Genomic DNA, 56,037 nt, shown 5'->3' on the forward strand with positions numbered 1-56,037 from the left:
CGATCGTGATCCTGGGCGGTGGTCGTTGGGTGGGCCGCGCGGAGGACGCCGGACACGACGCCCTGAACCCCCGCACCCACGAGCGTGTGCGCGAGGGCGCGCGGCTGCACCGTGCCACCGACCTGCCCATCGTGGTCTCGGGTGGGACGCCGAGGGCGCTGCCCGGGCGCCGTTCGGAGGCCGAACTGATGGCCGCGACCCTGCAACAGGACCTCGGGGTCTCGGCACGCTGGCTCGAGAATACGTCGCGCAACACCTGCGAGAACGCCACGCATACACGCCAACGCCTGCAGGGGCAGGGAGTGGAGGCCGTACTGGTAGTGACCCAGGCGATGCATCTGCCGCGTGCGCTGGAGTGTTTCGAGCGCGCCGGGTTCGATGCCTATCCGGCGCCTGCCGGTTTGCGCGGCACCACCGATGACCCGCGCGGCCTGCGCGACTTCCTGCCCACCACAGAGGCCATCGAGACCTCGCGCTTTGCCCTGCGGGAGTGGCTGGCGCGGGGGGCGCTACCACTGCGCGAGCGCCTGCGCGGCAGTACCGGAGACTGATGCCCGTGCCCCGTCCGGTGCGCTGGATGCTTGCGGGGCTTTGCGTGGGGGGCATCGTGGCGGGAACGTCTTCCGGCGCTTGGGCCGAATCGGCTGTATCCCTTGGCGCTGAACTGAGCATCGATTCGGTGGTGCACGAGGCCCTGAGCGCCGAGGGACTGAGCTCCCGCGTCAGCTGGAGCGATGGGCGCCTGAGCCTTGAGCTGCGCGCCGAGCGCATCGAGCTGCCGGAGCCGGTGGGTACGCTGCGCGCCGCGCGGGTGGAATGTGCCGAGCTGCGCCTGACCCGGCGCGAGGTGGCGTGTGACGACGCGCGCCTGTGGGGGCGCTCGGGCGATCTTCGCCTGGATGGCCACCGCCTGGCGCTGGCCTGGGCCCGCGACAGTGGCCATCTGCGGCTGGCCGGGGACTGGCCCGGGTGGTTCGGTGGGCGCGGAAGCCTGCGCGCGGATTTCGCCCCGGAACGCGGTTGGGATGTCGACGCCCGGCTGCGGGGGCTGGACCTCCAGGCGCTGGTCGCCTTCGACCGCCAGCCCGTTGAACTGCCGGTGGCCATCGGAGACGGCCGCGCCGACCTCGACCTGCGGCTGCGTCCGGGTAGTCGGGTCACCGCGCGTCTGGGGCTGGAAGATGTCGCCTTCAGCGATCCGCTGGGGCTGCAGGCGGGCGAGGAACTGCGCGCCACGGCGCAGTTGTCCGGGGATGGCACGCGCTGGGATCTGGATCTCGCTCTGGAAGGGGGGGGGGTCTACATCGATCCCTGGTTTCTGGATCTGGACGAGGAGGGGCCGGTGAAGGTTTCCCTGAACGGGCTGGAGGGGGACCCCGGAACCCTGGCGTTCCGGATGGACGCCCTGGATCTGCTTTACGGCGATGCCCTTGAGACGCGGGGCGAGGCGGTGGCCTATGAGCCGGGGGCGGGGCTGGATGGCGTCTTTTACGGTCGGGTCCATGCGCTCGCGCCGGTCTACGATGCCCTGCTGGCCCCGTGGCTGGCCGGGACGGTGCTCGGGCATATGGCCACCGGGGGGCAGCTCGAAGGACGTGTGGAACTGGTGGGCTCACAGCCCCGGCGCGCCGACCTGGAATGGTCGGAACTGGATGCCAGCGATCGGCGGGGGCGCTTCGGCTTGGCCGGTGCGCGCGGGGCACTCGACTGGTCGGCCGACGAGGCGGGGAGTCCCGGCACCTTCGCGATGGATGTCGCCCACCTGTACGGGCTGCCGTTCGATGCCTTCGAGGCGCAGGTTCGCGCTCTGCCGGCCGGCCTGGAGCTGCTGGCCGAAACCGAGATCCCGATCTTCGATGGCGGGCTGCGGGTCGGGGCCTTCGAGTTGCGCCAGACGGATGCAGGGCCGGATGTGCGCTTCGAGGGCGGCATCCGAGCGATCAGCCTGGAGCCGTTGACCGAGGTGCTGGGCTGGCCACGGTTCTCCGGGCGGCTGGCCGGCATGATCCCCCGGGTGCGCTACGAGCGGGGTGACCTGAACGTGGATGGCCGGCTGCTGGTCCAGGTGTTTAATGGCGAGGTCATACTCCGCGATGTGTATATCCATGATCTGCTGGGCTATGCCCCGGAACTGGGCCTGTCGGCCGAGATCCAGCGGCTGGATCTGGATCCCCTGACGCAGGCCTTCGACTTCGGACGCGTGCAGGGGCGCATCTCCGGACACGTGCGCGATCTGGTGATGGTGGACTGGTCGCCGGTGCACATGGATCTGCAACTCATGACCCCGGAGCGCGATCCGGGACGTCGACGGATCAGTCAGCGGGCGGTGGAGGACATGACCGAGCTGGGCGGAGGCCTGCAGGCCGCGGCTTCGTCGGTCTTCCTGCGGGTGTTCGAGAACTTCAGTTATCGTCGTCTGGGCTTTCGGTGCGAGCTGCGCGGCGAGGTCTGCACGGTCTCTGGCGTCGCCGATCGTCCGGATGGCGGTTTCGTGCTGGTACAGGGTGGCGGCATCCCGCAGATTCGGGTGATCGGCTACAACCGCCGGGTCGACTGGCCCGAACTGATCAACCGGCTCGGGACGATCCAGGCGGGCGATGGGCCGGTGGTGCATTGATCAGTATTTACTCGAGGGGTTCGGTGTTTGGTTGCCGTTCAGGCTGATGGTGTAGATTGAGGATCATGCGGGATCGACCGCCTCGACAAGGGAAATACGGCATGAAGGCTTTGTGGAGTGTTCCGGGACTGGCGCTGCTGTTCGCCCTGTTGGCGGGCTGCGTGACCATCAATATCTACTTCCCCACAGCGGCGGCCGAGGAGGCCGCGCGTGCGATCGTGCGCGACGCGTTGCAGGTGGAGGAAGGCACTCCGGAATCGGAGGCACCATCGGAAGCCGAGCCCGGCGCGATGCTGATACCGCCCAATGCCCCGGCGAATGCGAGCCTGCCGGCGCTGGCCTGGGTGCTGGACCGTCTGGTGAGTCCGGCCGCCGCGCAGGGTCCCGACCTGCAGATCCAGACCCCGGCGATCAACCGCATTCGCGCCTCCATGCGCGAGCGGGCACCGGAGCTTTCGCCCCATTTCCGCAGCGGGGCAATCGGCTTCGGTCGCAACGCCGATGTGGCAATCCGTGACCTCTCCGAGGTCCCGCTGCGTGATCGCAGCACCGTGCAGCGGCTGGTGAGCGAGGAAAACTCCGACCGTGACTCGCTGTACCGCGAGATCGCGCGGGCGAATGACCGCCCGGACTGGGAAGACCGGATTCGCGAGACCTTCGCGCGCGTCTGGGTGGAAGAGGCGCCCTCGGGCTACTGGTACCAGGACCGCGACGGTCAGTGGCGGCAGAAATAGCCCGGATGAGTCTGGCGGCCATACGGAGTGACCGGTGCCGGCGCTGACGCTGGCCGAACGTATCGAGGCCCAGCGCCAGCGTCTGGTATCGCTGGTGCAGGATACCGACCTGACGCAGCTTCCGCGCTGGCAGGCCGTGGGGCTCGGGGTAGTGCGGGGGGCAGCGGCGATTGTGCACGAGGCCAAGGAGGGTCAGCTCACGCTGCGCGCGATGAGTCTGGTCTATACCACGCTGTTGTCCATTGTCCCGCTGATTGCGCTGTCGTTTTCGGTGCTCAAGGCCTTCGGCGCGCACAACGCAGTGGAGCCAGTCGTCCTTGGCTTTCTGGAGCCGCTGGGAGAGCAGGGGGTCGAGATTGCGAACAACGTCATCGAGTTCGTCGACAACATGCGGGTCGGCGTACTGGGCTTTATCGGCCTGCTGTTTCTCGTCTATACCGTTATTGCGCTGGTACAGAAGGTCGAACTGGCCTTCAATACCATCTGGCGCGTCGAGAATAGCCGCAACTTTGCCCAGCGCTTTTCGAACTATCTTTCGGTCATCCTGATCGGTCCGCTTTTGGTGGTGTCCGCGCTGGGCATTACCGCAACGGTGATGTCCACTACTGCCATGCAGACGGTGGCGGGCATCGAACCGTTCGGCACGCTGATCACCGGCGTCTCGCGGCTGGTGCCATATCTGTTGATCATGGCGGCGTTCACTTTCATCTATGTGTTCGTGCCAAACACGCGAGTCAGGCTGTTCCCGGCCCTGGTCGGGGCGGTTGTGGCCGGGTTGTTGTGGCAGAGCATTGGCTGGGGGTTCGCGACCATGGTGGCGGGCTCCACGCGTTTTGACGCGATCTACTCCAGTTTCGCGATCATGATGCTGTTGTTGATCTGGATCTACCTTGCCTGGCTGATCCTGCTGATCGGGGCCAATGTGGCCTTCTACGTGCAGCATCCCGAGTACATGACGGTGCGCGGGTTGCGGCTGCGCCTGTCCGGCGCGGCGCGCGAGCGCATGGGTCTGCACCTGATGCAGCAGGTGGGTCAGCGCTTCCTGGATGGTCGTGCGCCGCCGACGCTGGATCATGTGGCGCATGATTTGTCGGTGCCGGGCAATGCCCTGGGGGAGGTTGCGCAGGCGCTGGAGTCGGCGGGGCTGCTGGTGCGCGCCGGTGCGGACGGTTCACGATACGTGCCAGGGCGGGACCTGGAGCGGATCCGGGTGGATGAGATCCTGGACGCCCTGCGTCAGGACGCGGATGCCCGCGCCCTGCGCCGCCTGGAGGGCGATCCGGCGGTCGAGGCCACGCTGGAGGAACTGGAGTCCGCACGCCGTGACCGCCTGGACGGGCGCACCCTGCGCGACCTGCTGAACCGCGAGCGGGCCGCGCCGGCCCCCACCTGAGCCCCGATGTCCGGCGCCGGGCCTACTGGCGCTGGGCCTCGAGCTCAATGATCAGTTCGACCTCGTCCCCCACGAGGTCCCGTGTCAGACCGTAGGTCATGCCGAAATCCGAACGGTCGAAGCTGCCGCGCATGGAGGCGCCCAGCACGTAGGGGCGGCCGAACATCCCGCCGAGCGGAAACGGATAGCGGCCCACCTTGTTGATCGTGACGTCCAGCGTGACCGGCCGGGTCTCGCCCAGCAGTTCCAGGTCACCGGTCAGGCGCCCGGTGTCATCGCCGGTGGGCTCGTACTGGGTCGCGGTGAAGCGCATCTCCGGATATTCCTCGACATTCAGGAAGTCATCGCTGCGCAGATGGTCGTCGCGCTCCTCGTGGTTGCTGAACACGCTGTCTGTCTGCACGACGAAATACCCCTCGCGCAGTTCCCGGGTCTCCGGGTCGAAGGTGAATTCGCCCTCGGCCTCCAGGAACATGCCCAGGACCTTGGCGAAGCCGGCATGATCGACCAGGAAGCCGACTGCAAGGTGTTCCGGGTCGATCTCCCAGCGATCGGCCTGGGCCAGCGCGGAGACAGGGAGGGCCAGGGCCAGCAGGCCGGCCAGGAGCAGCGAGCGTGGGGCACGGGCGTTGATCATGTCGAACCTCCGGGGCATTGACGGTGTAACCAGCGGATGTCGGTGGCGAACGATCCGGTCAGGGCCACGAGCCCTGCAAGGGCGACGCCAATCGCCGCCACAGGGTGCAGGCCCGGGAGCAGGGCGACCAGGAGGACGCCGGATTGCAATACGCAGATCGCCTGGCGCCGACGGCTCGGAGGCAGGGGTTCTGCCAGCCAGGGCCAGATGCGCTGTGCAGCCAGGAACAGGTAGCGCATGGCGCCGATCAGCACGACCCAGGCCCCGACCGCCGTCATCCACCAGACCAGGATCGAGAGGGCGAGGATAATGGCCGCATCCAGCTCCATGTCGAAGCGCGCACCGAAGGCCGTGCGACTGTTCGTGCGGCGGGCAACGGCACCGTCCACGCCGTCCAGGATCAGGGCCGCTGCGGCGAGTCCCAGGACCCACAGCAGTACGATCGTGTCGGGGTCGGCAGCTGCCGCCAGAACGAGTGCCCCGAGCGGGGCCGCGATTGCGGCGCGGGCCAGGGTTACGCGGTTGGCCGGGCCGGGTCCGCGGTGCCGGTCGGCCAGCCCGCCGCTGGGGGTGTTCATGACCAGCATCAGACCCAGCAGGACCCAGATCCCGGCGTGCGCGATCAGCAGCGGGGCGACAGCACCGATCTGCCAGCCCAGCAGTGCGGAGAGCGCCAGTCCGCCCGCACCGGCCAGCGCCCAGTCCCGCGCCCAGGTGCGCAGGCCCGTGCGTGCGCGTTCGGGCCAGCGGTTGGAGGTCAGCGTGGAATCCATGGCTCGAGTGTAGTCGTCCTGAGGAAACATCTAGGGAAACACTGATTAATGTACACGCTCGCGTTGGCACCCCAGGTTTTCCGAGACAAGGCGCGGTGTGCAGCCGGTAGTGGTTCTACCGGCAAGGGCCGCAACGCAGGATCGGGGAACCTGGGGTGCCAACCCCGAAGGGGCTCGGCCGCCCGTTGTAATCAAAAACGGGCGCGCGCACGAGTTGCGGTTCCCTTGTGCAGAATGACTGCACGGCGGTCGCCGCGCCTTGTTCGCACGCAAAAGCGACTCGAGCGCGAGCGTGTACATTGATCAGTGTTTCCCTAGGATACGCCCGCGAGTTGCCGGGAATCACGACCATCGACCACACTGCCCCCATGCCGGACGATGATCGAACCGCTCCATGAGCGCGCCCCTTGCCAGCGCCTTCTGGGTCACTGGACCCGGCCGGGGCGAGTTGCGTGACGAGTTCCTGACCACCCCCGGAGTCGACGAGGTGCGGGTGAGCAGCCGCTATTCGGCGATCAGCCGCGGGACCGAGTCGCTGGTGTTTCATGGCCGCGTCCCCCCCAGCCAGTACGCGGCGATGCGCGCGCCCTTTCAGGCGGGCGACTTTCCGGCCCCGGTGAAGTACGGCTACATCAGTGTGGGCGACGTCACCGAAGGCCCCGGGGCGGGGCAGACAGTGTTCTGCCTGCATCCGCACCAGTCCGAATATGTCGTGCCGGCCCAGGCCGTGGTGCCGGTGCCGGAGGCTGTTCCCGCCGAACGTGCGGTTCTGGCGGCCAACATGGAGACCGCGATCAACGCGGTCTGGGACAGCGCCGTCGGTCCCGGAGACCGCGTCGCCGTGATCGGCGCAGGCGTGGTGGGCCTCCTCGCGGCATGGCTGCTGCGCCGCATACCGGGAACCGAGCTGTCCGTGATCGACCCCAACCCTGCGCGCGAAGACATCTGTGCCGCACTCGACCTGCCCCGCCTGACCCCGGAGCAGGCCGCGCAGGATGCCTCCCTGCAGGACCTCGACCTGGTGCTGCATGCCAGCGGCAATCCCGCCGGTTTGCGCCAGGCGCTGAGCCTGGCGGGCGTGGAGGCGCGGGTGGTGGAGATGAGCTGGTACGGTGACCGGATGGTGGATCTGCCGCTGGGGGAGGGTTTCCACGCACGCCGACTGACCCTGCGCAGCTCGCAGGTCGGGCGCATCCCGCCCGCGCGGGCGCCACGCTGGGATTACCGGCGGCGGCTGGCGCTTGCACTCGCGCTGCTCGACGATCCGGCCCTGGACGGCCTGATAACCGGCGAGGATGCGTTTGCCGATCTCCCGGCCGTGATGCAGCGGGTGACAGGGCCTGAGGCGGATCGTACGCTGTGCCACCGCATTCGCTACTGATCCTGCCCACGAAACCGCGCAAGGAGAACGCATGTACAGCCTGAATGTCCGTGACCACTTCATGATCGCCCACAGCTTCTCCGGCGAGACGTTCGGCCCGGCGCAGAATCTGCACGGCGCCACGTATGTGGTGGACGTGACCTTTCGCCGTGTGGCGCTGGATGCCGATGGTCTGGTGGTGGATATCGGCCGGGCGAGCGAGGTCGTGCGGGCGATCCTGGCCGAGCTCAATTACCAGAACCTTGACGAGCGCGAAGACTTTCGTGGCCAGAACACGACCACCGAGTTTCTCGCTTATGCGATCCACCAGCGCGTGGCGCAGGCCATCGCCCAGGGGGAGCTCGGCGAGTCGGCCCGGGGACTGGACGCCGTCGCGGTGACCCTGCACGAGTCCCATGTGGCCTGGGCGAGCTACGAGGGTGCTCCCTGACGCATGTCCAGGCTTGGATTCTTGGTCCCGGGGGCGCTGGATCAGCCCACTGGCGGGTACCGCTACGACGCGCGCATGATCGCCGGGCTGCGCGAGCAGGGCTGGCGGGTCGAGCTGCGCGAGCTGGAGGGCCAGTTCCCCGGGCCTGATGCGCGCGCGGAGCAGGCCCTGGAAGAGGCCCTGGCGGGCTTTCCCGATGGCATGCGAGTGCTGCTCGACGGACTGGCCGCGGGCGCGAGTCCCGCCGTCCTTCGGCGTCACGCGGCGCGCCTGCAGCTCGTCTACCTGATGCATCACCCCCTGGGCCTGGAGGCGGGGCTTGCGCCTGCGCGCTCACAAGCGCTGCTCGAGGCTGAGCGCGCGGCCGTGGCCCTTGCCTCGCGGGTGGTCGTGACCAGTGATTATACGCGGGCGCAGGCGGCCGACTGGGGTGTGCCGTCCGAGCGTCTTTGCAGCATTCTGCCCGGCGTGGAATCGGCGCCGCTGGCCCGTGGCCCGGAGGATGGGGTGCCCGTGCTGTTGTGCGTGGCCGCCTGGGTGCCGCGCAAGGGACAGCTCGAGCTGGTGCGCGCACTGTCCGGCCTGCGCGAACGGTCCTGGCGGGCCGAGCTCGCTGGTGCGATGGATCGTGATCCGGACTATACGGCCTCCGTGCGTGATGCCATTGCCGAGGGCGGGCTGGAGGCGCGGATCTCGGCACCCGGAGTGCTGACACACGAGGGTTTGGGCAAGCTCTATGACCAGGCCTCGATCTTCGTGCTGCCGAGTGTCTACGAGGGCTTCGGCATGGCCTTTGCCGAGGCGATGATGCGCGGTCTCCCGGTGATCGGGACCACCGGCGGGGCCATTCCCCATACCGTACCGGAGGCGGCGGGTTTGCTGGTGCCGCCCGATGACGTGGAGGCCTTGCGCCAGGCGCTGGAGAGTCTGCTGTGCGACCCCGAACAGTGTCGACGCATGGGCCGCGCGGGGCGTGCGCATGCCGAGTCGCTGCCGGACTGGACGGAGGGTGCCCGTCGTCTGGCCCAGTGGCTGGAGGCGGTCTGAGATGGCCGAGCGCTTTGCCGCGGGCTGGCTGGCTCTGCGCGAACCGGCGGATCATGCCGCCCGGTCGGAGGCATTGCTCGTGCCCCTGAACGACGCGCTTGCGGAGCGCGCGCGCCCCCTGAATGTCGTGGACCTGGGCAGCGGGGCCGGTTCCAACCTGCGCTACCTGGCGCCGCGTCTGGCCGGGCCGCAGCACTGGACGCTGGTGGATCACGATGCCGGCTTGCTGGCGACGGTCGCGGAGCCGGAGGGTGCCGTCGCCACCGCCCGACAGGTGCTTGATTTTTCCGAAGGCCCGCCGCCGATCCCGCATGATGCGGATCTGGTGACGGCCTCGGCATTGCTGGATCTGGTCTCCGCGGACTGGCTGCACCAGCTGGTCGCCGCCTGTACGCAGCAGCAATCGGTAGTCCTGTTTGCGCTGAACTACGACGGGCGCATCGAATGGAGCAAGCCAGACCCGCTGGATGCCTTGGTGCTCCGAGCGATCAATGGACATCAGCGCCGGGACAAGGGACTGGGGCCGGCCCTGGGTCCGGAGGCCGCTGAAGCCTGTGCGCGTGCCCTGGCGGTGCTTGCGTACCGGGTAGAGGTACGCAACAGCGACTGGTACCTGGGGGCGGAGGAGGTCGGGCTCGGCGAGGCGCTGATCCGCGGCTGGGTCGAGGCTGCCGCCGAGCAGGTTCCGCAACAGCGGGCCGCCTTTCATGGCTGGGGAGTCCGGCGCACGGCAGAACTGGCCGCGGGGGACGTTACCCTGGGGGTCGGACATCGCGATTTGCTTGGATGGCCGGACATCCGCACCTGAAGGCGCGGAGTCATCCGGGCAATTGTGTGGTCACAGTTCTACTATCGGAATCGACAGGGGCTGAGTTTGCACCGGATGGTGTGTGGGCGGTCCCGGCTACCAACGAACTGCAACAAGAAGTGAGGAGCAACATCATGAGCAAACGAACCGCTTCGACAAAAATCGGTGGCGCGCTGGCGATGGCCGCCGCCCTGTCGGTATTGACCCTGGGGGTTGCCCAGGCCGACGAGCAGGATGAGCAGGAAGGTGAACGTGCTCAGTACGGTCAGCCAGTGCCTGGGCCGTATGGATACGGCATGGGTCCGGGCATGGGTCCCGGCCACGGTATGGGCCCCGGACAAGGCATGGGTCCGGGAATGGGCATGGGTCCCGGCCACGGCATGGGCCCCGGTCAAGGCATGGGGCCGGGAATGGGCTATGGTCCTGGCCCGATGGCCCCCGGTTACGGCTATGGCCCGGGACCGGGTTATGGCTACGGCTATGGTCCGGGGTATTACCATCAGGGTCCGATGCATTACGGTGCCCCGTATGGCCACGGCCCGATGCACCAGAAACGCATGCGTGATTTCGATCCGGAGCGCATGCCGGGCATGCGCGGCCGCATGCAGGAAAGCGAGGCCGACCGCGAGGCGCGCAGCCGCGCGATCGAACGTGCGCGCGAGGCCTATCGCGAAGAGATGGAGCGTCACATGGAATCGCGCGACGATTGATCCCAGCGTGCCCCAGGATCGGGGCGACCCTCGGGGGCCGGGCGTTCGTTCGGCCCCCAAACTCACGCAGTCAGCTCCGACGGAGGTTTCGTCATGAGCCATTCACGCAGTCTTCTCAAGGCCGGGGTCTTTGGCGCCCTGATGGCCGTCCCTTTTGCCGTTTCCGCGCAACACGCACCTGGTGACAACTCGGGTCTTGCGCCTTATTCCGGCCCCACCGGCCTGGGTGAGCGCCCCGCCTTCGAAAGCGAGCGGGGATATGACCTGGATCAGGACCATGCACAGGCCCCCGGCGGTGGCCCGGGTGGCGATCCGGGTGGCCCGGCTGGCGGCGCGCCTCCGGGTGGCGAGCCAGGGGGTCCCCCGGGCGGGGCGCCTCCGGGCGGCACCCCGGGTGGCGCACCACCGCCCGGACAGGGAGAGCCGCCGCAGCAACGTGACCCGCAACAGCGCGACGCCGAACCGGGCGAGCCGCCGGGCGCGCGTGATCCGCAAGGCCGCGACCCGCAGGGTGCACCGCCGGGGCAGGGGCCCCAGGGCCAGCCGCCGCAAGGTCAGCCGCCCGCCGGGCAACCCCCGCAAGGCCAGCCGCCGCAAGGTCAGCCTCCTGCCGGGCAACCCCCGCAAGGCCAGCCGCCGCAAGGTCAGCCTCCAGGTGGGGAGCCACCACAGGGCCAGCCGCCGGGCGGGCAGGATATGCCGCCGAGCGACGCAGAGCCCCCGGGCGAGCAAAGCGGCGATGGTCCGGGTGATCCCCCGCCCACCGAGGGTGGCATGGGTGACGAGCCATCGTTTGACGACGACACTGACCTGACGCCGGAGATGGATGACTGATTGCTCCGTGCAGGAAACGCGCGGTGCGCCGACAGCGACAGAGGATGTAGGATTAACCTGGAAGGTAAACCGACGGGTGACGCATGGATAAAGCAGACAAGCCGCGCAGTTTTATTAATCGCTACTTCATCGTGATCGTGATTGTGCTCTGGTTCATCGCGTGGTCGGCACGCGATTTCCTCGCCCCGAGTGCCGAGGCGGTCCCCGAGGACGAGGCGGCCGAGCAGGCCGACGCGGTGCCGGCGGACGACACCGACGCGACCGACGAGAAGGACGCGAAGGACGAGGTCGCAGAGGACGATGCCCATCCGGGGCCGGCCCGGGACCTCAAGGAGGAGGGGGATCCCGATCCCATGACCGGTGCTGCGCATGATCAGCCGTATGTCGAGGAAGACGCGGAAACCGAGCCGGCAGTCGACCTGACCGCCGAGCGGGAGCCAGCGTTCGAAGGCGATGCGGCCGTGGACGCGGATGCCGAGCGTGCCGCCCGGTTTGCCCACAAGGCCTTGCAGGCCGGGCGTGAGGCCTTTTGGCGTTCGGGGCCGCGCGCGGCGGTGGGCGTGCTGCGCGAGGGTCTGGAAGCGCTGCCGAAAGACTCCGTGCAGCGGGCAGACCTGTATGGGGAACTGGGCAACGCGCTCTTTGCCATGCGGGATATCGAGGGTGCGATGGATGCCTGGGAAGGCGCCCTAAAGGTGCTGCCCGAACGCGAACGGCATCGCATGATGGAACGCCTCGCCCCGGTTTACGAGCGGCATCACGAGGACGGTGCGGCGCACCTGGGTGAGTATCGATAGAGGAACGTGAATCAGTAAACGTTTCTCAGGCGTTTTCGAGCCGCTGTCAGGGGGGCGCTGGCCAGCTGCCAGCGTCCCCGGGCGGCCGTAACCCGAACTGCGTGCCACACAGGCGTGGGCGCAGTGGGTATCATGAACAGAACCAACCCACATCGCGGGGGTGTCCGGGCACACAACCGGCTGTGTCCTTCGGCAACCACCGCAGCAACGGAGTCCGCATGTTCAATCGTCCTGGTCGCCGCGTCCGCAAGCAGCTCAAGCTGCTGAGCGATCGCCTCGCCGAAGAAAATCCGGTTCTCAAGGGGGTCGTCGACCCCTTTCGCGAGCTGGACCGGGTCGGCTATGCCTCCGGGCTGCTGAATCCGCAGGACGATTCCTACGCCTTTACCATCTCCTGGTGGCCGATGATCGCGGTGCTCGGGACGTTTTCCTCGGGCAAGTCGACGTTTATCAACGAGTACGTCGGGACCACCGTGCAGCGCAGTGGTTCGCAGGCGGTGGACGACAAGTTCACGGTCATCAGTTACGGCGGCAGCGAGCGGGTACAGGAGTTGCCAGGGCTGGCGCTGGACGGCGATCCGCGCTTCCCGTTCTATCGCGTGTCCGACGAGATCGAGCGCATCACCGATGGCGGTGGTCGCACGGTGGACCACTTCCTGGCGATGAAGACGGCCAACTCCGAGCGCCTGCGCGGCCGTATCCTGATCGACTCGCCCGGATTCGATGCCGACGAGCAGCGCGCGACGATCCTGCAGTTGACGGACCACATCATCGATCTGTCCGATCTGGTGATCGTCTTTTTCGATGCCCGGCACCCGGAGCCGGGCGCGATGCGCGACACCCTGGAGCATCTGGTCAATCGCGTCGCCGAGCGCAACGACTTCAACAAACTGGTGTTCGTGCTCAACCAGATCGACACCACCTGGCGCGAAGACAACCTGGAAGAGGTCGTCTCTGCCTGGCAACGTGCGGTCGTGCGCCAGGGCAATGCCACCGGGCGTTTCTACTGCATGTTCAACGAGAGCGCCGGGGTCGAGATCGGCGACGAGCAGGTGCGCGAACGCTACGAGGAAAAGTCGCAGCGTGATCGCGCGGAGATCCACGAGAAGATCCAGGAAATCAGCTCGTCACGCTCGTATCGTATCCTCGGCTCGCTGCAGGCGATCGCCGAATCCATCGAAATGGATGCGTTGCCTGCACTGCGAAGGGCACTGGAGCGGTGGCGGCGGCGGGTGTTTCAGATCGATGCCGCCATGTTCGCGGTGATTGCCGTGATCCTGGGTGTGATCGGGTACAACACGGCGGGCGGATTCGGGCCCTGGATGGACGGTTCGGCCTGGGCGTCGATGGGCGAGCACCCGATCTGGACGTCGACCGGCATTGTTGTATTGGTCCTTGTGCTGGCCGGGCTCCACTTCTTTAACCGCCGCTGGGTCGCCCGCCGCATCGCGCGCACGCTGCCGACCGAGTCGGCCGCCGGTAACTGGCGGGCGGCTTTCGAAAAGAACACGCGTCCGTGGCGCTGGATGCTGCGTCGCGCACCGCTGGGTCTGGGACGGCGCAAGATCGGCCGCCTGCATGCGTTGCGCGATCGCGCCGAGGCCTATATCCAGCGCCTGAACAACCAGTTCGTCGATGCCCGGCCCGTATCGCGCACGGGGGGGCGGGCCTCGGCTGCCGATGTGCATCGCTCGGCAGAACAGGCACAATCGGATACTGTATCGGAGTCGACCGGTGATGCTGGACAGCAAGTGCCGGCCGCCGACACGCCGGGGGATGCGAACGCGGAGCGCCCCGAAGTGCGTTAGGGAAACGCCGAAGGCGTTGCCCTGAGCAATCCGCGATGCATGGTTTTCTCGTCAGGGGGCGAGGGAACGATGCGGGAGTTTCATTATGACGGTTGTCGCCTGGATACTGTTTGCGCTGGCCATGATCCTGGTCCCGATCTCGGTCTGGGCCAGCCTGGCAGCGCTCGGAATATGCGCGGGTTGCGCACTGATCCGCGACTGGCGCAGGGCGCGCCTGGCTTCCAAATAACAGGTCCGGATTACCGCTGCTGTACGAGATCCAAGTATCGAGGTCGCACGGGGTGACCTCGATCCACAGGGGGTGGGTTGCGCGCAGGGGGCTGTGGCGAATCCATCCTCCACCACCAAGGAGGAGTGAATGAGCGACACCAAGAAGTTGGCCATCATTGCGACCAAGGGCAGTCTGGACTGGGGTTATCCTCCGTTCATCCTGGCCTCGACTGCGGCCGCGCTCGGCTACGAAGTGGAAGTGTTCTTCACCTTTTACGGGCTGCAGCTGCTGCGCAAGAAGATGGATTTGCAGGTCACGTCGCTGGGCAACCCGGGCATGCCCATGCCCATGCCCATGCCGGTCATGCTCCAGGGTCTGCCGGGCATGCAGCGCATGATGACGACGATGATGAAAAAGAAGATGAAGGCGAAAGGCGTCTCCGATCTCGAGGATTTGCGGGAACTGTGTCAGGAGGCCGAGGTACGCATGATCGCCTGCCAGATGACCGTGGATCTGTTCGATATGGACACCAGCGAGTTCATTGACGGCATCGAGTATGCCGGCGCCGCCGCGTTCTTCGAGTTCGCCGGCGAGTCGGACATCTGTCTGTTTATCTAGGCGGATGTGAAGCCCCGGGCGGCCCGTCCGCCTGCCCCGGCCCCGCGGCATCTGCCCGGGGCCGTTTTCGTTCTGGCAGGCCGAAATGCTCCCGGCCTGGAACTTCTGGCGCGTTCGGCGGGACCACGTGGGTAAGGTTCCGAAGGATAGCCGTCGCATGGCGAGAGTCCCGAATCAGCGTTCGCGCCGGTCGTTTCTGCAGTGGATGGCCGGTTCGGCCATTGCCGCCGGTACCGGCTGGCCGCTTGCAGGCGCGGCCGGCGAGGGACGCGAACCGAACAGGAAGGCGATTCCCTCCTCGGGTGAGGAGATCCCCGTGATCGGCATGGGCACCTGGATCACCTTCAACGTCGCGGATGACCCGGATGCCCTCGCGCTGCGCACCGAGATTGTCGATACCTTCTTCCGGCGCGGTGGCGGGATGATCGACTCCTCGCCGATGTATGGACGCGCGGAGGCGGTGGTGGGGCATTGCCTGCAGGAGCTGGGCCATCCCGAAGGCCTGATCTCGGCGACCAAGATCTGGACGGGCAGCACCGGCACCGGGCGCAATCAGCATGCGAAGTCGCTGGACCTGTGGGGCGTGGACACCCTCGACCTGCAGCAGGTGCACAACCTGCAGAACTGGGAGGCGCATCTGGAGACGATGCGCGAGAAGCGCGAGGCGGGCGAGATCCGCTATATCGGGGTGACGACCTCCCACGGGCGCCGTCACGACCAACTGGCGCGCATCCTGGAACGCGAGGACCTGGACTTTGTGCAGCTGACGTACAACATCGTCGATCGCGAGGCGGAGGAGCGCCTCCTGCCGCTGGCCCGCGAGCGCGAGCTGGCGGTGATCGCCAATCGCCCGTTCCGGCGCAAGGAGCTGATCAACCGCTTCGAGAACGAGCCACTGCCGGACTGGGCAGAGGAGATCGATTGCGAGAACTGGCCGCAGTTCCTGCTCAAGTTCATCGTCTCGCACCCCGATGTCACCTGTGCGATCCCGGCAACCTCGGTCGTGGAGCACATGCGGGAAAACATGGGCGCCCTCTACGGTCCGATGCCGGATGACGACATGCGCCAGCGCATGATCGACTACGTCGAGGCCCTGTAACCCTGCCGGGGAGTCCAGATGCTGCCATTCGCCGCCGAAACCCTGCTGTCGATCTTCGGGCAATACAATCGTGGTATCTGGCCGTTGCACGGGGTCGCGGCCCTGATGGTGCTTGTCGCGCTGGCGCTGGCCCTCGTGGGCGGGCGCGGGGCCGGGCGTGTCGTCGGTCTGCTGCTCGGGGTGCTGTGGGTCTGGATCGGGGTCGCGTTCATTGGCGGCGCGCTGGCGGAATTCCATTTCTGGGCGAGCCGTCTGGCGGGCGTGTTCGTCGCACAGGGGCTGATGCTGGTGTTCGCCCTCACGCTACTGGCGCGCCATGGCTTTGGCTGGCCTGGAGGGCTCGCCGGGACTGTGGCGGTCCTGGTGATGGCCTATGCCATGTTGGGCCATGTGTTGCTGGAGGTTCTGCTCTTGGGGACGCCGTGGGCACAGGCGCAGTACGTGGGTGTGGTGCCCGGCCCCACCATGCTGTTCACTCTGGGCATTCTCCTGCTGGCCCAGCCACGCCCGGCGCTGATTCTGGCGATCATCCCCTTCCTCTGGGCCCTGGTAACGGCCTATATCGCCTGGGAACTGGGCCTCTGGCTGGAATATGTACCGGCTGCGCTGGGTGTGATCGCTTTCGTGTTGTTGCTCGTTCGCTGGCTTTACCCGGGCGAGAGAAGGCTTTTTCGCTCCGATGCTTAGGGAGACGCTGATGTAATCGCGCTTTGGCACCCGGTCGCGGTCCCGTTAGGCTTGCCATTTTTCCCGATAGAGGAGACTGCCATGTCCATCGAAGTGATCCATCGGCCGGAGCAGGACCATCTGGAACGGCTGGGCGTATTCGACTGGCCGGTCTGGGAAAAGGAGGTCTCGGCCTTCCCCTGGCACTACGACGAGCGCGAGGTCTGCTACATCCTGGAAGGACAGGTGACGGTCACCCCGGACGGCGGCGGCGAGCCGGTGACGGTTGGCGAGGGCGATCTGGTTACCTTCCCCCAGGGTATGGACTGCACCTGGGAGATCCACCGCGACATCCGCAAGCACTACCGCTTCGGCTGAGCGCGCTTAGCGGGCGAGCCACTGGGTGTCGAGGGGGGTGTTGAAGGCCTCTTCGACGCGGCGCAGGTAGTAGAGCATGTCGACCGGCAGGTTGATGCCGTCGTGCATCTGCAGGGGGTAGAGGTCGGCGGCGATCACGCAGTCGGCGATGGACGGGTGGCCGAGGTAGAAGCGGCTGGCCGCCAGGTGGCGAGCCAGATCCGGCAGACGGCTCAGCTTCGCCAGCTGGTTGTAGCCGTCGTAGCGATCGTTGGCGAGCTCTTCCAGCGACAGGCCGAAGCGGTGCTGCACCTGGGCCTTGTAGTCGGCCAGGGCCTCGGCGCTCTCGCCAATGCCGTGGAAGCCCGGTGCCAGCGGGGCGTACAACCGATCGAGCACCACATCGACCTTGCTGCGCCAGTCGACCAGGGCCTGCCAGGCATCCTCGGGGATTACGCCTTCCGCCAGGGGCTCCCCGGTCGGGAACAGGTGGTCGATGTCGCGCAGCGCCGTGAGCGTGTCGGTTACCAGGGTACCGTCATCCATCTGCAGGACCGGCGACTGGCGGGCCACGCCCAGCTCGAAGAAGGTCTCGTCGTCGAACCAGTCCAGCGCGACGGTTTCGAGCTCCACACCCTTGTAGCCACAGGCCAGGCGCAGGCGGTCGGCCTTCGCGTCGTGCGGGAAGTGGTAGAGCGTAGCCACGCGGTTATTTTCCGCGCTGGGCGTGGCTCAGGATGAAGTCCCACTGCTCCTGGGTGATCGGCATGACCGACAGGCGGTTGCCGCGGCGCACCAGCGGGCAGTCCTCGAGCTGCGGCTGCTGCTTCAGCCAGTCGAGGGTGATGATGTCGCCGAATTTTTCCTCGAAGGCGACATCCACCCGCAGCCAGCGCGGGTTGTCCGGGTCGCTCTTCGGGTCGTAGTGCGGGTCCTCGGGGTCGAAGGCGCAGGAGTCCGGATAGGCCTCCTTCTCGATGCGCATAATGCCGACAATGCCCGGCGGCTTGGCGTTGGAGTGGTAGAAGAAGGCCAGATCGCCCTTCTTCATCTCGTCGCGCATCATGTTGCGCACCTGGTAGTTGCGGATGCCGTCCCAGGGCTCCACGCCCACGCGTTCCAGGTCATCGATGCTGAACTCGTCGGGCTCGGATTTCATCAGCCAGTAGGCCATGCGGTTTCCTCGTGCCGGCTCGGGCGTGTGGGTCAGGTGTGCGTATTGTGCCGCGCGCGGCGGGGCAGCGCATGCCAGCCGTCCTCCGTGACCACGCCGTCCAGTGGGACGTCCCATGGCTGGCTGGGGAGGGCCTCGACCCCCTGCAGGGCATGGGCCACGCCAATCAGCTTGGGGCGGCGGATACCGAAGCGGCGGCGGGCGAAGTAGCGGTCGTAGTAGCCCGCACCCATGCCCATGCGGTTGCCGGCGTGGTCGAACGCGACCAGCGGCAGCAGGACCACCTGCATCTCGCGGCGCCAGATGCGCGGGGCTTCGGGACAGGGCTCGGCAATGCCGAAGCCGTTATGGCATAGCGGGGCGTCCGGCCCCCAGGCGTGAAAGTGCATGCGCCCGGGGCGCTTGGCATCCATCACCGGCAGGGCAATGCGAGTGCCGCGTCGGGCCAGGGCCACGGTCAGGGGGGTCAGATCCACCTCGCCACGCAGGCCCCGGTAGGCGCCGATGCAATGGGGCTGCCAGCGCTGGAACCAGCGCAGCAGGTGATCGCAGATCAGGGCGGAATGAATCTCGAGCCGCTCGTCGGACAGCGCGGCGCGTTCGCGGCGCAGGCGCAGCCGTAGCTGGCGCAGTTCGTCAGGCGTGAAGGAGGTCTCGTCCCTGGACATACGATCCGCAAGTAATGAAGTGGACGCGCCCCGCGGGCGCCGAAGTGACCATCGACCTTGAACCAGAGGTTCAGGTGGGAGAAGCCTCCGAATCTTAAGGCTTTCCGCTCGATGACGGACATGCGCAACGAAACGGAAGTGCTCGGTCCCGTGGTGAAGAATTAAGGCTCAAGGGTACCACCAGGCCACTTTCGCACGCCGCAGCGACGCGTCCGGCACCATTATGAACCAATCCCCCGGGGGTGTGCGCAACCATGATCACAGAAGGGTTGCACGATCCACCCAGGGCGGAATCCGGCCGCGCGGGAGACTCGCCGGTTTGGATGGGTTTTAGCAATCACGCCCCGGTGACGTAGGATTCGCGTTTTCCGGATGGATGCGAGTGGGCGGTGCGCGACGAGTACCGGCCCTCTCCGGATTGTGCAGAGGAGCAATATGGAATCGCCGCAGAAACTGATCCCCGGATACGCCAACGCCAAGGCGACGCGTCGGTATGCGGAACACTACATCGCCGAGGGCAAGGCCGCCGAGGGCCACTACAGCGAGTTCTCGCGCGCCAAGATGCGCCTGTCCAGCCTGGGCATTGGCACCTTTGGTGGCGCCGCCACGGCCGAGGTGGACGCCGCGATCTCCGCCATCGTGGCCCGTGGCCTGACCGAGGGCATCAATGTCGTCGACACCGGTGCCCACTACCGCTACGGGCGCTCGCTGGCGGCCGTCGGCGCGGGCGTGCGCACGGCCCTGGAGGCCGGGGTCCCGCGCGAGGCGATGTTCCTGATCTCCAAGGGTGGTTTTCTGACCCTGCGCGGCGGGCCGCCTGATGACATGGACGCCTGGTTCCAGCGCGAGATCGAGTCCCAGGGCATGGGCAACCGCGATGATCTGGCCAAGGGCGCGCACCTGCTGACGCCGGAGTACATCCACTATCAGATGGAACTGTCGCGCTCGCTGATGGGGGTGGAGACGCTGGATGCCTTCATCATCGACCAGCCCGAGGTCCATATCCACGAGATCGGCAAGGAGGCGACCAACCGCAAGCTGGAGCCGGTGTTCGAGGTGCTGGAGCGCGCGGCGCGGGAAAAGAAGATCCGCGCCTACGGGATCTCCACGTTCGAGGGCTTCCGCGAGGAGACCGACGCCGCTGTGTTTCAGTCGCTGACCTCCATGCAGGGCCTGGCCGAACGTGCGGCCCAGACCGTGACCGGCGACGACCACGCCCGGCACCACTTCAAGATCGGGATGCTCCCGTTCAACCAGGTGATGCTGGAAGGCTTCACCCGCTTCAATACCGCGACCGGGCAGGGCAATGTGGCGAGCCCGCTGCAGGCCGCGCACCAGCTGGAGGTGTACATGTTCGCCTCCCATTCCATGCTGAAGGGACACCTCGCCCAGCAGTCGGTGGAGGTGGTCGGGCAGCAGCTGGCGGACCTGCCCAATCCGGCGCAGCGCGCGATGCAGTTCAACCGCTCCACGCCGGGGCTGGGTACGTCCCTGGTCGGCATGAGCACGCCGGAGCACCTGGACGACATGCTGGCGGTGATGCGCGAACCGCTGCTGGAGAAGAAGGCCTACCTCGGGATGTTCAAGAAGGCCGAGGAGTAAGCCGGAGCCTGGTCTCCCCCTTGTGGGAGCCGGCTTGCCGGCGAAGCCCCTGCCTGCATCCGGCCTTGGCAGGGGCTTCGCGTGCAAGCACGCTCCCACAGGGTCTGCGATAGAGAATTCATGCACAAGGGTATGTCATGCAGGTTGATCTGAAGGCCCTCGAATTCCCCGCGATCCAGCGTCTGCTGGAGCGCCTGACCGCGACGCCATACGGCGCGGATGCCGCACGCGGGCTGGAGCCGGCACCGAATCTGGATGCGGCGCGCGCACTGCAGACTGCGGTGACCGTCGCGCGCCAGCGTTTGGATGCGGGCACCCTGCCGCGTCTGGGGCAGCTGCCGGACGTGCGCGCGGCGCTGCGCCAGGCATCCAACCCCGGGGCCGCGCTGCCGGTGCAGGCCCTGCACAACCTCCAGACGATCATGCGGCATGCGCGCGAGCTGGCGGATCAACTGGCGGACACCCCCGAGATCTATCCGGCAGACCTGAACAAGCTGTATCCGCCCGAGGGGCTGGAAGAGCGCCTGTCGGCGTGCCTGAACCCCGGCGGGTCGCTGCGCGAAGACGCGAGCCCCTCGCTGGTCGAGGCCTTCGAACAGCGCGGACGCCTGCGCGACGAGGTCGAGGCGGTGGTGAAAAAGCGCCTGGCGGCCTCCGATGTCGTGCACAAGGGCGAGGACGCACTGAAGGTCCAGTGGCACCAGGAGCGCGCGGTGATGGTGCTGCGCGGCGAGGCGGCCAACGCGGTCAAGGGCGTGCGTCGTGGCACCGCGATGGGTGGGCGCGACCAGATTGTCGAGCCGATCGAGGCGGTGCCGCTGAACAACCAGCTGGATACAGTCAACGGCCAGATCAATACCGAGCAGCAGCGCCTGCTGCGCGAGCTGACCGACGTGGTGCGCCAGTACGGCGAGCCGCTGGAGCTGATGCTGACGGCCCTGACCTGGATCGATCTGGCATCCGCCGCCGCGCAGCTATCCGCACAGATGAATGCCCATGCCCCGCGGCTGGAGGCGGAGGCCGGGGTGGAGCTGATCGAGGCCTACCACCCGCTGCTGCTGTTGCAGTTCGCCGAGGGCAACGGGCCGCAGCCGGTGCCGCTGTCGATCCGACTGGATGGCGAGCAGCCCCTGTTGCTGATCACCGGGCCGAATACCGGCGGCAAGACCGTCGCGCTGAAGACGCTCGGGCTGCTGGTCACCATGGCCTGGTGCGGGCTGCATATCCCGGCCGAGCAGGACTGCCGCATCGGGCGCTTCGACCAGGTGATGGTCGATGTCGGCGACAACCAGAGCCTGTTCCACCACCTGTCGACGTTTGCCGGGCATGTGGAGGTCCTGAAGCGCATTTTGGACCACGCCGGCCCCGAGAGCCTGATCCTGCTGGACGAGCTGGGCACGGGCACCGACCCGGACGAGGGCGCGGCACTGGCGATGGCGATGCTGGACGAGCTGCGTGCGCGTGGCACGCGCGGGATCGTGAATACCCACCTGGCGCCCCTGAAGGACTACGCCGCCCAGCATGCGGGCATCGTGAACGCCTCGATGCAGTTCGATGCCGAGACGCTGTCCCCGACCTACCGGCTGCTGATCGGCGAGCCGGGTGTGTCGTTCGGCCTTACGATTGCCGAGAAGAACGGGCTACCGGCCCAACTGGTCGCCCGCGCCCGCGAGCATTTCGCCGAACTCCCCACCGCCCAGGCCGGGGGCGATCCCGGCAGGGGCTGAGCCCCGAACGAGGCGCTACCACATGAGGTCGTCGGGGACGACGTAGTCCTTGTACGGGTCGTCGGGATCGGGCTCGGAATCGCCGCTTTCTTCGGCCGGGATGACCAGCGGCCACTCGGCATCCCGCTCGCGGATCTTGTCCGCGATCTCGCGCGGGATTACGCGGAAACCCTTGCTCGGGTGCAGCTCCAGGCCTGCCAAGGCCGCGCGCCCGTCGACCAGGCGCTTGCGGGTGTCCTCGGTTACCGGCAGGTGGCGGATCTGCCCGTCGAACTGGAAGTGGTAGTCGATCGCGGCGTCGCCGGTGGGGATCGGGGCCAGGTGCTGGTTGACCAGTTCGCGAATCTGGGCCCGGCGCGCACGGCGTTCGGCCTTTTCCTGTCGTTCCTGGTTCTTCTCGCGCGAGCGCTGGGCCTGCTCGGCCTGGCGGGCCGCCGCGGCGCTGGCCTCGGCGTCGGCGGGCTTGCCCTTTTTCTTTTTTGGTTGTGTCTTCTGGGCCTTGTGCTTCTGGCTCTTGGCCTTGCGCACCTGTTTTTCATCCACCAGCCCGGTCTTCAGGAGCTGGTTGCGCAGATCGTCCGACATGCCGCTTGCCTGTAGAAAATGTGCCGGGAGGATAGCCTATGTGCAGCCGGCCTGTGTGAGTTCGGGTATTCCGTCCCGGATCTCGGTCACGGGCAGGGCCGGGAACAGAAGCTGCAGACGCCGTGTGAGGTCGGGGGTCGCGGCGGGATCACCGAGATCCAGGGCGGACTTAAACAGGCGCATCGCAGCCGTTCGTTCGCATGTGACCTCCAGCGCCTTCGTGGCGGTGTACAGCGCCGCCCGGTTCGGCTGGTGGGGGCCTTCGGGTTTGAGGCGGCGGCGCAGGGCGCGCACGCGGGCGGTGGTTCGATCGCGCCAACTCGCGGCGGCCTGCATCAGCGCCTCCCAGTTGTGCTTGCGTATGCCCCCCGGGTACCACAGGGCGAACAGGGCGAGGATGACATCGACGTCATGGTTCTCCTGCCAGTGCAGCAGGCGTTCCCGGGCTGGTGCGGAGGCCCAGATTCGCAGCGCGAAATCCCAGAAGCTGTCGAAGCCCAAGCCGTGCGGCCTGGCAGCCTCAGGCACCGCTGGCGGCGGACGTGAGGGTTACGCCGGCGGCATTGTGCAGGCTCTTCGGCTCGAGGATTTCGAGATCCCGGGTGTGGAGGCTGATCACCCCCTGTTTGCGCAGCTGCGTGAACAGGCGGCTGATGGTCTCCTGGGTCAGGCCCAGATGGTTGGCGATGTCGGCGCGCGACATCGGCAGATAGAAGCGTTCGGGGGACAGGCCGCGCGCACGGTGCCGTTCGGACAGGGTCACCAGGAACGTGGCCAGGCGCTGCTCCGCCGTGCGCTGCGCGAGCAGGGCATGCACGCTCTCGTCCTGGGCCAGCCCCTTGCTCATCACATTCATCATGTGCTGGCGGAAGGTGGGCAGCTTGTCGGCAAGGTCGTCCACATGGGTGAACGGGACTGCGCAGACACTGGTGGATTCCAGCGCCACGGCACTGACCGGATGTTTCCCGGAATGGATCGCGTCGAGCCCGAGCAGGTCGCCGGCGAGGGCGAACCCGGTGATCTGTTCGGTGCCGTCGTCGCTGATCAGGACCGCTTTCAGTGCGCCCGTTCGCACGGCGAACAGGGTGTCGAAGCGCTCGCCCATATTGAACAGCGAAGTCCCCTTCTCGATCGGGCGGCGCTGCTGAACGATCTCGTCGAGTTGCCAGAGTTCGTTCTGCGGCAGCCCCATCGGCAGGCAGAGCTGACGCAGGGAGCAGTGCTCGCAGGCTTGGGTTGGGCGCAATGTCATGTGCGCAGGTTAGCGGTTTTGACCGCGGCTAGGGAAGCGCCTGTGGCTCACGGGAAGAGGCTTGCTCGCATGAGGAATTCCGTTATTGTGAGTGTGGAACCTTTTGAGGTGGCGACGATCCGCTATTTCAGATGCTTGTGTCGCGGCCAGCGCGATATACAGGCTCTGTTCCATGTGGCAGACGATTCGCAGGGGAAGGGATGCAATGATCGAACGGATGCTGAACGAATACATGCGCCACGGCACGCTGATCCTGCGCGAGCCTGACGGGAGCGAGCGCCGATTCGGGCAGGGGGCGCCCGAGATTACGATGCAGATCCACGATGCGGCGGCTCTCAAGCGTATTGCGCGCGATCCCGGATTCCAGCTGGGCGAGACCTATATGGACGGGCTCTGGTCGCCGGGGCCCGAGGGTATCCGGGTGTTTCTGGATGTGGCCATGCGCAACTTTGCACCCATGTTCCAGCGTCGCGTCCACCCGCTGGTGTGCATGTTCCGCGGGATCCTGGAGCAGGGGAACCGCATCGCGCGCAGCTACCAGAACATCTCGCACCATTACGACGTGGACGAGTGGCTGTTCCGCCGTTTTCTCGACGACGGGATGTTCTACAGCTGTGCCTATTTCGAGCGCCCGGACATGACCCTGGAAGAGGCCCAGCAGGCGAAGTGCGCGATGCTGCGCAAGAAGCTGGTGCTGGAGCCCGGTCAGCGGGTACTGGATATCGGCTGTGGTTGGGGTGGGCTGGCCTTCCACCTGGCCGAGAATGCCGATGTCCAGGTGGATGGCATTACCCTGTCCAGGGAGCAGCTGCGCGTGGCCCAGGCGGAGGCGAAGCGCCGGGGGCTGGACGATCGCGTGCGTTTTTTCTATCAGGACTATCGCGAACACGACGACCAGTACGACCGGATCGTTAGCGTCGGTATGTTCGAGCATGTCGGCGTGCCCAACTACGGCACGTTCTTCCAGCGGGTGAACGACCTGCTCAAGGACGACGGCGTGGCCGTCCTGCACACGATTGGCCGACAGGGACCGCCAGGGACAACCAACCCCTGGCTAGGCAAGTACATCTTCCCTGGTGGTTACACCCCGGCCCTGTCCGAGGTGATGGAGGCGCTGGAACCGACCCCGCTGCATACCACCGATATCGAGTTCTGGCGGCTGCACTATGCCGAGACTCTCGCGGAGTGGTATCGGCGTTTCCAGAACATCCGCGCCGAGGCGGTGGAGCACTTCGACGAACGCTTCTGTCGCATGTGGGAGTTCTATCTGGCCAGTTGCGAAGGGACGTTTCGCTGGTGGCGCCAGGTGGTGTTCCACATCCAGATGGCCAAGCAGCAGGATGCCGTGCCGCTGACCCGTGACTACCTGTATGGCGACGAGGCACCCGAGGTGGTCTCCATCCCGCCCGGCGAGGCGGCCGCCCAGGCTCGCAGTGCCGCGTAGGGAAACGCCGATCAATTTTCTGTTTTTCGGAACGTTTTCCCCTCGTCGGGCACCCGCAACCCCGCTTTTTCCCTACACTTCACCGAAACGCTGAAGGGGCAGGGACGACGGGTGTTCGGCAGGTTTCGCAAGCGGCAACAGCGCCAGGAGGCTCCGGAGGCGGCCAGCCCGAGTCAGGACCATGTGCTGATCGAGGCGGCCGGACGCAGCCGGATCACCGAGGTCGCGGCCAGTGCGCGCAAAGTGCCCTGGTCGCTGAACATGCTGCAGCTGTTGTGGGCCGCCGGTCCGGTGACCTTCCTTGCAATGCAGGGGGGCTACTTCCTCGGCTTCGGCCACGCGGCCCCGGCCCAGAACTTCATCTTCTTTGCCGTCTACACGCTGCTGTTCGGGGTGATCGGTCTGCTGGCGCGTTTTATTGCCGACGCCACCCGGGGCAGACGGCAGGAGCGCTCGCGCGATCAGCTGCGCAATACCATCGACCTGTTGCCCGATCTGCTCTTTGTGACGCGCGATCTGGCGATGGCCGAGATGGCGCCGGACATGCGGCGGCGCAAGGCCGCCGAGGTCCTGCTGCACGAGGTGGACATCTCGCCGGAAGGAGTCGCGGTCGCGGTGCGCGAGATGACCGGCGATACCAGCCTTGCGTCGGCCGCGGAGCAGATCGAGATCTATCGTCGGCTGGGGCTTCGTTCGCGCGTCGCGGATTTGGTGGACGTGACCGCCGATGCACGGATGGCGGCGCTGGAAAAGCTGCACCACGATGCCCCCGAGCTGGCAGACTCGTTGCGCGACCGTCTGCAGGGCGTCGCACCAACCCGCGAGGACGGGGTGCGGCGGATCGATCAGTTCCTGGATCGCCTGTTCTCGGCGGCGGACTCGGACGACCTGACCCGCTGTACCCTGGATGATGCCCAGGCGATGTTCGTGCTGGCCTTCGAGCTGGTCAACGGGCGCCAGATCCGGCGGCTGAGTTTCGAGTGGTCGGGCGGCTGGCGGCTGGGGCATGCGCTCGACCGGCTCGAGTACCAGGGCAACCGGTTCCGTGTCGCGCAGGCGGGTGTGGTCAGCCGCCTGCGCTCCCTGGCCATACTGCTGGCACAAAGCCCGGCCAGTGGGCTGGATCCGCAGGTCCTGCGCGCGTCGACCCTGGGCATCGGGCGCGAGGTGCTGGATGCCCTTTGGCAGTTGGAACAGGACCGTCCGCCCGTGCACTCGCCGGAAGGCCGCCTGCTGGGGCGGGCACTGCGTCAGGTCGAGGATCTACGTGCGGCGCGTGACCAGCTCATGCAGGCCCAGAGCCGCTATGCCGCGGCGGTCGAGCGCTGGGAGGCGCTGCGACGCAGGGAGGTCGAGAAAAAGGGCCAGCAAAAGTGGTTCAAGCGCAGTACCCGCGGCATTCGGGTGGGCGAGGAGGTGATCGAACTGACGGACGACCAGAAGCTGCGCCTGGCCGACCAGTTCTGCGAATACCTGTCCGAGCTCGGCATACGGCGCGAGGGTGATCTGTTCTACCTTGGAGGGCAGGTGCTGGATGCGGATACGGCCAAGCGCATCGGCATCCAGCTCGCATTGATCCTCGAGCCTCTGGCCGACCTGACCAACCCGAGCATTCAGCGAGCGATCTATGCGAACCCGGCCGCCTATCTGGGGGGGCTTTACGTTGGCATGAGTGCGGATGCCAAGGCCGGTCTGGGCTCGGCCATGGTGCGCCTCGTGCGCCAGGATCTCGGCCGCATGGCGGAGTGGCTGGCCCTGCGTCTGACGCGCATCTACTACCTGCCCCTGTCCGACTCCATGCGTGATTTCCTGGAGCAGCAGTACGGTGCTAGCCGGGAACGACTCGAGATGCTCGCTGCGCACCCGGTAGAGGAGGGTGCGCAGACCCCGCCGGTAGCCTTGCGTGCCGAACGTTCGCCGGAATTCGACGCCATGCTGCAGGACAAGGCCTGGGGTCGTTTGCTCAAGCGTGGTGCCCGTTACCTGCAGGCCGAGTCGCAACGCTCCTGACGCCGCCGTGCCGCCGGGCGGGGCTGGCAATTTCTTGACCAATTGTATAGGCTTTACCGCGTTTTCTGGTGCCCGCAGGCGACTTGCGCCGCGGGTTAAACGGGAAGATCGGTGAGTCCGTCCACGGCTGTGGGCAGACCTGGACGAATCCGACGCTGCCCCCGCAACGGTGATCGAGCGAGAGGCCCTGATGGCCTCTGATGGTCGCGGCACACGCCACTGAACGAGGTCGTTCGGGAAGGCGCCGCACCGGAACGCTCGTCAGCCCGGAGACCGGCCAGGGAATGATCGCGCGGCATGCGGCGGGCATGCGAGGCGGATGATCAGCCCGGCCGCTAGCCGGTTGTGGCCGGTCCCCCTCGTGTCTGTATCCCCTGTCCGCTCGGTCCCGACGAAATCAACGGCGTGCGGGCGACTCGCCGGGAGACACGAACGACATGAAGCGCACAGCACTTTCCACGGCCATCCTGCTGGCCACCACCCCGGTTCTGGCCGAGACGCCGGACGCCGATTCCGAAGCGCACACCCTGGATGTGGTTCAGGTCACGGCCGCGCGTGTCGCGCAGACCGTCGACGAGACCCTGTCCTCGGTCACCGTCATCGACCGTGAAGAGATCGAGCGCCTGCAGCCGCAGCAGTTCACCGACCTGCTGGAGGGCCGCGCCGGGATCGAGACCTCCCAGAACAGTGCCTTTGGCAAGACCACGTCGGTCTACACGCGTGGCACCAGTTCTGATCACACCTTGCTCCTAATCGATGGCGTGCGCATGGGATCAGCCACCCTTGGAGGAGCAAGCTGGCAGTTCCTGCCACCGGAGGAGATCGAGCGCGTCGAAGTCGTGCGCGGGCCGCGTACCAGCATCTATGGCTCCGATGCCATTGGCGGTGTGGTGCAGGTCTTTACCCGCGAGGGGCGCAAGGGCCCGCCAAGGGTGAACGCGTTTGTCGGGGGCGGCAGCTTCAACACCTGGGAGACGGGTGTGGGAGTGGCCGGTGGAACCGAGAACACGAACTACAGCTTCTCGGTTAGCCACTTCGAGACGGACGGCATCAATGTGCAGGATGACGTGGGCGATGACGACCGTAACGGCTACGACAACACCTCGCTCGCGACCAAGGTGACCCACCGCCTGGATAATGGCATCGAGGTATTCGGGAATATTCTGTATTCCGAGGGCGAATCGGAATTCGACAGTACCGAGGGACGCGACTATACCGATTATATTCACACCGCGATCCGCGCGGGCTTCCGATCTCCTATTACTGCCCGCTGGGAGACGGAGGTCAGTGTCGCACACAGCCGCGACGAGAATGATCGCTTTACCGATGGGCGCTTCTCGTCCCGATACGATACCAAGCGCGATTCCATCGACTGGCTGAACGAGATTGAACTATCGGACCATCTCTTTCTGACAGCCGGTCTGGATGCTCGTGAAGACCGGATCAGTGTAGATGATCGATTTCTTCAATTATTCGGGCCCGGGGAATTTGAGGAAACCAGTCGCTATAACGTAGGCGGGTTCGGGCTTCTTCAGGCGGAATTCGGGCAACACTTGGTCGAGGGCTCGTTGCGGCGTGACGCCAACGAGCAGTTTGGCGATAACACGACAGGACAGATCGCTTGGGGTATGCGGGCCACGGATACCATTCGTTTGCGCGCTTCCTATGGTACGGCCTTCAAGGCTCCTACCTTCAACGACCTTTATCATCCGGATACCACATTCCCTGATGGCTTTAGATTTAGGGGTAATCCTGACCTGCAACCCGAGGAATCCGAGACTGCCGAGGTCGGTGCTCGCTACTCCGTCGACCGAACTTACTTCGACGTTGCAATTTTCGAGACCCGAGTCGACAACTTGATTGCGGGGTTCGATCCCCCGGAGAACGTGGAGGAGGCTCGTATCCGAGGGTTGGAAATGGAGATGGGTTACCAGACCAGCCTCTGGACGTCGCGCGCCTCGCTGACCTTGCTGGATGCGGAAGATCGAGAAACTGGCAATGAGTTGCAGCGGCGCTCGCCGGCCACCGGCCGCTTTGACCTCGATCGGCAGTTCCAGCATCTCTCGCTGGGAGGTTCGGTGATTGCGAAGAGCCGCTCGTATAACGACGCCAATAATGACGAACGCCTTTCCGGGTACGGGCTGCTGAACCTGCGGGCGAGCTATCAGATTGCGCCGGAATGGCAGATCCAGGCGACGGTCAATAACGTGTTCGACAAGGACTACGAGACGGCTCGCGGTTATAACCAGCCGGGACGCGCTGCCTTCGTGAAGCTTCGCTACCAGCAGAGGTGATGCATGGGTAATCGACTGTCGAAGATCGTGACCCGCACGGGTGACGAAGGCCGGACCGGTCTGGGCGATGGCTCGCGGGTGGACAAGGACAGCCACCGTGTCGAGGCGTTTGGTGACGTGGACGAGCTGAACAGTGTCGTGGGCCGGGTCCTGGTCCACGATCTCCCGGAAGAGGTTCGGCGCGTACTGGCTCTGGTTCAGCACGAACTGTTCGATCTGGGGGCAGAGCTGGCAGTGCCGGGTCATCAGGCACTGCCGGATGCCTCTGTGGAGCGGCTCGATGTCGAGCTGGAAAGCTTCAACGCCGATCTGCCGCCGCTCGAGGAGTTCATCCTGCCGGGCGGTGGCCCGGCCACGGCCGACTGCCACATCGCCCGTACGGTCTGTCGGCGCGCGGAACGTCGTCTGGTGGCGGTGAATCACCACGAGGCGCTGCGGCCAAGTTCGCTGGCCTACATCAATCGCCTGTCGGATCTTCTGTTCGTGCTCTGTCGTGTGCTTGCGCGTCACGAGAACGGCGCGGAAGTCCTCTGGCAGCCGGCCAACAAGCGCGGCTGAGACCGCCTGCGTTTGCCGGTTTTCGGGTGCCGTTTCCACGGCACCTTCCTGCGCATAACTGCCTGGCGACGCCACCACGGTATCGGTGGAGTCGCCCCATCGGAATTTCTTCGGGGTTGATCGCATGTCCTTCTGGAAACGCAGCCTGGTTTTGCTGATCGTCGGCCTGTGGAGCACGCCCGTATGGGCGGGGCCTCAGATCGTCGGCATCGTCTCCGAGCGCTCGGCCCCCGAGGTGGCCGCCGGAGCGCATCGATTCCTGGAGGCCGTGCCGGATGCCGAGGTGGTGCTGCGCACGCCTGAGCAGCTGGCGGACAAGTCGGACTCGTCAGTCCAGGCGCTGTGGCGCGATGCCGACGCAGTGCTCGTGGCCGCGGTGTTCGGGGACCAGGCCGGTCGTCTCGAACGTCTGCTGCGCGAAGAGCCACCGGCCGAGTCAGCGCCGATCCTTGCAATCAACAGCGAACGGCGCCTGACCGCGCTGTCCCGCATCGACGGCCAGGCGGTGCTGGAGGAGCTGGACGAGGAAGCCCGGACCGAACTGACCGAGAACCCTGAAGCGGGCGAGGATCCGCGCGAGCACCTGGCCCGGCAGCAGGAGCGCTTCTCAAACCAGGCCGACTGGCTGATCGGACGTGCGTTCTATCAGGGCCGCACACCGGAGAACATGGAGGGCCTCATGCGCTGGCTGGTCGCTCGGGGCGGGCACTCGATCGAGGTGCCGGAACCGGATCCGCGCGAGACCATCCGCTATTACCGGGATGGCCAGTCGGTGGCCGACCCGGGGGATCTTGGCCTGGATGCCAGGCCGGCCGTGGCCGTGCTGGACCTGGATACCGGTGACCGTCCCGGTGACCGCGAGCTTCTGGATGCGACCTGCGAGGCGCTGGAGGCCCGGGATACCCAGTGCTTCGCGGTGCTCGCGCGCTGGGGTGGGGCCAGCCGCGAGGCAGTCGAGAACCTCGCCGCATCGGCGGCACCCGCCGAGCTGAGCGGGATCGTCAGCCTGCAGGACTTCGTAGTGGGCGGCGGTGGCAACCGCGAGGCGGTGGCCGAGGCCTTCGCCGAGCTGGATGTCCCGGTGGTCAAGGGGATTCGCCTGGCGGACGTGAGCGAGACCGAGTGGCGGCTCTCGCACGAGGGCATCCCCTGGGACAAGGTCCACTATCACGTGGCCATGCCGGAATTGCAGGGCGCCAGCCAGCCGATGGTGCTGGCGACCGCGGGCGAGCCCACGCAGGACGAACGCACTGGCGTGCAATTGGCGCTGCCCGAACCGGTGGGCGAGCGGGTGGAGGCCCTGGCCGACCGGATGCAGCGCTGGAACCGGCTGCGCCAGCTGGACAACGCAGACAAGCGGGTCGCGGTCGTGTACTACAACCATCCGCCCGGTCGCCAGAACATTGGCGCCGACAAGCTGGATGTCCCGGAATCACTGCTGGAGATCCTGCAACGGCTGGAGGCCGCGGGGTACGACCTCGGGGACGAGGTGCCGGAGGATGCCGAGGCCCTGCTGGACATGATCCAGGACCGGGCGGTGAATCTGCCGGAACAGGCGGACGCGCTGGACGCGATCGCCGGCCGGGTCGCCTCGCTGGATCGAGATCAGTACCAGGCGTATTTCGACGGCTTGCCTGCCGCGGTGCAGGCGGAGCTGGTCGACGGACCGATCGGCTACCTGCAGGCGCGTCTGGAGGCGGCCAGGGACGCGGACAAGCACGAACTGGCGGAGGCCGCGCTGGAAAGCGGTGTCGGTGATCTGCGGCATATGCTCGAGAGCTACCCGCACGACGCCCAGGAACGGGCGCTGGACCTGCTTGCGCAGTACGAGGTCGCCTGGGAGGCCACGCTGGCTGGCGAAGACGAACACGAAACTACCGAACAGCTGCGCAAGGCCCTGGTGCGTACAGGGATTCCGGGGCTGACCGGATGGGGCGAGCCGCCGGGCGAGGCCATGACGCGCGACGGCGAGATGCTCTTCCCGGGTATCGAGTTCGGCAACGTGTTCATCGGTCCGCAGCCGCCGCGCGGGTGGGAAGTCAGCGAGCGATTGCTGCATGCGAACACGACCTTCCCGCCGACTCACCAGTACGCCGGTTTCTACCATTGGATTCGGGATCACTTCGAGGCGGATGCGCTGGTCTATGTCGGGCGCCATTCCACCCGCGAGTTCCTGCCGCGGCGCCGCGCGGGACTGGCCCCGGACGACTACCCCGAGATCCTCGGCGGTGATCTGCCGATCATCTATCCCTACATCGTCGATGGCGTCGGCGAAGGTATCCAGGCCAAGCGCCGATCGATGGGCGTGATGATCAGCCACCTGACCCCGCCGCTGGCGGCCACCGAGCTCTACGACAGCCTGCTGGAACTGCGCCAGCTGGTGGAGACTTACGAGGCCGCAGCACAGCCCGATGCGGCCACCCGTTCGCGCGCCGCCCAGACCCTGCGCGAGCGTATCGACGAGCTGGGCCTGACCGAGACCATCGAACGCGAACTGGCGCGGGGCCATCACCATCACGGAGACAACGACGGAGATGGGCACCACGATGACCACTCCGACGGGCATGAGCAGGACGATGGCCATGGACATGACGATCATGGCAAGGACGATGATCATGAGGATGACCACGGGCACGACCATGATCACGGTGACACTCCGCTCGCGGAGATGGATGAAGATCTGCTGGTGCACGAGATCGGCCACTACCTGACCGACATGCAGGAGGACCAGATGCCGCTGGGTCTGCATGTGTTCGGTCGCGACTGGTCGGACGAAGCCGTGGACACGATGCTCGAGTCGATGGTCGGTGACGGCGAGGCCGGTGACGACTGGGACGCCAGGCTGCGGGGTTCGCCCGCCAGCGAACGCGCCCATCTGCTAGCCGCCCTGGAGGGTCGGTTCGTACCGCCGGGGCAGGGCAACGATCCGATCCGTACGCCGGACGTGCTGCCCACCGGGACGAACTTCCATGCCCTGTCGGCGGATCTGGTGCCAACGCGCGTGGCCTGGGGCATCGGTCAGGAGCTCGCCGCGGATGCGCGCGAGCACGGTGATCCGGAGGCGGATGGCAGCGAGGCCATCATCCTCTGGGCCTCCGACACCGTGCGTGACGAGGGGGTGATGATCGCCTTCGGCATGGACATGCTGGGTATTCGTCCGGCCTGGAACAGTCGCGGGATCGTCGAGGGCCTGGAGCGCATGGATCTCGACGAGGCCGGGCGCGACCGTCGCCGGGATGCCCTGTTCACCACCTCCGGGCTGTTCCGCGATCTCTACGAGGACCAGCTCGTGTGGCTGGACCGGGCCGCACGGCTGGCGCTGGATGGCGCCTCGGAGACCATCCTCGAGGAGCACCCGGAACTGGAAGAGGCACTGGAAGCAGCCCTGGCTCCGCTGGCGGAGGATCTGCGCGATCCCGGCGGCGAGTCGTTGGCGCGTAATGATGTCGCCGCGCAGTGGGTGGAGGACACCGAGGCCTTGCGCGCGGCCGGACTGGACGGTGCCGCCGCCGGGGAGCAGGCCGCGTTGCGCGTGTTCGGCACCGCACCGGGGGCGTACGGCGCCGGGGTCAACCGCCTGGCGGACCGTTCCGGCGCCTGGGAGGATCGCGCCGAACTGGGCGCGGCCTACCTGCGCCGCATGGGGCATGCCTACGGCACAACGGCATCCGGCGATGCGGCACACGAGGCGTTCGAGTCGCGCGTGGCCGGGGTCGGGCGCACCTATCTGGGGCGCGCCTCGCACCTGTACGGGCTGCTGGACAACGACGACGGCTTCGATTTCCAGGGCGGGCTGTCCACTGCCGTGGAAAGCCTGCGCGGCGAGGTGCCGGACAACCGCGTGCTGCAGCATGCCGACCCGGACAACCCGCAGGTGGAGACGCTGGGGCGCGCGCTGATGCGCGAACTGCAGGGGCAGAACCTGAACCCGCAGTGGATCGAACCGTTGATGGATCACGGCTATGCCGGGGCCCGCACCATGGCCCGCGACTTCGTCGACAACCTGTGGGGCTGGCAGGCCACCAACCCCGAGATCGTGCGCTCCTGGGTCTGGGACGAGGTGCACGACATCTACCTGCAGGACCGGCACGGACTGGGCGTGGACGAATTTCTCGCCGACGGCCACAACGTGCATGTGAAGACCCACCTGCAGGCCGTGCATCTGGTGGCTGCCAGTCGCGGGTTCTGGGAGGCCGAGCCGGAGGTACTGGACGCCCTGTCCGAACGCTTCGCCGAACTGGTTGCGGAACACGGCCTGCCGGGCAGCGGGCACACACGCCCCGACCACCCGATGCTGGACGAGGTGGCCGAACGCCTGGAGGACCCCGAACTGCGCGAGGCCTTCGAGGCCGTGCGCGCGTCCGCGCAGATCGATCGCGCACAGGCGGAGGCCGACCCCAGCCGTGTCACCGAGATCCAGCCGCTGGAGGACCCGGACGCCCGGGAGATGCAGGAGCTGCCGGAAGCGGCCGAGGCCGAGAGTGGCCAGGAGACCGGCGACGAGGCGGCCGGCATGCCCTGGCTTCCCTGGCTGGTCGCCGCCGCCCTGTTTCTGCTGCTGATCGGCGGTATCGCCGCAGGCCGCCGCCGATAACGCTCGCTGGAAATGTCTCCTGTAGGAGGCCAGCCCCTGGCCGATGCGCCGCCGGATAGACCCCATCGGCCAGGGGGCTGGCCTCCTACGCACGAACGTGGGAAGCGCCGAACAAAGGTTAGTGAGGTAAACGCGAATGCCGTTCTCGATCACGATGGAACTGATGGACACCGTAGTGCGCTGGCTGCTGGAGCCGGTGATTGTCGGCCTGCTGGTGCTGGTGGCGGTCGCTGTCTGGGAGCTTGGGCTCGCACTGGGCGAACGCTCCGGCGGGGTGCGCCGGCTGGAGGCCACCGGTGACGCCGAGCGCCTGGCCTACCGCGCACGGCGCCGCATTGACCGCGCGGATCTGCTGGCACGCATCGGCCCGATGCTCGGGCTGATGGGGACGCTGATCCCGCTGGGTCCAGGGCTGGCCGCGATGGGCCGGGGCGAACTGGAAATCCTCGCCCAGGCCGTTACGGTGGCGTTCAACACCACGGTGCTGGGGCTGCTGGTCGGCATCCTCGGCTTCCTGCTCGGACGCCTCCGGCGGCGCTGGTATGACGCCGCGATGGAGCGCCTGGAGGCGGCGGCATGAGGGTCCCGCACTACCGCGCCAGCCGCTTCGATGCCCCTGACGAAGAGCCGATGGGGCCACTGGCCAACCTGGCCGACATCATGCTCGTGTTCGCCGTCGGCCTGATGGTGGTGATGGCCGCCTCGGGGAGTGGCCTTGAACCGGCCAGCGGGGGCGCCGAGATCGAACCCGGGCGCGAGATCCCGGACCCGCCCGAGGGTGCCGGGGAGGCCGGCTCCGGCTTCGAGTCGATGGGGCAGGTCTACCGTGACCCGGAGACTGGACGAATGATTCTGATCGGCGAGTAGGCCGTACTACGCGCCCCGAATACGCAATAAGCTCAAGGAGTACATCAACATGACCGACGACACCGAAGCGGCACGCGCCGAACGCCATGCCCAGCGTATGGCGCGCAAGAAGGAGATCGTGGACCGCAAGATTGCCGAGGCGCAGGAAGAAAAGGGCGTATTCCTGATCCTTACCGGCAACGGAAAGGGCAAGAGCTCCTCGGGCTTCGGCATGGTCGCCCGGGCCCTCGGGCACGGGATGCAGGTCGGCATCGTGCAGTTCATCAAGGGCCAGTTCGCCACCGGCGAGGAGGCCTTCTTCCGTGGCCAGGACAACGTGCAGTATCACGTGATGGGCGAGGGCTATACCTGGGAAACCCAGGATCGCGAGAAGGATGCCGAAGCCGCCCGCCATGCCTGGGCGCATGCCCGCGACATGCTGCGCGACCCGAATGTCGACCTCGTGCTGCTCGACGAGCTGCATATCGCCCTGAAGTACCAGTACCTGGATGTGGCCGAGGTGCTGGAAGACCTGGCGAACCGCCCGCCGATGCAGCATGTTATTACCACCGGCCGCGCCGCGCCGAAGGCACTGATCGAGGCGGCCGACACCGTGAGCGAGATCGGCGTGGTCAAGCATGCCTTTCAGGCCGGCATCAAGGCGCAGAAGGGGATCGAGCTGTGAGTGTGAGCTGCCCCGCGGCGTTCGTGGCGGCCCCGGCCTCGGGGCAGGGCAAGACCACGATCACCGCCGCCATCGCCCGTTACCACCGCAACCAGGGTTTGCGCGTGCGCGTGTTCAAGACCGGCCCGGATTTCCTCGACCCGATGATCCTGGAACAGGCATCCGGGCATCCGGTCGACGCCTTGCATCTGTGGATGGTCGGGGAAGAAGCCTGTCGAGCGATGCTGTACGAGGCGGCCCAGGAGTCCGATCTGATCCTGGTGGAGGGCTCGATGGGGCTGTTTGACGGGGATCCGTCCGGTGCGGATCTGGCCCAGGCCTTCGGCTTGCCGATCCTGGCCATGGTGGATGCCAGCGGCATGGGCCAGACCTTCGGGGCGCTGGTGCATGGCCTGTCGACCTACCGCCCGGGTCTGTCCTTCGCGGGCGTGATTGCCAACCGGGTGGGCAGTCCGGGCCATGCGCGGATGCTGGAGGATTGCACCCCGGAGGCGATCCGCTTCTTTGGTGCCGTGCAGCGTAACGAAACGCTGAGTGTCCCGGATCGTCACCTGGGGCTGGTGCAGGCCGGCGAGATCGCCGATCTGGATGCGCGGCTGGAGGCGGCAGCGGCCGCGATTGAAGAGGCTGGGGTGACAGGGCTCCCGGAGCCGGTGCGCTTTGATCCGGAAACAATTGCGCCGATCGAGGCGGCGCTGTCCGGCGTGCGCATTGCGATCGCGCGGGATGCGGCTTTTGCTTTCATGTATCCGGCCAACCTGCGCCTGCTGGAGAAGATGGGCGCCGAACTGCGGTTCTTTTCCCCGCTTGCGGGGGACGGGTTACCAGAGGCCGATGCCGTCTGGCTGCCGGGTGGCTACCCCGAGTTGTATCTGGATCAGCTGTCCGCCAATGCTGTCCTGAAGTCGGACCTTGAGGTCCATCATGCGGCGGGCCGCCCCATCCTGGCGGAGTGCGGGGGCTTTCTCTACCTGCTGGACGAACTGGCCGATCGCGAGGGCCATGCCGCGGCTATGGCCGGGCTGGTGCCGGGCAAGGCCCAGCTGGCAGACCGCCTGCAGGGTCTGGGGCTCCAGGCGGCCCCGCTGCCGGAGGGCGAGCTGCGCGGGCACACCTTCCATCACACCCATTCCGAGGTCGGGCTCGAGCCCTATGGTCATTGCTGGCGTGCGCGCGGGACGGGGTCGCAGGGCGAGGCGATCTATCGTGACGGGCGCCTGACCGCGACCTATCTGCATGCCTGGTTCCCCTCCAACCCGCAGGCCACGGCGCGACTGTTCCAGGCATGAGCGGCACAAGGCAGCACAAGGTGGCCAGGATCGGATCCGGTGCACGCCCTGGGGTGACCCTCCCGTTTCGCGGCGAGCGGCGGGCCGGGTGCGTGGATCTGGTGGGCGCGGGGCCGGGCGATCCAGGCCTGCTGACACTGGACGCGCTCAGCGCGATGCAGCACGCGGATATCCTGCTGCACGACCGCCTGATCCCGCAGGCGATCCTGGATCTGGCAAACCCCAAGGCGCAGCGTCTGTACGTGGGCAAGGCGCGCTCGCGGCACAGTTGTGATCAGGGCGATCTGAACGATCGCATGGTCGCGCTGGCCCGGGAGGGGCACTACGTGGTGCGCCTGAAGGGGGGTGACCCGTTTGTCTACGGGCGGGGCGGCGAGGAGGCCGCCGCGATTGCCGCCGCCGGGGTGCCAGTGCGCATCGTGCCGGGGATTACCGCAGCCGGTGGCTGTGCAGCCTATGCAGGGATCCCGCTGACCCATCGCGATCACGCCTATCGCTGCCAGTTCGTTACCGCCCACCGGCGTGCCGGCGAGACCAATCTGGACTGGGCCTCGCTGGTGCATCCGCAGCAGACCCTGGTTGTCTACATGGGGCTGCATACCCTGGCCGAGGTCTGTGGCGAGATGATGGCGGCGGGTGCGGACGGCGCGATGCCGGCCGCGCTGGTCGAACAGGGGACGCGGCCGGGCCAGCGTGTCATCGAAGGCGTTCTGGCCGACCTCCCCGCGCGGGTGGCGGATCTGGATATCCAGTCGCCGGCGCTGCTGATCGTGGGCGAGGTCGTGCGCCTGCGCGAGACGATCGCCACGCAGGGTGCCGAGTCCGTCCCGGGAACGCATGAAACCGGCTGAGCAGAACAGCTCGGCGGGCGCCATGCGCCCGGAGACGCCCGAGACCAGCGGGCGCCTGCGCACGGGGCTGACCACCGGTGTGTGCGCGACCGCCGCCGCCGTTGCCGCCGCCCGCTGGCTGCTGGAGGGGCGCCGGCTCGAGACGGTGGAGGTCATCCTGCCGAAGGGGCAGGTCGTGAGCCTGACACTGAACGACCTCGAACCCACTCCGGGCGGCGCGGTTGCCGGGGTCATCAAGGATGCCGGCGACGACCCGGATGCCACCCACGGGGCCCGGGTCTGGGTGGAGGTGAACCTGTGCGGTGCGCCCGGCATGGAGTTCGTCGCGGGTGCCGGGGTCGGGACGGTTACACGCCCGGGCCTGGTGCTGGAGCCGGGCGAGCCCGCCATCAATCCGGTCCCACGACGCATGATCCAGGGGCATCTGGAGACACTGGCTGCAGCTGCCGGGTACAGCGGGGGCTTCAGGGTTACAGTCGGCGTGGACGGTGGCGAACGCATTGCCGGGCGGACCATGAACGCTCGCCTGGGGATCCTCGGGGGGCTCTCGATCCTGGGCACCACCGGCATCGTCCGGCCATTCTCCTGCGCCGCCTATATCGCATCCATCCATCAGGCCATAGATGTGGCCCGCGCCAACGGTTGTCCGCGCGTGGCCTGCTGCACCGGGGGTACCAGCGAGGCCGCGATGCGCGAACAGTACGGTCTGGACGACATGGCGCTGATCGAGATGGGGGACCTGTTCGGGGCGGCACTGAAGTATCTGAGGCGTCACCCCCTGCCCGCGGTGGTGCTGGCCGCGGGGTTCGGCAAGCTCAGCAAATTCGCGGCCGGGCACCTGGATGCCCACAGCCGCAGGTCACGCATCGATCTCGACGCGCTGGCGGAGGAGGCGGCGGATCTGGGAGGCAGCCAGGCACTGGTCGCGCGCATCCGCGCGGCGAATACCAGCGCCCAGGCGCTTGCGGATTGCCTGGAGCAGGGTGTGGCGCTGGCCGACCGTATCAGTGCGCGCGCCTGGCAGCGGGCGCGCGGGATGCTGCCGGAGACCACGGCGCTGGAGGTCTGCGCGGTGGATCGGGCCGGACGCATCGTCGGGTGGGCCAGGGATGCCGGGGGTCTGGCGCCATGATGGCCCCGGCGATCGCCCTGCAGTCGGTGGCCAAGCGTTATGCCGGTGGCCGGGTTGGGCTGGCGGATGTTGACCTGGAGGTGCCGGCGGGCCGCTTTTTCGGCCTGCTGGGGCCGAATGGGGCCGGCAAGACGACCCTGGTGGGACTGCTGACCACGCTGGTGCGGGCGGATCGCGGGTCGATCCGGGTCTGCGGCTTCGACGTGGCGACACAGGCGGTTGCGGCGAAGGCCTGCATGGGCGTGGTGCCGCAGGAGATCAACTTCAACAGCTTCGAGCCGGTGGGCGAGATTGTTGAAGCCCAGGCGGCCTATTACGGATTGTCCCCGCGGCGGGCGCGCGAGCGTACTGGCCAGGTACTGGAACAGGTGGGCCTGGCGGACCGACGGGGGCAGTCCGCCTGGGGGCTGTCGGGCGGAATGAAGCGCCGGCTGATGATTGCCCGGGCGCTGGTGCACCGCCCGCACGTGCTGCTGCTGGACGAGCCGACCGCGGGGGTGGACCTCGAGGGACGCCATACAACCTGGGAACTGCTGCGTGCGCTGAATGCGGATGGTGTGACCATCCTCCTGACGACACACTACCTCGAGGAGGCGGAAGCGCTGTGCGATTCGCTGGCGATTCTGGATCAGGGCGAGATCGTTGCGCGCGGCGAGACCGGCGAACTGCTGCACGGGCTGAACGTGCAGACCCTGGTGCTCGAGTTGAGCGCCCCCCTTGATGCGTGCCCCGAGCTGGAAGGGCTGGCGATCCGGCGGGTGGATCGCTGGACCCTGGAGATTGACCTGCCGCAGGGCATGGAGGTGAACGCGCTTTTTGAGCGTCTCGGCGCGTGCGGTGTCCGGGTGGCGGGCTTGCGCAACAAGCGCAACCGGCTCGAGTCGCTGTTCCTGCAGCGCATCGCGGAACGTGCCAGTGCATCGCAGGGGGCCGGGACATGAGACTCGCGGCTTACGGATTTGCCTACCGCGGGATGGTGATCAAGCAGGTGCGCCGCTTCCTGCGTGCCTGGGTGCAGAACCTGCTGCCATCGGTGGTGACGACCGTTCTGTTTCTGGTGATCTTTGGTCACCTGGTCGGGCGCGAGCTGGGCACCATGCGTGGCGTCGACTACGCGGATTTCATCCTGCCGGGCCTGATCATCCTGGCCGTGGCCACCAACGCCTACAGCAATGTGACGCTGGCGTTCTATGGCGCGCGCCTGCAGCGGCACATCGAGGAATTGCTGGTTGCGCCACTCCCCGCCTGGCTGATCGTGGCGGGCTTTGCAACCGGCGGGGTGATCCGCGGTCTGCTGGCCGGGGCGCTAGTGGCGCTGGTTGCGATCCCGTTTACCAACCTGCAACTGCACCACCTGGCGGCGACGCTGGGGATCGCGCTGGTCAGTGCCACGCTGTTCGCCCTGGCCGGCCTGCTGAATGGCCTGTACGCGCGCAGTTTCGACCACACCTCCGTGGTGGCGACGTTCGTACTGACCCCCCTGATCTATCTGGGAGGGCTGTTCTATCCGGTGGAACGGATGCCCGAGCCCTGGCAGTCGCTGGCGGCGCTGAACCCGCTGTACTACATGGTCGAGGGCTTTCGCTACGGTCTGCTGGGGACCGGGTCCTTCGCCTGGGCCACAACCTTCTGGGTGCTCGTGGGGACCACCCTGGTTGTCGGCGGAGTGGCCTGGGCCCTGGTCGCTCGCGGCGTGCGGATCCGGTCATGAGCAGGGGTGCGAAGCCGTTGGGTGCCGAGCATCCGCGTGTGCGCCGGGCATGTCCCGGAGTCGCTGCGCCCATGACGACCGGAGACGGGCTTCTGATGCGGGTACGTCACCCGATCGGAGGGCTCGACGCGGCGCAGGCGTGCACCCTCGCCGAGGTAGCGCTGCGTTTCGGTTCCGGTGACCTGGAGCTGACCAGTCGCGGCAATCTGCAATTGCGCGGTCTGGACGCGGCGGACCTGGAGACGGCACGGGCCGAACTGGAGGCGGCGGGTCTGGCGGATCGCGATCCCGAGGCGGAGGCGGTGCGCAATGTGCTGGTGGCACCGGCGACGGATATCGACCCGGAGGCCGCCATGGATGTACAGCCCATCGCGCGGCAACTTGTGCGGGCACTGGGGGCAACCCCGCGCCTGCGCGCGCTGCCGCCGAAGGTCGGGGTGCTGGTGGAGTCGGGTGGCGATTTGCCGCTGGGCCGGGTGCCGGCGGACCTTCGGCTGGAGGCCTGTACGGGACCGGGTGGCGTGTGGATTCGCGTGGCCGTCGGGGCGTCGGCTCAGGCCGCGACGGTGCTTGGGTGGGCACGCCCGGAGAAGGCTGTGGACGCCGCCTTGCAAGTCCTCGAGCAATTCCTGGCGCTGCGCCAGGGGGATCCGGATCCGCCGGGGCGTTTGCCCGGCGCCCTGGCTCGGTTCGGCGCGAAGGCCCTGACGCCTCCCGGACTGGAGCGAGTGCTTCCGGGTGGGGATCCGATTGCGGAACGGAGCAGCGAAAACGCCGACTCCGGGATTGGCGCGGGCCTGAATGGCGACGCCTTCGGGGTCGCGTTTCCGTTCGGAGCCCTGCGCGCCGAGGCCCTGCGGGGGCTGGCCGAGCAGATCCGCGGCGGGGAGGGGTGCCTGCGGCTCACCCCCTGGCGCAGCGTGCTGCTGGTCGGGGCGCGGCCGATCGCCCTGGACCGGCTGGCTGCATGGGGCGGTGTAACGGATCCAAGGGATCCTCGCCTCGCGGTGAGCGCCTGTGTCGGGCAGGCGGGATGCTCGGCGGGTACGACATTCACGCGGGCGGACGCCGCGATGCTCGCGACAGCCGCCCGCGGACTGCTGGCGGATGACGAATATCTGCATGTCAGTGGCTGCGAGAAGCACTGCGGGAGGCCCGCGAATGCCCGGGTGGTCCTTGCGGCGCGGGCGGGGCATTACGACCTGTCGCTGCAATCTGCCCCGGCGCACTGGGAGACCCTTCTTGTGGGCCTTTCGCCGGATCAGCTGCGAGCGGCCCTGTCGGCGCTTGAACAGATTGCGCACGCAGAGCGCGGCGGGGTGCTCGCGGCCCTGCACAGGCTGGGACCGGCCGAGCTGGGTCGGCGCCTCAACGCGATGGTGAATAACGGAGACGAAACATGACGCAGAGCGATACCGCCGGGGCTGTACCCGATTACGAGCGCGACGGCGCAGCCATCTACCGGGAATCCTTCGCGATTATTCGATCCGAGGCGGCGCTGGATCGTTTTCCGGGGGATCTGGTCCCTGCGGTGGTGCGCATGATCCACGCCTGCGGCATGACCGACCTGCCACGGGACGTCGGGTTTTCGGCCGGCGTGGCCGGGGCGGCTCGCGCGGCGCTGGCCGCCGGCGCGCCGATCCTGTGCGACAGCAACATGGTGGCGCATGGGGTCACGCGGGCCCGGCTGCCGGCGGATAACCCGGTGATCTGCAGCCTCCGCGAGGACGGGGTGGCGGCTGCTGCCGAGCGTATGGGCACAACGCGTTCGGCGGCGGCGCTGGAATGGTGGCGACCGCATATGGAGGGTGCGGTCGTGGCGATCGGGAATGCACCCACGGCCCTTTTTCACCTGCTGGAGATGCTGCACCAGGGCGCGCCACGTCCGGCCGCGGTACTTGGTATCCCGGTGGGCTTTGTCGGTGCGGTGGAGAGCAAGGAGGCGCTGGCCGCCAGCCCGCTGGACCTCGAGTACCTGACCATCTTCGGACGCCGCGGTGGCAGCGCCATGGCCGCGGCGGCCATCAACGCCTTTGCGAGTGACCGGATATGACGACTTCTTCCCCTGTGAATGCATCCCCGGAGGCGGGCTGCCTGTATGGAGTCGGCACCGGGCCCGGCGATCCCGAGCTGCTGACGTTGAAGGCCGCGCGGCTGATCGCACAGAGTCCGGTAGTGGCCTACTTCTGCCGCCGTGGCGGGCGCGGTCAGGCGCGTGCGATCGTGGACGCCCACCTGGGTACCGGCCAGTGCGAGATGCCGTTGGAGTACCCGGTGACCAACGAGATTCCGCACGGCTCCGAGGAATACCGCTGCCGCATCGAACAGTTCTTCGACGCCTGTGCCGAGCAGCTGGCGGCCGAACTGGAAGCCGGGCGCTCGGTCGTGGTGCTGAACGAGGGCGACCCGTTCTTCTACGGCTCCTTCATGCACGTATACCTGCGGCTCAAGGAGCGCTTTCGCACGAGTATTGTGCCCGGAGTGACTTCGATGATGGCCTCTGCCGCCCAACTGCCAACTCCGTTGACCATGCGCGATGACCTGCTGACGGTGATCCCGGGCACGATGCCGATCGAGGATCTGCGCCAGGCCCTGCAGGGGACGGATGCAGCGGTCATCATGAAAGTGGGCACCCATCGCGATGCGGTGGTCGGTGTCCTGCAGGAGCTGGGGCTGAGTGAGCGCGCCTGGTACGTGGAACGCGCGAGCACCGCCGAGGAGCGGGTCCTGCCGCTGTCCGAGATCCCGGAACGGGTGCCCTATTTCTCGATGATCGTGATCCCCGGGCGCGGGGTTCGGCGATGAGCGGGGATGGCGGTCCGGTGGTCGGTCGGTTGAGTGTGGTCGGGGTGGGTCCGGCGGGGCCGGAATGGATCACACCGGAGGTCGCTGCTCGTCTCGAAGCGGCCACCGATCTGGTGGGGTACGGGCCGTACCTGGAACGGATTGCGGGCCCTCATCACCGTGTTCACGCCTCGGATAACCGCGAGGAACTGGCGCGTGCGATGCACGCCCTGGACATGGCCGCCGAGGGGCGGGACGTGGTCGTGGTCTCGGGGGGCGACCCGGGTGTATTCGCCATGGCGGCGGCGATCTTCGAGGCGCTGGAAGGGGCGCAGGCACAACGCTGGGCGGGAGTCGAGGTGGACGTGACTCCCGGGGTCTCGGCGATGCAGGCCGCCGCCGCGCGGCTGGGTGCGCCGCTGGGCAACGATTTCTGCGTGATTTCGCTGTCGGACAACCTCAAGCCGTGGTCGCTGATCCAGCGCCGGGTGCGGCTGGCGGCCGAGGCCGACTTCGCCATGGCGTTCTATAACCCGATCTCGCGCGCGCGGCCATGGCAGCTGGGGGAGGCCCTGGGCATCGTGCGCGAGGCCCAGGGTCCGGACACCCTGGTCATGCTGGCCACCGCGGTGGGACGCGGCGAACGCGAAGACGTGCAGATCTCCACCCTCGGCGAGGTGGACCCGACGACGGCGAACATGAGCACGCTGGTGATCGTGGGCGCCGCCTCCACCCGGGTGCTGGAGCGCCCCTCCGGCCGGCGCCACGTGTACACCCCGCGCTATGTCGAGTCGGCGGAGTCGCGGTGAACGCACGGGAGGCCTTCCAGCCACTCCAGGGCCGCCTGCGGGGCGTGGAAGCGGGGCACCCCGGGGGCGTCCGGCGGCCGGTCCACCATTACCACCGGGATGCCGCGTTCGCGCGCGGCCTGCAGCTTGGGGGCGGTGGCCTCGCCGCCGCTGTCCTTGGTGACCAGCACGTCGATAGCGTGGGTCTCCAGCAGCCGGTGCTCGTCGGCCAGGCTGAACGGGCCGCGGGCCCGCAGCCAGGTGACCCGGGGCAGCGCCGGCGGCGGTTCGGGCGGGTCGATGGTGCGGATCACGTAGTCCAGCTGGGGCGCGGCCGCGAAGGCCTCCAGGTGCTGGCGCCCGGTGGTGATGAGCACGCGCCGGCCGAGGCCGGGGAGCGCGCGGGCGGCGGCCTCCAGGTCGGGCACGCGCAGCCAGTGATCCCCGGGGCCGGCCTGCCACGGCGGCCGGGTCAGCCGGGCCAGGGGTACGCCGGCGCGGCGCGTGGCGGCGACGGCATTGGCCGAGATCTGCCGCGCAAACGGGTGGGTGGCGTCGATCACGGCGTCGATCGCGTGGTCGCGCAGCCAGGCGGCGAGGCCGTCGGCGCCGCCGAACCCGCCCGTGCGCCGCGGCAGTCGCGAGGGCGCGGGCCTGCGCGTGCGTCCGGCCAGCGACACGGTGGCGTGCAGCCGCGGGTGCCCGTCCAGCAGCAGTTCCAGGGCCGCGGCCTCGGTGGTGCCGCCAAGCAGCAGGATCTGCCGCGGGCGCGCCGCCCGGGGGCCGGTATCGGTGGATGAACGGGAGCTCATGAGGATGACCAGTCTAGCCACGAATGAGGAGCGAGCGCCATGGCTGAACATCGTCGGCGTGGGCGCGGAGGGGCTCGCCGGGCTGGCCCCGGATGCCCGCATGGCGCTGGACACGGCGGCGACGGTGATCGGCGGCGCCAGGCATCTGGAGATGCTGCCGGAGCGGCCGGGGCAGGAGCGCCTGGTGTGGCCGTCGCCGCTGGAGACCGCGCTGGACTGGATCGAGGCGCGCGCCGGGCAGCCGCTGTGCGTGCTCGCCAGCGGCGACCCCTTCTGGTTCGGGGTGGGCGCGACCCTGATGCGGCGTTTTCCGGTCGCGCAGACCTGCGTCTGGCCGGCGCCCTCGGCGTTCAGCCTGGCCGCTGCGCGCATGGGCTGGCCGCTGCAGCAGACCCGCTGCCTGTCGGTGCACGGCCGGCCGATGGAGGCGCTGCGGCCCTGGCTGCATGACGGCGCGCGACTGCTGATCCTGAGCCGCGACGGGGATACCCCGGCGGAACTGGCGCACTGGCTGACCGGGCTCGGCTTCGGCGATTCCACCCTGACCGTGCTGCAGTCCCTGGGTGCGGACCGCGAGGCGGTCGTCCGCGCGCGCGCCGGGGCCTGGCCGGAGGTCGCGATCGAGGCGCTGAACACCGTGGCGCTGGAGTGCCGGGCCGATCCGGCGGCGCAGGTGCTGGCTGCCAGTGCCGGCCGGCCGGAGGCGCAGTTCGAGCAGGACGGACAGATCACCAAGCGCGAGGTGCGGGCGGTGGCGGTGGCCCTGCTGGCGCCCGGGCGTGGCGAGCGGCTGTGGGACGTGGGCGCCGGCTCCGGTGCCATCGGCATCGAGTGGATGCTGGCGGATCCGGCCAACACCGCCGTGGCCATCGAGCCGCGCGCGGAGCGCCTGGAACGCATCGCGCGTAACGCCCGTACGCTGGGGGTGCCGGCGCTGCGGCGCATCCACGGGCGGGCGCCGGAGGTATTGAAAGACCTGCCGCCACCCGACGCGATCTTCATCGGCGGCGGGCTGACCACGCCGGGGCTGGTGGAGCACTGCATCGGCCAACTGCGCCCGGGCGGGCGGCTGGTCGCCAGCAGCGTGACCGTGGAAGGGGACGCGGTGCTGGCGGCGGCGCACGAGCGCCACGGCGGCGAGCTCACGCGGATCAACGTCAGCCGCGCGGAGCCGCTGGGCGGCATGGCCGGCTGGAAGCCGCTGCGGCCGGTGACCCTGTGGTCGCTGCGCCGGAGCTGAGGGAAACGCCGAGCGGGGCGCGTGTCCGGGTGACCCCCGGCGTCGGCTTCGCCTCGGCCTGCACGGCCGGCGAGCTGGAGGCACTGGTCCGCGAGGTGCTGGCCGAGGCGCACGCCGTGTTGCGGGCGGGGGGCGGCGAGGCGATCGAGATCTGGCAGCTGGCGGCCCCGGGGCACAAGGGCGACAGCCCGGTGCTGTGGACGGCCGCGCGCGACCTGGAGCTGGAGCCGGTGTTCGCGTCGGCGGCCGCGCTGGCCGCGCGCGACGCTGCCTTGTCCACGGACTCGGCGCGCTCGCGTGCCGTCGCCGGGGTCGGTTCGGTGGCGGAGGCGGCGGCGCTGGCGGTGGCCGGCGACGGGGCGCGCCTGCTGCTGCCGCGGCGGCTCTCCGCGCGGGCGAGCTGCGCGGTCGCGGTGCGCACGGTGAACGGGACGGACGAGCTTTTCGAGGAGGGGTGATGACGGTTCATTTTGTCGGAGCGGGGCCCGGTGCGGCCGATCTGCTGACCTTGCGCGGGCGCGATCGCATCGCGGCCTGCTCGGTGTGCCTGTATGCCGGTTCGCTGGTGCCGGAGGCGGTGCTGGAGCATGCCCCGGAGGGGGCGCGCGTGGTCAACACCGCGCCCCTGACGCTGGACGCGATCATGGAGGAGATCGAACGGGCCCACGCGGCGGGCCAGGACGTGGCGCGCCTGCACTCCGGCGATCTTTCGGTCTACAGCGCGCTGGGCGAGCAGATCCGCCGGCTGGAGGCGGCCGGGATCGAGTACAGCATCACGCCCGGCGTGCCGGCATTCTCCGCCGCCGCCGCGACCCTGGGGCGGGAACTGACGGTGCCGGAGGTGGCGCAGTCGGTGGTGCTGACGCGCACGCCGGGACGGGCGTCCTCCATGCCGGAGCGCGAACGGCTGGCGAGCTTTGCCGCGACCGGGGCGACCCTCGCGATCCACCTGTCGCTGCACAATATCGAGACCGTGGTCGAGGACCTGCGGCCGCACTATGGCTGCGACTGCCCGGTGGCGATCGTCTTCCGCGCCAGCTGGCCGGACGAGACCGTGGTGCGCGGTTCGCTGGGGAATATCGCGGAACGGGCGCAGGCCCTGACCACACGGCGCTCGGCGCTGATCCTGGTGGGCCCGGCGCTGGACCCGGGCGATTTCCGCGACAGTGCGCTGTACGACCCGGCGCATGTGCGCCGTTACCGCGGCATGGACGGCGACTGAGTGTCGGACGGTTGATCAGGAACGGGGCCACCAGGCGGCTCCAGGTTAAGGCGTGATTCAGCGACGGCGGTAGTTGTCGTGGCACGCGAGGCAGTGATGGCGCACGCCGTTCAGGACCTCGGTTGCGCGCAGCTGGAATTCCTCGTCCTCCAGGTCGTCGGCCGCGTCGACTTTTCGTTGCAGCTCGGCCGTGGCCTTGCGGAACGCCGCCTTGTACTCGGAGAACTCCGGATCTTGCCAGGCCCCGGGTAGTGCCCCGTCCTCTCCGTCCCGTGCGGGCGTCTCCTGCGCGAACCAGGTTTCGATCTCTTCGGCTCGGCTGGCCAGTTCGTCGGCGAGTTTGGGCAGGCGCTCGGCGAAAGGGGCGTTGTAGCGCAGGATCTGCTCGAGACTACGGTATACAGCCGAAGTCCCCTGCATGCTCTGCTGACGAAAGCGCTGGAAGGCCTCGGTCGCATCCACTTCAGCGGGATCGTCCAGGGTCTCGTCATAGTCGCCCCAGGGACCCGGCATCGGGACAGTGACCTCCGCGGTGGCCGGGCTGCCGGCGGCAGCCAGCAACAGGATCGCAAAGAGGGTGGTTCTCAACGGGTGATGGATCGGTTGCATCTGGTTCATGTCGATTCTCCCGGTCATTTCTCAGAAGCGGAACTGGTGCTGCAGGTGCAGATCCCAGGCCGAGGTGTCGGTGTCGCGGTCCAGCCACATCAGCTGGGTCTTGTGCCGCTGGCCACGGTGATACCAGTTCAGGCCGGCACCCCATTCACGCTGCCAGCGCTCGTCAGTGCCAAGATCGTCGCCTGCGTCGTGGCGCAATACGGCGTGGCGCGCGGCGAACTCCAGTCCCTCCACCGGCAGCGACTGCGCCAGTTCCAGTTCGGCCCCCAGGTCGTGGTAGCTCGCGGTGCGGTCGGGGGAGACATCGCGGCGGAAGGCCGCCAGCGACAGCGAGGTATGGGCGAACTTGACCACCGCGTCGGCGGTGGCGGTGATCCAGTCGGCGCGTTGGTTGGCCACCGTGTCTTCGATGCCGCGGCTCCAGTCGCGCAGGTGGTTGCGGCTGGTGGCCTGTACGCCGGCGCCCAGGGCGACGGTGCGCTCCACGGCCTGGCCTAACGTGGTGTTGTCACGTGGGACTGCGCCGACCGGGGCCCACGCGCCGCGCGCGCTGAACAGGTGGCCGGATGTGGAGGGGCGATCGTCGCGCTGATCCAGACGCCCGCGACCGTCAAACACGCCGATGGCCCATGCCCTGTCGTCGCCGGCGCCGCCCAGCAGGGCGATACCGGTGTCGCGGCCGGCCGGCACCTCGAACTGGTTACCGGCGATGCTCAGTTCGGTGAACAGGCGGTTGGGGCCACCGATGTCCCCCGACAGGCCGAAGGGGACCGTAAACTGGCCAGCCCGCAGGCCCAGGTGTTCACCCATTGCGTACTGCAACCAGATGTCGCGCATGGACAGCTCGCCGCTGCTGAAATCCGGCTGCAGGCGAAAGCTCAGATCGGGGTGGAACAGGGTGCCCGAGGTGTCCAGCCAGGCACGACGGAAGTCGAATTCGCTGCTGGAGCCATCCGGGTCTCGTTCGTAGCTGTAGCGGCCCTGAATCAGCGGATCCAGGGTGACCTGCAGACCGTCTTCCGCGTCGCCGAATTCGAAACCGGCTTGTGCCGGCGCGATGCCCGCGGCCGTCATCAGGCACAGGGTGGCCAGGGCCGGGACGGCATGTTGCCCCGGTCGGAGATGGGTATGGGTCATTGTTGGGTTGCTCCCTTGGACGCGCGACCCCGCACGCCGTGGATGAAACGACGCCGGAAGCTGGGCAGGGAGCAGGGTAGGCCGGGTGATGCGAACACGCCGGTCTGGCCCGCTCGGCCGCCCACCGCGGCGTCGGGTGTTCTCCAGGCCGGTCTCCGGACTCGCGGAGGAGATGCGCGATGCATCCACAGCGGATCGCCTTCCCGCGGCATCCCGGGGATGCGCCGCAGTGGCATTGGATCCGCCCGTCTCCGCCTACCGTTGCGGGGGCAGCGCCGGCCTTGCGAATGTCGATTCGCGCACCGGCTTCCCGATTATCCCCGACGGTTGGACGCCGGGGCACCTGGAGAGTGGTGGACCGTAGTTGAAGGATTTGAGGGGGTCAAGTTTGTCCGGGTATCCCGGGAAACGGTGTAGTGGAGGCGAACCCGGCTCCCCTGAAGGCTGATAATTGATGCAGATCATCTCCGGGGCGGATTTTGATCGCGACCAGGTTCCCGCGTCTGTAGGGTGGGCTTTAAGTGGTTTGGACCGAGTCTATATCGGCCCTCACCGATATCCGCTTCTCAGATGTCTGTTACTCAAGGGAGACCTGTATGAAAACGCTTTCCGGATTCCGCATGACGGCGCTGGCGGCCTGCGCGGCCGTCGCATTCGGGGCCGCAGTTCCGGCCGTGGCCGATACCGACTATTCCGAATACCGCGACGTGTTCGAGCCGCTGCCGGCGCTGCCGCCGATCCCGGCGGACAACTCGATGACCAAGGAGAAGATCGAGCTGGGCAAGATGCTGTTCTTCGAACCGCGCATCTCCAGCTCCGGCGTGATCTCCTGCGCGACCTGCCACAACCCGGCGCTGGGCTGGGCGGACCGCATCCCGCGCGCGGTGGGCCATGACGGTCAGGTCGGCGAACGCAACACCCCGACCGTGCTGAATTCCGGCTTCTTCACGGCCCAGTTCTGGGATGGCCGCGAGGACGATCTGGAAGGCCAGGCGCTGGGCCCCATCCAGGACGCGATCGAGATGGCGATGCCGCTGGAGGAGGCGATCGCGCGCCTGGAGGAGTTCAACGAGTATCAGGAGAAGTTCGAGGCCGCCTATCCCGATTATGACGGCGACAACGTGATCAACACCGACCACGTGGCCAAGGCCCTGGCGACCTTCCAGCGCACGCTGAACACCCCGAACTCGCCGCTGGATCGCTGGCTGGCCGGCGACGAGGGCGCGATGAGTGATCAGCAGATGCGCGGGATGAAGCTGTTCGCCGATAACGGCTGCGTGGCCTGCCACAGCGGGCCGGCGCTGACCGACAGCAACTTCCACCGCATCCAGGTGCCGGGCTCGGAGGACAAGGGCCGCTATCTGGTCACCGAGGACGAGGCCGACAAGTACGCGTTCAAGACCCCGACGCTGCGCAACGTGGCGCTGACCTACCCCTACATGAACAACGGCGAGACCGCCACGCTGGACGAGGCGATCCGCATCATGGGGGAAGAGATGCTGGGCATGGAGTTCAGCGATGACGAGGTCGCGGACATCGAGGCCTTCATGCATGCGCTGACTGGAGAGATGCCGCGCTTCGACATCCCCGCGCTGCCGTAAACACGGGCGTGCGAGACTGAATCCTCCTTGTGGGGATCCTTGCAGGCCGGGGCTTTGTCCCCGGCCTTTTTCGTTTCCGGGCGGTCGGTCCACGGCGCTTCTGCTACCCTGTGCGCCTTTCACGACCACCGGAATCGAGTGTCTGACGCATGAGCTTTCGTACCCGTTTTGCCCCCAGTCCGACCGGCTATCTGCATATTGGCGGTGCGCGCACCGCGCTGTTCTCCTGGCTGTATGCCCGCCACCACGGTGGCGAGTTCGTGCTGCGCATCGAGGACACCGATCTGGAGCGCAGCAACGCGGAATCGGTCAACGCGATCCTCGAGGGGATGAACTGGCTGGGGCTGACCTACGATCATGGACCGTTCTACCAGACGGAGCGCTTCGACCGGTACCAGGAAGTGATCGACCAGCTGATGGCCGCAGGCCACGCCTATCGCTGCTACTGCACGAAGGAAGAGCTGGATGCGATGCGCGAGGAGCAGAAGGCGCGCAAGGAGAAGCCGCGCTACGACGGCCGCTGCCGCGCGCGCACCGAGCCGCGTGAGGGCGTGGAGCCGGTGATCCGCTTCCGCACGCCGGACGAGGGTGTGACCATCGTCGACGACATGGTGCGCGGCAAGGTCGCGTTCCAGAACAGCGAGCTGGACGACCTGATCATCGCCCGCTCCGACGGCTCGCCGACCTACAACCTGACGGTGGTGGTCGACGACATGGACATGGAGATCACCCATGTGATCCGCGGGGACGACCACCTGAACAATACCCCGCGCCAGATCAACATCCTGAAGGCGCTGGGTGTGGAGCCACCGCGCTATGGCCACCTGCCGATGATCATGGGTCCGGACGGTGCCAAGCTGTCCAAGCGCCATGGTGCGGTCTCGGTGATGCAGTACCGAGAAGAGGGCTACCTGCCCGAAGCCCTGCTGAACTACCTGGTGCGCCTGGGCTGGGCACATGGCGATCAGGAGATATTCTCGGTGGACGAGCTGGTGCGCCTGTTCGACATCCAGGACGTGAACCAGTCCGCCTCCGCGATTAACCCCGACAAGCTTCTGTGGCTGAACCAGCACTACATCAAGACGCTGGACCCGGATCATGTGGCGCTGGAGTTCGGCTGGCATCTGGGCCAGCTGGGCATTGACCCGTCCAATGGCCCGGCGATGCGCGATGTGGTGATCGCCCAGCGCGAGCGCGCACGCACCCTGCGCGAGATGGCCGAGAACAGCGTGTATTTCTACCGCGAGTTCGAGGACTACGACGAGAAGGCGGCACGCAAGCAGCTCACGGCCGACGCCGAGGCCGTGCTCCAGACCCTGCACGACGGTTTCAGCGCGCTCGGTGCCTGGGAGAAGGAGCCGCTGCACGAGGTTGTGCTGCACACCGCCGAGCGCCTGGATTTCAAGCTGGGCAAGGTCGCACAGCCGCTGCGTGTGGCCCTGACCGGCGGTACCGTGTCGCCGCCGATCGACGATACCCTGGTGCTGATCGGGCGCGAGCGGTCGCTGGCCCGGATCGACCGGGCGCTGAAGAAAATTTCGGCGGAGGCGGGTTGACACTCCAGGGGGTGCTGGCTACAGTACGCGCTCGCCTGACACGGGGCCATAGCTCAGCTGGGAGAGCGCCTGCATGGCATGCAGGAGGTCGGCGGTTCGATCCCGCCTGGCTCCACCAAATTCGGGTGTAAGCGAGATCACCGATGCATCGTTTTGGGGTTATATCCATCTGGGTGGGTTTGGTGATCGCAGTGATTGGACTGTTCGGCGGTTTCGGGCTGATGTTCACCGGGGAGCAAACCTGGTCCAAGCCCTTGATTGCGGCGGTTCCGATTGGATTTCTTCTGGTGTTTACCGGTTTGGTGACCACGATCCTGTATCGTGAGACCGCCGGAGGCAAAAGAAGCGGCCGGCCCCAGGGCCCGCCAAACTAGCAACGAGACGTTGCCTCTACGTCCCCATCGTCTAGAGGCCTAGGACACCGCCCTTTCACGGCGGCGACCGGGGTTCGAATCCCCGTGGGGACGCCATTATTCCGAGAAGGCCCGAACCGTAAGGTTCGGGCCTTTTCTTTTTTGTGGCGGGGGCGTTGATCAGGCGAGACGCGGGTTAGGCTGCAGTCTCTCCTCGGGCGCGTACCGGCGCGGGATGATGCAGTGGTTGATGCGCAAGAGTTCGCGCTCGCTCCACTGGCGCCAGACATCGTCGCGCGCAAAGCGAGCATAGTCGAGCAGGGTCAGCCGCTCGATGTTCGGGTTGCCGTGGTCGTGCGCCAGCCGTCTTGCCCGCTCCAGTTCCTGCCAGCCCTCGTCGTCGATGCTGTCGCTGCATTCGAGCAGTGCATGGGCGCGCAGCCGGCGAATCGCGGGCTCGAAACCATGGTCGCCTCGATTCAGGCAGTTCCTCAGCGCCTCGGTCGCGATTTCCAGGCGCTCTGACGGCTCGACGCCGGTTGCATGCAGTGCGTCGAGCAGGAACAGCTGAAAGATGGTGCTGACGCCGTCCATGATGTGACGCAGGGCTTCTGCCTGTTCCCGGAGTGGTGCCACGGCGGAGGTATCGCCTTGACGGGCGAGGGCCCAGTGCTGGAGTGCCAGGCCGGAGGCCCGCCAGAGTGGATAGTCGTAGGCGTCCGCGATCGCGAGCGCGCGGTGGGCGGAGGTCAGGGCCTCGTCGGGATCGTCGGCGAAGAAACCGAGCGCCGCGCGGAAGGCATAGACGAAGGCCTCGGTAGGCCGGTGCTCCAGCGGCGCGGCCTCGGCGCAGGCGGTATCCATTTCGTCCCAGGCGCGGGCATGGTTGCCGAAAAAGAGAAGCGTCCAGGCCATGAACCCACGCGCACTGATCGCGGGGTTCTCGGTATGGCGCGCGACGAGGTGGGGGTGGTCGTCCTCGCGGTACAGTGCAAGCGCCCGTGTCTGGTGTTCCAGGGCCAGCGGGAACTGGCCACTCCAGAAATGGGTGTTGCCCTGGACGTAGTGCGCGGCGATCTGCAGCAGGCGGTCGCTCGACTGCGCTGCGACCTGCTCCATGTCGTTGGCCAGGCGGTGGGCCTCGTCGAAGCCGTGCCAGGACCCCGCGCCGTGCCACAGGCCCCAGAGCACACGGAAGTACTGGACTGCATCGCGTTGGGGCGTGGTGACCCGCAGGGCCCGTTCGAAGATGGCGTGGACGGTGCGCGAGCCGTAGCCAAGTAGCGCGAGATTCGAGGCGCCGAGTCCCCCGAGGGCGCGCAGCGTTTGCTTGTCGCGTTCTCCCGAGGGTTCCCGGTCGGCGAGCTCGCGATCAAGGCAGATGAGGGCATCTTCGAAGTAGCGCGAAGCCTCCAGCAGCATGCCGCGCGCGAAAGCGGTCTCGCCCGCCTCGAGCCAGGCGGGCACCGCCTCATCCAAACGCCCGGCTTGATAGAGGTGGTTGGCGACCTGCCCCCAGTCGGTGTGGCTCGTGCCTTCATCATCGCGCAGGAGGTCGGCCAGCCGACCGTGCAGCCGCGTACGCTCGGTCAGCAGCATGGATTCATACGCGGCCTGACGGAACAGGGCGTGACGGAAACGATAGCGCACCCCATCCAGTACGCCGACGGGTTCGATGAATCCGCGGCCCGTGAGGCGGCTGAGCTGGCGCCGGATTGCGTCGGCCGGTTGTCCCAGCAGGTGACTCAGCATTCGGGTGTCAAAATCGCGCCCGATCACGGCCGCCGCATGGGCCAGGTCGCGTGAGGTACCGGTTTGTTCCAGGCGCGCCACGAGGAGGTTGGACAGGCCCGGCGGCAGGCTGTCGGGCAGGGCGCCGCTACGCGCCGCATCCAGGGTGTAGCGCGTCAGCTCCTCCAGAAAGAGGGGGACTCCCTCGCCGCGTTCGACGAGTTGATGGCGCAGGTGCGTAGACAGGCGATGCTGGGCATCGAGGCGCTCGATGATTTCGTGGGCGGCGGCCTCGGGCAGTGCGTGCAGGCGCAGATGCTCAAGGGCGACATCGCGCCAGTTGGAGCGAAAACTCATGCGCGCAGTGAGCACGACCATTAGCGGCTGCTCGGGCAGGTGCTGGTACAGGCGTCGGAGAAGCTCGGCGGTGCCCGAGTCCATCCAGTGCACATCGTCGCAGATCAGCAGGATGGGGCCACGCATTGCCCGACGCCGGGTGAGATCGACAAGCACATCGATAATGCGATCCCGGTCCAGCCCATTCGCAGCGAGGCGCTCGAGGTCGTTGCTGTCAGGGTGCGTGAGCCAGTGGGACAGGGTAGCGGCGGCGTCAGGATGAAGCGACTGCGTGGCGGCAAGAGCGTGCGCCAGGCGTCGCTCGCGGCTGGCATTCATCGTCCCGCGTCCAACCCATGTGGCGAGCGCCTGGCGCACGGGGGTCAGCAATTGCCGTGAACGGTCTTCGCGACACTTCAGCAGGAAGCGCGAGCGCGCCTGCCCGCGGATACGCTCGTCCAGGTGCCGGGCGAGACGGCTCTTGCCCAGTCCAGCCTCTCCCTGGATCAGCACGAAG

General features: G+C 67.5%; 54 protein-coding genes, 2 tRNA genes, 1 other RNA gene and 2 riboswitches (2 of these 59 running past the window's edge). Of the genes, 44 read left to right on the plus strand and 13 right to left on the minus strand.

Annotated elements, in window-relative coordinates; genetic code table 11:
• The 4 genes from C995_RS0111180 to C995_RS0111195 all read left to right on the plus strand — a co-directional run.
• Positions 1-551, plus strand: the 3' portion of a protein-coding gene (locus tag C995_RS0111180; RefSeq protein WP_018865017.1) for a YdcF family protein. The gene continues 238 nt to the left of window position 1, outside the view; the window shows 551 of its 789 coding nt (coding positions 239-789); its start codon lies off the left edge, out of view; the stop codon is at positions 549-551.
• Positions 552-577: 26 nt separating this feature from the next.
• Positions 578-2,617, plus strand: a complete 2,040-nt coding sequence (locus C995_RS0111185) for a hypothetical protein (protein WP_026279077.1) — start codon at positions 578-580, stop codon at positions 2,615-2,617.
• Between the two features lie 101 nt (positions 2,618-2,718).
• Positions 2,719-3,351 carry a YdbL family protein gene (locus tag C995_RS0111190; protein ID WP_018865019.1) on the plus strand — a complete coding sequence of 211 codons (633 nt, stop codon included), beginning with the start codon at positions 2,719-2,721 and terminating at the stop codon, positions 3,349-3,351.
• 34 nt (positions 3,352-3,385) lie between these two features.
• Positions 3,386-4,744 carry a YhjD/YihY/BrkB family envelope integrity protein gene (locus C995_RS0111195; RefSeq protein ID WP_018865020.1) on the plus strand — a complete coding sequence of 453 codons (1,359 nt, stop codon included), beginning with the start codon at positions 3,386-3,388 and terminating at the stop codon, positions 4,742-4,744.
• A 22-nt stretch (positions 4,745-4,766) separates the two neighbouring features.
• Here C995_RS0111195 and C995_RS0111200 read toward each other — a convergent pair whose 3' ends face one another.
• Together C995_RS0111200 and C995_RS0111205 are read right to left on the minus strand one after the other, a co-directional pair.
• Positions 4,767-5,381, minus strand: a complete 615-nt coding sequence (locus C995_RS0111200) for a YceI family protein (RefSeq protein ID WP_018865021.1) — start codon at positions 5,379-5,381, stop codon at positions 4,767-4,769.
• Entirely contained in the window at positions 5,378-6,154 is a 777-nt protein-coding gene (locus C995_RS0111205; protein WP_018865022.1) for a CDP-alcohol phosphatidyltransferase family protein, read from the minus strand. Before C995_RS0111205 ends, C995_RS0111200 begins: the two co-directional genes overlap by 4 nt.
• Before the next feature lie 394 nt (positions 6,155-6,548).
• Between C995_RS0111205 and C995_RS0111210 the strand changes: the two genes are divergently transcribed.
• The 13 genes from C995_RS0111210 (at position 6,549) to C995_RS0111275 (ending at position 16,941) form a co-directional block, all read left to right on the plus strand.
• Entirely contained in the window at positions 6,549-7,535 is a 987-nt protein-coding gene (locus tag C995_RS0111210; protein WP_018865023.1) for a zinc-binding alcohol dehydrogenase, read from the plus strand.
• Positions 7,536-7,566: 31 nt separating this feature from the next.
• Positions 7,567-7,965, plus strand: a complete 399-nt coding sequence (locus C995_RS0111215) for a 6-carboxytetrahydropterin synthase (protein ID WP_018865024.1) — start codon at positions 7,567-7,569, stop codon at positions 7,963-7,965.
• Between the two features lie 3 nt (positions 7,966-7,968).
• Positions 7,969-9,012: a glycosyltransferase family 4 protein gene (locus C995_RS0111220; RefSeq protein WP_026279078.1), complete on the plus strand. Its 1,044-nt coding sequence runs from the start codon at positions 7,969-7,971 to the stop codon at positions 9,010-9,012.
• Between the two features lies 1 nt (position 9,013).
• Positions 9,014-9,820 (plus strand): class I SAM-dependent methyltransferase, encoded by an 807-nt coding sequence (locus tag C995_RS0111225; RefSeq protein WP_018865026.1) that lies wholly within the window; start codon positions 9,014-9,016, stop codon positions 9,818-9,820.
• Between the two features lie 134 nt (positions 9,821-9,954).
• Complete coding sequence (locus C995_RS14435; protein WP_231362425.1) at positions 9,955-10,530, plus strand: hypothetical protein; 576 nt, start codon at positions 9,955-9,957, stop codon at positions 10,528-10,530.
• A 696-nt stretch (positions 10,531-11,226) separates the two neighbouring features.
• On the plus strand, positions 11,227-11,364 hold the full coding sequence (locus C995_RS14250; protein WP_019623556.1) for a hypothetical protein: 138 nt from the start codon (positions 11,227-11,229) through the stop codon (positions 11,362-11,364).
• An 83-nt stretch (positions 11,365-11,447) separates the two neighbouring features.
• On the plus strand, positions 11,448-12,161 hold the full coding sequence (locus C995_RS0111245; RefSeq protein WP_018865029.1) for a hypothetical protein: 714 nt from the start codon (positions 11,448-11,450) through the stop codon (positions 12,159-12,161).
• A 218-nt stretch (positions 12,162-12,379) separates the two neighbouring features.
• Positions 12,380-13,969 carry a dynamin family protein gene (locus C995_RS0111250; protein WP_018865030.1) on the plus strand — a complete coding sequence of 530 codons (1,590 nt, stop codon included), beginning with the start codon at positions 12,380-12,382 and terminating at the stop codon, positions 13,967-13,969.
• An 85-nt stretch (positions 13,970-14,054) separates the two neighbouring features.
• The gene (locus C995_RS14360) at positions 14,055-14,198 is read left to right on the plus strand and encodes a hypothetical protein (protein WP_018865031.1); all 144 of its coding nucleotides are present in this window, start codon (positions 14,055-14,057) and stop codon (positions 14,196-14,198) included.
• Positions 14,199-14,327: 129 nt separating this feature from the next.
• The gene (locus C995_RS0111260) at positions 14,328-14,798 is read left to right on the plus strand and encodes a DsrE/DsrF/DrsH-like family protein (RefSeq protein WP_018138697.1); all 471 of its coding nucleotides are present in this window, start codon (positions 14,328-14,330) and stop codon (positions 14,796-14,798) included.
• A 205-nt stretch (positions 14,799-15,003) separates the two neighbouring features.
• On the plus strand, positions 15,004-15,897 hold the full coding sequence (locus C995_RS0111265) for an aldo/keto reductase (RefSeq protein ID WP_038081006.1): 894 nt from the start codon (positions 15,004-15,006) through the stop codon (positions 15,895-15,897).
• Positions 15,898-15,915: 18 nt separating this feature from the next.
• A complete protein-coding gene (locus tag C995_RS0111270) occupies positions 15,916-16,584 on the plus strand; it encodes a DUF6064 family protein (RefSeq protein ID WP_018865033.1) in 669 nt (222 codons plus the stop codon).
• Between the two features lie 81 nt (positions 16,585-16,665).
• On the plus strand, positions 16,666-16,941 hold the full coding sequence (locus C995_RS0111275) for a cupin domain-containing protein (RefSeq protein ID WP_018865034.1): 276 nt from the start codon (positions 16,666-16,668) through the stop codon (positions 16,939-16,941).
• Between the two features lie 6 nt (positions 16,942-16,947).
• Here C995_RS0111275 and C995_RS0111280 read toward each other — a convergent pair whose 3' ends face one another.
• The 4 genes from C995_RS0111280 to ssrS all read right to left on the minus strand — a co-directional run bounded on the left by C995_RS0111280 (position 16,948) and on the right by ssrS (position 18,972).
• Complete coding sequence (locus tag C995_RS0111280) at positions 16,948-17,625, minus strand: glutathione S-transferase family protein (protein WP_018865035.1); 678 nt, start codon at positions 17,623-17,625, stop codon at positions 16,948-16,950.
• A gap of 4 nt (positions 17,626-17,629) precedes the next feature.
• The gene (locus C995_RS0111285) at positions 17,630-18,094 is read right to left on the minus strand and encodes an EVE domain-containing protein (RefSeq protein WP_018865036.1); all 465 of its coding nucleotides are present in this window, start codon (positions 18,092-18,094) and stop codon (positions 17,630-17,632) included.
• 32 nt (positions 18,095-18,126) lie between these two features.
• Positions 18,127-18,762, minus strand: coding sequence for a 5-formyltetrahydrofolate cyclo-ligase (locus tag C995_RS0111290; RefSeq protein ID WP_018865037.1), 636 nt, complete (start codon positions 18,760-18,762; stop codon positions 18,127-18,129).
• A 24-nt stretch (positions 18,763-18,786) separates the two neighbouring features.
• Positions 18,787-18,972: non-coding RNA, 6S RNA (ssrS, locus tag C995_RS14080), on the minus strand.
• A gap of 225 nt (positions 18,973-19,197) precedes the next feature.
• On the opposite strand from ssrS, the gene C995_RS0111295 reads away from it, so the two are divergent.
• Both C995_RS0111295 and C995_RS0111300 read left to right on the plus strand, forming a co-directional pair.
• Complete coding sequence (locus tag C995_RS0111295; protein WP_018865038.1) at positions 19,198-20,364, plus strand: aldo/keto reductase; 1,167 nt, start codon at positions 19,198-19,200, stop codon at positions 20,362-20,364.
• A gap of 137 nt (positions 20,365-20,501) precedes the next feature.
• On the plus strand, positions 20,502-22,091 hold the full coding sequence (locus tag C995_RS0111300) for a DNA mismatch repair protein MutS (RefSeq protein WP_018865039.1): 1,590 nt from the start codon (positions 20,502-20,504) through the stop codon (positions 22,089-22,091).
• Positions 22,092-22,106: 15 nt separating this feature from the next.
• Here the strand turns inward: C995_RS0111300 and C995_RS0111305 are convergent, their stop codons facing one another.
• Genes C995_RS0111305 through fnr form a run of 3 tightly spaced genes read right to left on the minus strand, consistent with a single transcriptional unit; the run spans position 22,107 to position 23,928 of the window.
• Positions 22,107-22,676 (minus strand): DUF2058 domain-containing protein, encoded by a 570-nt coding sequence (locus C995_RS0111305; protein ID WP_018865040.1) that lies wholly within the window; start codon positions 22,674-22,676, stop codon positions 22,107-22,109.
• A 36-nt stretch (positions 22,677-22,712) separates the two neighbouring features.
• Entirely contained in the window at positions 22,713-23,204 is a 492-nt protein-coding gene (locus C995_RS0111310) for a TIGR02444 family protein (protein WP_026279079.1), read from the minus strand.
• Positions 23,197-23,928: a fumarate/nitrate reduction transcriptional regulator Fnr gene (gene fnr / locus C995_RS0111315; RefSeq protein WP_026279080.1), complete on the minus strand. Its 732-nt coding sequence runs from the start codon at positions 23,926-23,928 to the stop codon at positions 23,197-23,199. Before fnr ends, C995_RS0111310 begins: the two co-directional genes overlap by 8 nt.
• A gap of 205 nt (positions 23,929-24,133) precedes the next feature.
• Between fnr and C995_RS0111320 the strand changes: the two genes are divergently transcribed.
• The 17 genes from C995_RS0111320 to cobJ all read left to right on the plus strand — a co-directional run bounded on the left by C995_RS0111320 (position 24,134) and on the right by cobJ (position 44,935).
• Positions 24,134-25,372, plus strand: coding sequence for a cyclopropane-fatty-acyl-phospholipid synthase family protein (locus C995_RS0111320; RefSeq protein ID WP_018865043.1), 1,239 nt, complete (start codon positions 24,134-24,136; stop codon positions 25,370-25,372).
• Between the two features lie 111 nt (positions 25,373-25,483).
• Positions 25,484-27,382 carry a hypothetical protein gene (locus tag C995_RS0111325; protein ID WP_018865044.1) on the plus strand — a complete coding sequence of 633 codons (1,899 nt, stop codon included), beginning with the start codon at positions 25,484-25,486 and terminating at the stop codon, positions 27,380-27,382.
• 49 nt (positions 27,383-27,431) lie between these two features.
• Positions 27,432-27,679: riboswitch (cobalamin riboswitch) on the plus strand.
• 140 nt (positions 27,680-27,819) lie between these two features.
• Positions 27,820-29,676 carry a TonB-dependent receptor domain-containing protein gene (locus C995_RS0111330; RefSeq protein ID WP_018865045.1) on the plus strand — a complete coding sequence of 619 codons (1,857 nt, stop codon included), beginning with the start codon at positions 27,820-27,822 and terminating at the stop codon, positions 29,674-29,676.
• Between the two features lie 3 nt (positions 29,677-29,679).
• Entirely contained in the window at positions 29,680-30,234 is a 555-nt protein-coding gene (locus tag C995_RS0111335) for a cob(I)yrinic acid a,c-diamide adenosyltransferase (RefSeq protein ID WP_012982204.1), read from the plus strand.
• Positions 30,235-30,358: 124 nt separating this feature from the next.
• The gene (locus C995_RS0111340) at positions 30,359-34,828 is read left to right on the plus strand and encodes a cobaltochelatase subunit CobN (protein WP_018865046.1); all 4,470 of its coding nucleotides are present in this window, start codon (positions 30,359-30,361) and stop codon (positions 34,826-34,828) included.
• A gap of 136 nt (positions 34,829-34,964) precedes the next feature.
• A complete protein-coding gene (locus tag C995_RS0111345; RefSeq protein WP_018174775.1) occupies positions 34,965-35,408 on the plus strand; it encodes a MotA/TolQ/ExbB proton channel family protein in 444 nt (147 codons plus the stop codon).
• Positions 35,405-35,695, plus strand: a complete 291-nt coding sequence (locus C995_RS0111350) for a DUF2149 domain-containing protein (protein ID WP_018138715.1) — start codon at positions 35,405-35,407, stop codon at positions 35,693-35,695. Before C995_RS0111345 ends, C995_RS0111350 begins: the two co-directional genes overlap by 4 nt.
• Positions 35,696-35,744: 49 nt before the next feature.
• Positions 35,745-36,359, plus strand: a complete 615-nt coding sequence (gene cobO, locus C995_RS0111355; protein WP_018861758.1) for a cob(I)yrinic acid a,c-diamide adenosyltransferase — start codon at positions 35,745-35,747, stop codon at positions 36,357-36,359.
• Positions 36,356-37,648, plus strand: coding sequence for a cobyrinate a,c-diamide synthase (locus C995_RS0111360; protein WP_018865047.1), 1,293 nt, complete (start codon positions 36,356-36,358; stop codon positions 37,646-37,648). The genes cobO and C995_RS0111360 overlap by 4 nt, the downstream gene beginning before the upstream one ends.
• Positions 37,645-38,499 (plus strand): uroporphyrinogen-III C-methyltransferase, encoded by an 855-nt coding sequence (gene cobA / locus C995_RS0111365; protein WP_026279081.1) that lies wholly within the window; start codon positions 37,645-37,647, stop codon positions 38,497-38,499. Before C995_RS0111360 ends, cobA begins: the two co-directional genes overlap by 4 nt.
• A 22-nt stretch (positions 38,500-38,521) precedes the next feature.
• Positions 38,522-39,631 carry a cobalt-precorrin-5B (C(1))-methyltransferase gene (locus tag C995_RS0111370; RefSeq protein WP_018865048.1) on the plus strand — a complete coding sequence of 370 codons (1,110 nt, stop codon included), beginning with the start codon at positions 38,522-38,524 and terminating at the stop codon, positions 39,629-39,631.
• Complete coding sequence (locus C995_RS0111375) at positions 39,628-40,572, plus strand: ABC transporter ATP-binding protein (RefSeq protein ID WP_018865049.1); 945 nt, start codon at positions 39,628-39,630, stop codon at positions 40,570-40,572. The genes C995_RS0111370 and C995_RS0111375 overlap by 4 nt, the downstream gene beginning before the upstream one ends.
• On the plus strand, positions 40,569-41,342 hold the full coding sequence (locus C995_RS0111380) for an ABC transporter permease (protein ID WP_038070413.1): 774 nt from the start codon (positions 40,569-40,571) through the stop codon (positions 41,340-41,342). The genes C995_RS0111375 and C995_RS0111380 overlap by 4 nt, the downstream gene beginning before the upstream one ends.
• Positions 41,343-41,359: 17 nt before the next feature.
• Positions 41,360-42,745 carry a precorrin-3B synthase gene (cobG, locus tag C995_RS0111385; RefSeq protein WP_081618899.1) on the plus strand — a complete coding sequence of 462 codons (1,386 nt, stop codon included), beginning with the start codon at positions 41,360-41,362 and terminating at the stop codon, positions 42,743-42,745.
• Positions 42,742-43,395 (plus strand): precorrin-8X methylmutase, encoded by a 654-nt coding sequence (locus tag C995_RS0111390; RefSeq protein ID WP_018865052.1) that lies wholly within the window; start codon positions 42,742-42,744, stop codon positions 43,393-43,395. Before cobG ends, C995_RS0111390 begins: the two co-directional genes overlap by 4 nt.
• Positions 43,392-44,147, plus strand: coding sequence for a precorrin-2 C(20)-methyltransferase (locus C995_RS0111395; protein WP_038080989.1), 756 nt, complete (start codon positions 43,392-43,394; stop codon positions 44,145-44,147). The genes C995_RS0111390 and C995_RS0111395 overlap by 4 nt, the downstream gene beginning before the upstream one ends.
• Positions 44,144-44,935: a precorrin-3B C(17)-methyltransferase gene (cobJ, locus tag C995_RS0111400; protein WP_018865054.1), complete on the plus strand. Its 792-nt coding sequence runs from the start codon at positions 44,144-44,146 to the stop codon at positions 44,933-44,935. The genes C995_RS0111395 and cobJ overlap by 4 nt, the downstream gene beginning before the upstream one ends.
• Here cobJ and C995_RS0111405 read toward each other — a convergent pair.
• Complete coding sequence (locus C995_RS0111405) at positions 44,908-45,726, minus strand: cobalt-precorrin-6A reductase (RefSeq protein WP_018865055.1); 819 nt, start codon at positions 45,724-45,726, stop codon at positions 44,908-44,910. The genes cobJ and C995_RS0111405 overlap by 28 nt on opposite strands.
• 4 nt (positions 45,727-45,730) lie before the next feature.
• On the opposite strand from C995_RS0111405, the gene C995_RS0111410 reads away from it, so the two are divergent.
• From C995_RS0111410 to cobM, 3 genes are read left to right on the plus strand one after another with little or no spacing between them, the layout of a single operon-like run.
• The gene (locus tag C995_RS0111410; protein ID WP_026279083.1) at positions 45,731-46,966 is read left to right on the plus strand and encodes a bifunctional cobalt-precorrin-7 (C(5))-methyltransferase/cobalt-precorrin-6B (C(15))-methyltransferase; all 1,236 of its coding nucleotides are present in this window, start codon (positions 45,731-45,733) and stop codon (positions 46,964-46,966) included.
• 29 nt (positions 46,967-46,995) lie between these two features.
• Positions 46,996-47,424: a cobalamin biosynthesis protein gene (locus C995_RS0111415; RefSeq protein WP_018865057.1), complete on the plus strand. Its 429-nt coding sequence runs from the start codon at positions 46,996-46,998 to the stop codon at positions 47,422-47,424.
• Positions 47,424-48,188 carry a precorrin-4 C(11)-methyltransferase gene (gene cobM / locus C995_RS0111420; RefSeq protein ID WP_018865058.1) on the plus strand — a complete coding sequence of 255 codons (765 nt, stop codon included), beginning with the start codon at positions 47,424-47,426 and terminating at the stop codon, positions 48,186-48,188. Before C995_RS0111415 ends, cobM begins: the two co-directional genes overlap by 1 nt.
• 57 nt (positions 48,189-48,245) lie before the next feature.
• On the opposite strand, the gene C995_RS0111425 is transcribed toward cobM, so the two are convergent.
• Both C995_RS0111425 and C995_RS0111430 read right to left on the minus strand, forming a co-directional pair.
• A complete protein-coding gene (locus C995_RS0111425) occupies positions 48,246-48,806 on the minus strand; it encodes a cytochrome c (protein WP_018865059.1) in 561 nt (186 codons plus the stop codon).
• A 21-nt stretch (positions 48,807-48,827) separates the two neighbouring features.
• The gene (locus C995_RS0111430) at positions 48,828-49,943 is read right to left on the minus strand and encodes a porin (RefSeq protein ID WP_018865060.1); all 1,116 of its coding nucleotides are present in this window, start codon (positions 49,941-49,943) and stop codon (positions 48,828-48,830) included.
• 128 nt (positions 49,944-50,071) lie between these two features.
• Positions 50,072-50,305: riboswitch (cobalamin riboswitch) on the minus strand.
• Positions 50,306-50,563: 258 nt separating this feature from the next.
• On the opposite strand from C995_RS0111430, the gene C995_RS0111435 reads away from it, so the two are divergent.
• The 5 genes from C995_RS0111435 (at position 50,564) to C995_RS0111455 (ending at position 53,570) form a co-directional block, all read left to right on the plus strand.
• Positions 50,564-51,544, plus strand: coding sequence for a cytochrome-c peroxidase (locus tag C995_RS0111435; protein ID WP_018865061.1), 981 nt, complete (start codon positions 50,564-50,566; stop codon positions 51,542-51,544).
• A gap of 149 nt (positions 51,545-51,693) precedes the next feature.
• Positions 51,694-53,100: a glutamate--tRNA ligase gene (gene gltX / locus C995_RS0111440; RefSeq protein WP_018865062.1), complete on the plus strand. Its 1,407-nt coding sequence runs from the start codon at positions 51,694-51,696 to the stop codon at positions 53,098-53,100.
• Between the two features lie 42 nt (positions 53,101-53,142).
• Positions 53,143-53,218 (plus strand) — tRNA-Ala (locus tag C995_RS0111445).
• A 25-nt stretch (positions 53,219-53,243) separates the two neighbouring features.
• A complete protein-coding gene (locus C995_RS0111450) occupies positions 53,244-53,474 on the plus strand; it encodes a hypothetical protein (protein ID WP_018865063.1) in 231 nt (76 codons plus the stop codon).
• Positions 53,475-53,494: 20 nt separating this feature from the next.
• Positions 53,495-53,570, plus strand: a tRNA-Glu gene (locus tag C995_RS0111455).
• Positions 53,571-53,633: 63 nt separating this feature from the next.
• Here C995_RS0111455 and C995_RS0111460 read toward each other — a convergent pair.
• On the minus strand, positions 53,634-56,037 hold the 3' portion of the coding sequence (locus C995_RS0111460; protein WP_018865064.1) for an AAA family ATPase. 1,421 nt of this gene lie beyond the right edge of the window; only the last 2,404 of its 3,825 coding nucleotides appear in the window; its start codon lies beyond the right edge, outside the window — the gene reads right to left on this strand; the stop codon is at positions 53,634-53,636.

Source organism: Thioalkalivibrio sp. ARh3, assembly GCF_000377265.1.
In the GTDB taxonomy this organism is placed as follows: domain Bacteria; phylum Pseudomonadota; class Gammaproteobacteria; order Ectothiorhodospirales; family Ectothiorhodospiraceae; genus Thioalkalivibrio; species Thioalkalivibrio thiocyanoxidans.

Bases quoted from the DNA above. Each gene is read 5' to 3' on its own strand.
- C995_RS0111225 (WP_018865026.1), top strand. From the start codon at position 9,014: ATGGCCGAGCGCTTTGCCGCGGGCTGGCTGGCTCTGCGCGAACCGGCG.
- C995_RS0111220 (WP_026279078.1), top strand. From the start codon at position 7,969: ATGTCCAGGCTTGGATTCTTGGTCCCGGGGGCGCTGGATCAGCCCACT.
- cobO (WP_018861758.1), top strand. From the start codon at position 35,745: ATGACCGACGACACCGAAGCGGCACGCGCCGAACGCCATGCCCAGCGT.
- C995_RS14360 (WP_018865031.1), top strand. From the start codon at position 14,055: ATGACGGTTGTCGCCTGGATACTGTTTGCGCTGGCCATGATCCTGGTC.
- C995_RS0111340 (WP_018865046.1), top strand. From the start codon at position 30,359: ATGTCCTTCTGGAAACGCAGCCTGGTTTTGCTGATCGTCGGCCTGTGG.
- C995_RS0111205 (WP_018865022.1), bottom strand. From the start codon at position 6,154: ATGGATTCCACGCTGACCTCCAACCGCTGGCCCGAACGCGCACGCACG.
- C995_RS0111285 (WP_018865036.1), bottom strand. From the start codon at position 18,094: ATGGCCTACTGGCTGATGAAATCCGAGCCCGACGAGTTCAGCATCGAT.
- C995_RS0111395 (WP_038080989.1), top strand. From the start codon at position 43,392: ATGACGACTTCTTCCCCTGTGAATGCATCCCCGGAGGCGGGCTGCCTG.
- C995_RS0111345 (WP_018174775.1), top strand. From the start codon at position 34,965: ATGCCGTTCTCGATCACGATGGAACTGATGGACACCGTAGTGCGCTGG.
- C995_RS0111305 (WP_018865040.1), bottom strand. From the start codon at position 22,676: ATGTCGGACGATCTGCGCAACCAGCTCCTGAAGACCGGGCTGGTGGAT.
- cobJ (WP_018865054.1), top strand. From the start codon at position 44,144: ATGAGCGGGGATGGCGGTCCGGTGGTCGGTCGGTTGAGTGTGGTCGGG.
- C995_RS0111300 (WP_018865039.1), top strand. From the start codon at position 20,502: ATGCAGGTTGATCTGAAGGCCCTCGAATTCCCCGCGATCCAGCGTCTG.
- C995_RS0111330 (WP_018865045.1), top strand. From the start codon at position 27,820: ATGAAGCGCACAGCACTTTCCACGGCCATCCTGCTGGCCACCACCCCG.
- C995_RS0111375 (WP_018865049.1), top strand. From the start codon at position 39,628: ATGATGGCCCCGGCGATCGCCCTGCAGTCGGTGGCCAAGCGTTATGCC.
- cobA (WP_026279081.1), top strand. From the start codon at position 37,645: ATGAGCGGCACAAGGCAGCACAAGGTGGCCAGGATCGGATCCGGTGCA.
- C995_RS0111425 (WP_018865059.1), bottom strand. From the start codon at position 48,806: ATGAACCAGATGCAACCGATCCATCACCCGTTGAGAACCACCCTCTTT.
- C995_RS0111380 (WP_038070413.1), top strand. From the start codon at position 40,569: ATGAGACTCGCGGCTTACGGATTTGCCTACCGCGGGATGGTGATCAAG.
- C995_RS0111215 (WP_018865024.1), top strand. From the start codon at position 7,567: ATGTACAGCCTGAATGTCCGTGACCACTTCATGATCGCCCACAGCTTC.
- C995_RS0111250 (WP_018865030.1), top strand. From the start codon at position 12,380: ATGTTCAATCGTCCTGGTCGCCGCGTCCGCAAGCAGCTCAAGCTGCTG.
- C995_RS0111450 (WP_018865063.1), top strand. From the start codon at position 53,244: ATGCATCGTTTTGGGGTTATATCCATCTGGGTGGGTTTGGTGATCGCA.
- C995_RS0111350 (WP_018138715.1), top strand. From the start codon at position 35,405: ATGAGGGTCCCGCACTACCGCGCCAGCCGCTTCGATGCCCCTGACGAA.
- C995_RS0111190 (WP_018865019.1), top strand. From the start codon at position 2,719: ATGAAGGCTTTGTGGAGTGTTCCGGGACTGGCGCTGCTGTTCGCCCTG.
- C995_RS0111185 (WP_026279077.1), top strand. From the start codon at position 578: ATGCTTGCGGGGCTTTGCGTGGGGGGCATCGTGGCGGGAACGTCTTCC.
- C995_RS0111270 (WP_018865033.1), top strand. From the start codon at position 15,916: ATGCTGCCATTCGCCGCCGAAACCCTGCTGTCGATCTTCGGGCAATAC.
- fnr (WP_026279080.1), bottom strand. From the start codon at position 23,928: ATGACATTGCGCCCAACCCAAGCCTGCGAGCACTGCTCCCTGCGTCAG.
- C995_RS14250 (WP_019623556.1), top strand. From the start codon at position 11,227: ATGCCGCCGAGCGACGCAGAGCCCCCGGGCGAGCAAAGCGGCGATGGT.
- C995_RS0111370 (WP_018865048.1), top strand. From the start codon at position 38,522: ATGCGCCCGGAGACGCCCGAGACCAGCGGGCGCCTGCGCACGGGGCTG.
- C995_RS0111335 (WP_012982204.1), top strand. From the start codon at position 29,680: ATGGGTAATCGACTGTCGAAGATCGTGACCCGCACGGGTGACGAAGGC.
- C995_RS0111390 (WP_018865052.1), top strand. From the start codon at position 42,742: ATGACGCAGAGCGATACCGCCGGGGCTGTACCCGATTACGAGCGCGAC.
- C995_RS0111275 (WP_018865034.1), top strand. From the start codon at position 16,666: ATGTCCATCGAAGTGATCCATCGGCCGGAGCAGGACCATCTGGAACGG.
- C995_RS0111200 (WP_018865021.1), bottom strand. From the start codon at position 5,381: ATGATCAACGCCCGTGCCCCACGCTCGCTGCTCCTGGCCGGCCTGCTG.
- cobM (WP_018865058.1), top strand. From the start codon at position 47,424: ATGACGGTTCATTTTGTCGGAGCGGGGCCCGGTGCGGCCGATCTGCTG.
- C995_RS0111210 (WP_018865023.1), top strand. From the start codon at position 6,549: ATGAGCGCGCCCCTTGCCAGCGCCTTCTGGGTCACTGGACCCGGCCGG.
- C995_RS0111265 (WP_038081006.1), top strand. From the start codon at position 15,004: ATGGCCGGTTCGGCCATTGCCGCCGGTACCGGCTGGCCGCTTGCAGGC.
- C995_RS0111405 (WP_018865055.1), bottom strand. From the start codon at position 45,726: ATGAGCTCCCGTTCATCCACCGATACCGGCCCCCGGGCGGCGCGCCCG.
- C995_RS0111435 (WP_018865061.1), top strand. From the start codon at position 50,564: ATGACGGCGCTGGCGGCCTGCGCGGCCGTCGCATTCGGGGCCGCAGTT.
- C995_RS0111430 (WP_018865060.1), bottom strand. From the start codon at position 49,943: ATGACCCATACCCATCTCCGACCGGGGCAACATGCCGTCCCGGCCCTG.
- C995_RS0111245 (WP_018865029.1), top strand. From the start codon at position 11,448: ATGGATAAAGCAGACAAGCCGCGCAGTTTTATTAATCGCTACTTCATC.
- C995_RS14435 (WP_231362425.1), top strand. From the start codon at position 9,955: ATGAGCAAACGAACCGCTTCGACAAAAATCGGTGGCGCGCTGGCGATG.
- C995_RS0111290 (WP_018865037.1), bottom strand. From the start codon at position 18,762: ATGTCCAGGGACGAGACCTCCTTCACGCCTGACGAACTGCGCCAGCTA.
- C995_RS0111295 (WP_018865038.1), top strand. From the start codon at position 19,198: ATGGAATCGCCGCAGAAACTGATCCCCGGATACGCCAACGCCAAGGCG.
- C995_RS0111260 (WP_018138697.1), top strand. From the start codon at position 14,328: ATGAGCGACACCAAGAAGTTGGCCATCATTGCGACCAAGGGCAGTCTG.
- C995_RS0111410 (WP_026279083.1), top strand. From the start codon at position 45,731: ATGACCAGTCTAGCCACGAATGAGGAGCGAGCGCCATGGCTGAACATC.
- C995_RS0111320 (WP_018865043.1), top strand. From the start codon at position 24,134: ATGATCGAACGGATGCTGAACGAATACATGCGCCACGGCACGCTGATC.
- gltX (WP_018865062.1), top strand. From the start codon at position 51,694: ATGAGCTTTCGTACCCGTTTTGCCCCCAGTCCGACCGGCTATCTGCAT.